Source organism: Mycobacterium scrofulaceum (assembly GCF_001667885.1).
GTDB classification, from domain to species: domain Bacteria; phylum Actinomycetota; class Actinomycetes; order Mycobacteriales; family Mycobacteriaceae; genus Mycobacterium; species Mycobacterium scrofulaceum_C.
This window is the reverse complement of the sequence record NZ_LZJW01000044.1, coordinates 1-56,410: the sequence shown is the minus strand read 5'-3', so window position 1 is coordinate 56,410 and position 56,410 is coordinate 1. Positions and strand designations below refer to the sequence as shown.

Sequence of the window (56,410 nt, the reverse complement as noted above, 5' to 3'; positions counted from 1 at the left end):
CTGGCCACCGACGTCGACCCGGAAACCGGTGGCGCCAGCGCCAATCCGCTCGACGCGGCGCTCTGGGAGTCCCCGCAGGCACACGACTTGGTGGCCGGTGCCGCGCGGGTCGCCATGCTGCCGTTCGACCACGAACGCCGGGCGACGTCGGTGTTGGTCGACGACGACGGCACCCGGACGCTGGTGGTCAAGGGCGCGCCCGAGCAGGTGCTGGCCCAATGCCGGGGCGTCGCGGCGGTGGCGGAGGAAACGCTCGCGGCGTTGTTCGCCGCCGGGCGCCGAGTGGTGGCCGTCGCCGCCAAACCCGCGCCGGGACTGACGACGCTCACCCGTGCGGACGAGTGCGAGCTATCGCTCGCGGGCTTCCTGGTCTTCGCCGACGAGCCCAAATCCGCTGCGCGCCAATCACTCTCGAAATTGGCCGACCTGGGCATCGAGTTGAAGATCGCTACCGGGGACAACCCCAGGGTCGCCGAAAAGGTCTGCGGCGACCTGGGTTTGGCGTCCAAAGGCACCATCACCGGCGCGCAGCTGGACGCGCTGGACGACGACGCGTTCGCCGGGGTCGCGCAGAACCACACCATCTTCGCGCGCATCTCCCCGGAGCAGAAGGCCCGGCTGATCACCGCGCTGCGGCGCAAGGGACGCTCGGTCGGCTTCCTGGGCGACGGCGTCAACGACGCGCTGGCCCTGCACGCCGCGGACGTCGGGATCTCCGTCGACAGCGCCACCGACGTGGCCAAGGACGCGGCCGACGTGGTGCTGCTGGAAAAGGACCTCGGGGTGCTGGCCACCGGGGTGGCCGAGGGCCGGCGCATCTTCGCCAACACCATCAAGTACGTGCTGATGGGCACGTCGAGCAACTTCGGAAACATGTTCAGCGCCGCTGCCGCGTCGGCGCTGCTGCCGTTCCTGCCGATGCTGCCCAGCCAGATCCTGCTGAACAACCTGCTCTACGACACCTCGCAGCTGGCGATCCCGACCGACCGGGTCGACGCCGAGCAGCTGCATGCTCCATCGCACTGGAACGTCGCGTTCATCCGCCGGTTCATGCTGATCTTCGGTCCCATCAGTTCGCTGTTCGACTTCCTGACCTTCGGGCTGATGCTGGGCGTGCTGCACGCCGGCGCCGTCGAGTTCCGCACCGGCTGGTTCGTGGAATCGCTCGCGACGCAGACGCTGATCATCTTCGTGATCCGCACCCGGATGGTGCCGTTCTTCCGCAGCCGGCCCAGCGCGCTGCTGACCGTCACGAGCGTTTCCGTGGTCGCCGTCGGCGCCGGGCTGACGATCTCACCGCTGGCGCGGACCTTGGGCTTCACCCCGCTGCCGTGGCAGTTCTTCGCCGTGCTGGGCACGTTCGTGATCTGCTACCTGATTCTGGTGGAGCTGGCCAAGATGCTCTTCTACAGCGAGCCGATACACCTTGCCGGGCAACCGCATCGCACCCGCGGCAGCGCGTATCGCATCCGCCGACGCGCCGCGCGTTACCACCATTACGCCGTGCGACGCACGCGGAGAACGAACTGAACCTCAGTGATGAATCTGCGCTGCGGGCAGGTCCGCAAGGCCGTGCTGGATTCCCCGGACGATCTTGTCCGAAAGGGCCGCGCTGTCCGCCGGCGCCGTCTCCTCACAACTGCAGCTGAGGGTGTTGAAAGGGCTCGGGTCAGCGTGGGCGATGGCTGCCGTCCCACCAGCGGCGCCTAGAGCGAGTGCCACGCCGACCAAAAGTCTAGGGATCATTTGGCCTTCGAGTTCTCGGAATTGTTTCCGGGTTAAATTTTACCGGCGCGCTTGTCACGAACCTGTCAACTGGCTGTTAACTTTCAGGCCTGCGCCCCGTACTTCGGGCAGTACGCGCGGATGCTCACGCCCACGAAGTAGCCGGCGTGGTAGCCGTCGAGGTGGCTGTTGGTCATGACGTCGTTCGCCACCTGCTGCGGCGCTTCACCGGACTCGAGTTGCTGGCACACCAGGTGGCCGGACCGGATCGCAGTTTCGGGCGATTCATAGTTGATGCCCTTGGCGGTCAGCGCGGCGAGGAACGCGTCATCGGCGGCGCTGGCGTGCGCGGCGGGGGTCGCTCCGAGCACACCCACCAGCCCGGCCGACGGGACGACGCCGGCAGCCATCAGCAACAGCAGAAGGCTGGGGTTGCGTATCTGGGTCCTCGTCATTTCTGATACTCCCGTGACATCGAAGTGCCGTTGCTCGCTGACAGCGGGGGCTGCCCGAATATTCGCACGTTGCGACGCCGCTCGGTGCAGGATCAATGATATTGCGATCATCGCCACACCCAGCGCACGGTTTGCTCCGCCTTCGGCGTTGCCGGGGTTCTGAAGGCATGCCGCACGTGCGTTTGTTGTCTCTGCTTCTGGTGGCGGTGTGCCTGGTGAGCTGCGGGGAGCGGCATGTGTCGGCGGCCACCGTGCGCGATGCTTCCGGGACGTTCCGTTCCGGCGGCATGGACCGAACTTACCTGCTGCATGTGCCGCCGGGCAGCCCGGTCGGCCTGGTCCTGAGCCTGCACGGTGGTGGCGGCACCGGCAACGGGCAGCGCGGGCTGACCGGATTCGACTCCGTCGCCGACGCCCACAACCTGCTGGTGGTCTATCCCGACGGCTACGACAAGAGCTGGGCCGACGGGCGGGGGGCGTCGCCGGCGGACCGCCGGCACATCGATGACGTCGGCTTCCTGGTGGGGCTGGTGGGCAAGTTGCAGACCGACTACAACATCGCCCCGGGGCACGTTTTCGTCACCGGGATGTCAAACGGCGGATTCATGTCCAACCGGCTGGCGTGTGACCGCGCCGACGTGTTCGCCGCGGCCGCACCCGTGGCGGGCACGCTGGGCGTTGGTGTGGCGTGCAACCCGTCTCGGCCCGTGTCGGTGTGGGAGGCGCACGGCACCGCCGACCCGCTGGTCCCGTTCAAGGGCGGGGTGGTGCGCGGTCGCGGCGGGGTCAGCCATGCCATCTCCGCCGACAGCATGGTGAACATGTGGCGTTCGGCCGATCGCTGCCAGGGCGACCCGTCCGTCCAGGCCCTGCCCAACGTCGGGGACGGGACCGTCGTGCGCCGCTTCGACTCGACGGCGTGCGCGGCGTCCACCGAGGTGATCTTCTATCAGATCGACAGCGGTGGGCACACGTGGCCCGGCGGCAGGCAGTACCTGCCCAAGGCGATCATCGGGCCCACCACCCGCGCGCTCGACGGCTCGGAGGCCATCGCGCAGTTCTTCCTGGCGCACGCGCGGGACTAGTGGCGATCGCAAGCGCGGCGGAGCCGGGCGAAGCGGGTCGCCACCATGGGACTAGTGGCGATCGCAAGCGCGGCGGAGCCGGGCGAGGCGGGTCGCCACCATGGGACTAGTGGCGCGGCGTCAGCGCTGGCAGGACGGGCACCAGTACATGACCCGGTCCCCGGTGCCGTCGTAGGCGATGCGGGTGCCGCAGCGGCGGCAGCTCTGGCCCGCTCGGCCGTAGACCCACAGCTGCCGGCCGGTCCGGGTGTCGCCGGTGGTGCAGCGGTTCCACCGGAACCGGTTGAGCCATAACATGTCCCGGGCGCGCGAGACCAGCCGCTGCGGGTCGGCCACCGCGCTCACCGGCGCGGTGGGCAGGTGCCCGCTGACGAAACACAGCTCGTTGGCATAGACGTTGCCGATCCCGGCGAGCACGCGCTGATCCAGCAGTGTCTCGGCGAGCGGGCGGTCCGGGTGCCCGGCCAGGTTGGCGGCGGCCAGCCCGGCGTCCCAGTCCTCGCCCAGCAGGTCGGGCCCCAGGTGCGCGACGGCGTCGGCGTCGTGCTCGCGCTCCAGGATCTCCAGCACGCCCAGGTCCACGCCGACGGCGCGGACGGTTCCGGCCTCCAGCACGATGCGCGCTCGGTGGTCGACCCGCGCCGGCCGCTCGCCCACGCGCCAGCTGCCGTCCATCTTCAGGTGCGAGTGGATGCTTGCCGGGCCGACCCGGATGAACAGGTGCTTGCCGCGGCTGAGCACCTCGTCGACCGCCTGCCCGGTGAGGTCGACGGTCGCGTAGCGGGGGACGCGGACGTCGCAGCGGGTCAGGGTGCGGCCGACCAGGTGCTGGCGCAGGACGGCGGCGGTGTGCCAGACGGTGTCGCCCTCGGGCATGGCTACCGCGGCCTCATCGGAGCCGCAGTCCGCGCGGGGTGCGGGCGAACCCGGCGTCGGCCAGCGCCTCGGCGACCGGGCTCGGCCCCCCGGCCTGCGGCTGCAGCGCCGGCGCCCCGTCGATGCGTTCGACCAGGATCGACGCGACGCGCCGGGAGGCGACCAGGTCGGCCAGCGCCGCGGCCGCCGCGCCGTGGGCCGCCGGGTCGTCGGTGAACGTCAGCAGGGACCGCCCTCCGCGCTCGAGGAACCAGCCCAGGTGTCCGTCGACCAGCACGACGAGCGCGCCGGCCTTGCGGCCCGGCCGCGCCCCCTCGCCGCCGGAGGCGGGCCACGGCAGCGCGGCGCCGTAGGGGTTGGCCGGGTCGGCGGCGGCCAGCACGACCGCCCGGTATTCGGGCCGCTCGGGGTCGATGCCGTCGCTGTAGCTGCGCAGCCGGTCCACGGTCGACGCGACCGCGAACTGCGCGCCGCCCAACGACTCGACGAAGTAGCCGCGCTGGCATCGGCCGGCCTCCTCGAAGGTGCTCAGCACCTTGTAGAGCGTCGCGAACCCGCCGGTAATACCCTCGGCGGCCACCGCGCCTTTGGTCAGCACGCCGTGACGGCCCAGCAGCAGCTCCGCCTGGTAGTGGGCGCGGACCGTGGAATCCGGCTCGGTCGGCGGCAGGGCCGACCACCGGCCGGCCACCGTCGGGTCGGCCGGGCGCGACTGCGCGTGCGCGACGCTGTATCGGCTCAGCCGCGGCGGCCGGTGCGACCGGTGGGCCGGGGCCGAGCGTTTGCGGTTGCCCACCCCGCCGAGCACGGCGCGCACCGGGGCGAACGTGTCACCGGTGACCCAGCCCGCCCAGATCAGCTCCCACAGGGCGGCTTTCAGCTCGGCTTCGGCAATCCCGCTTTGGGAGAGCTGCCGGAAGAAGTACGCGCCCCCGCCGGCCAGCGTGTCCAGGATTGCGCGGTGGGCGTCGGTGAAGTCGATCTCGGCGGGCCCGGCCAGGGTGAGCGGCGCCGAATCGCTCACGTGCAGCGCGATCCAGCCGTCGCTGGCCGAGATCGACCCGGCGCCCGACCAGGTCACCTCGCCGGTGGCGAGCAGCTCGTCGAGCATCGCGGGCGAGTAGTCGCGCACCCGCGGGCCCAGCACCAGCGGCTCGATCGCCGAGGCGGGCATCCGGACCCCGGCCAGCTGGTCGATCACCGACATCAGGCCGTCCAGCCCGGAATTCTGGGCGGGCAGCCGGTGCCAGGCCGGCAGGAACCGCCCGTATGCGGCGGTGCTCACGGGCTCCACCTGCGCGCGCAGCGCGGCCAGCGATCGGCGCCGCAACACGCGCAGCACGTCGGCGTCGCACCACTGTTCGCTGCCGGAGGCGAACTCGGTGGCGGCGACGAAGTCGCCGCGCACCAGGCGTCCGTCGGCGGCCAGCCGGCCCAGCACGTCGGCGGTCACCCGCAGTCCCAGCCCGAACCGGGCCGCGGCCTCCGCGGTGGTGAACGGGGTGTGCGTGCGCGCGTAGCGGCCCAGCAGCTCGCCCAGCGGGTCGGCCACCGCCTCGGTGAAGGCGGCCGGCACCCCCAGCGGAACCGCCGCGCCGACCCCGTCGCGCAGCCGGGCGATGTCCTCGATGGCCACCCACCAGCTGCGGCCGGCGAACGACACGGTCAGCGCCCGCCGCGCCGCCAGCAGGCCCTCGAGCCAGCCGCCCACCTCGGCGCCGCCGGCCCGCGCGGCGATCTCGTCCTCGGTCATCGGGCCCAGCAGCCGCAGCAGGTCCGCGACGCCTTCGGCGTCGCGCGCGGCACGGTCCTCGGCCAGGTGCTGCAACTGGCGGCCGGTCGCGGCGATGACGTCGGGGTCCAGCAGCTCGCGCAACTCGACGCGGCCAAGCAGCTCGGCCAGCAGCGTGCTGTCCAGCGACAGGGCCGCGGCCCGGCGCTCGGCCAGCGGGGTGTCGCCTTCGTACATGAACGCGCCGACGTAGCCGAACAGCAGGGACGCCGCGAACGGAGAGGGACGGTCGGTCTCGACCTCGGCAACCCGCACCTTGCGTTGGGCGATGCCGGCCATCAGCGACGTCAGGGCGGGGACGTCGTAGACGTCCTGCAGGCATTCGCGGATGGTCTCCAGGACCACCGGGAAGTCGGGGTATTTGCGGGCCACATCCAGCAGTTGGGCGGCCCGCTGGCGCTGGTGCCACAGCGGCGATCGCTTACCCGGGTGCCGGCGGGGCAACAGCAGCGCGCGGGCCGCGCACTCGCGGAACCGCGACGCGAACAACGCCGAACCGCCCACCTCGGCCGTGACGATCGGGTCGATCTCGTCGGCGTCGAAGACGAACAGCTCGGCGCCGGGCTGGGTCTCGCCGGCGTCGGACAGCATGTCCGGCAACCGCACCACGATGCCGTCGTCGGAGGCGGTCGGCTTCTCGTCGATGCCGTAGCGTTCCCGCAGCCGGCGGCCCACCGCCAGCGCCAGCGGGCCGTTGACCCGCAGCCCGTACGGCGAGTGCAGGATCACCCGCCAGTCGCCCAGTTCGTCGCGGAACCGCTCGACCAGCAGGGTGGTGTCGGTGGGCACCACCCCGGCCGCGGTCCGCTGCTCGTCCAGCAGCGCCCACATGTTGTCGGTCGCGTAGGCGTCGAAACCCAGGCCCGCGCAGCGGGCGTCGAAGGCCTCGCGGTCCAGGCCGGCGAGCTCGCCGGTGAACGCGCCCAGCGCGGCCCCCAGCTCGGCCGGGCGGCCGGCGTCGTCGCCGCGCCAGAACGGCAACCGGGCCGGCTGGCCCGGCGCGGGTATCACCAGCACCCGGTCATGGGTGATCTCGGTGATCCGCCAGCTGGTGGCGCCCAGCGAGATGACGTCACCCGGCCGGGACTCGTACACCATCTCCTCGTCCAATTCGCCCACCCGGGACGGCTTTTCCGCCTCGCTGGCGAGGTAGACGGTGAACATGCCGCGGTCGGGGATGGCGCCGCCGGAGGTGACGGCCAGCCGCTGCGCGCCCGGCCGCGCGGTCAGCGTGCCGGCGTCGCGGTCGTAGACCAGCCGGGGCCGCAGCTCGGCGAACTCGGTGGACGGGTACTTGCCCGAGAGCAGGTCGAGGGTGGCTTCGTACACGCTGCGGGGCAGCGTCGCGAACGGGGCGCTGCGGCGCACGGTGTCGAACCACCGGTCGGCGTCCAGCGGCTCCAGCGCGGCCGCCGCGACCGTCTGTTGCGCGAGGATGTCCAGCGGGTTGGCGGGCACCCGCATCGTCTCGATCTGGCCGGCCAGCATCCGCTGCACCGTCACCGCGCAGCCGATCAGGTCCGTGCGGTGCTTGGGGAACAGCACGCCCTGGGACACCTCGCCGACCTGGTGGCCGGCCCGCCCGATGCGCTGCAGGCCGCTGGCCACCGACGGCGGCGCCTCGACCTGGATCACCAGGTCGACCGCGCCCATGTCGATGCCCAGCTCCAAACTCGACGTCGCGACCACGGCCTTGAGCAGACCGCGCTTGAGGTCCTCTTCGACCAGGGCGCGCTGCTCCTTGCTGACCGAACCGTGGTGGGCGCGCGCCAACAGCGGTTCGGCACCGTAGGTCTGGCCGCTGCCCATGAGCTGGGCGGGCGCCCCGCCCGCCACCTTGGGGTTGGTCTCACCGGACAGGCCCAGCCCGAGGCGTTCGGCGTGAATCTCATTGAGGCGCGCGGTGAGCCGCTCGGCCAGCCGCCGCGAGTTGGCGAACACGATCGTCGAGTTGTGCGCCTCGATCAGGTCGACCAGCCGCGCCTCGACGTCGGGCCAGATGCTGTTGTTGGCCAGGTTGGCCATGTCGGGCACGGGCACCTGCACCGTCAGCTCGACGGTTTTCGCCGATCGGGGCGCCACGATGGTGGTCGGTTGCTGCCCGGACAGGAATCGGGCGAGCTCCTCGGGCGGGCGCACCGTCGCCGACAACCCGATGCGCTGCGCGGGCGGGCCCTCCCGCAACTCGTCGAGCCGCTCCAGCGACAGCGCCAGGTGCGCGCCGCGCTTGCCGGCGGCGATGGCGTGGATCTCGTCGACGATCACCGTCTGCACGCCGGCCAGGGTCTCGCGGGCGGACGAGGTGAGCATCAGAAACAGCGACTCCGGCGTGGTGATCAGCACGTCGGGGGGCCGCGCGATGAGCTGACGGCGTTCGGCGGGCGGAGTGTCGCCGGAGCGGACGCCGACGCTGATGGCCGGCGGCGGCAGGCCGTGCCGCTCGGCGATGCGGGTGAGCCCCGCCAGCGGGGTGCGCAGGTTGCGTTCGACGTCGACCGCCAGCGCCTTCAACGGGGACACATACAGCACACGGGTGCCGGCGGGCCGCTCGGCCGCGCCGGCGAGCGAGTCCAGGGCCCACAGGAAGGCCGCGAGCGTCTTGCCGGATCCGGTCGGGGCGATCACCAGCGTGTTGTCGCCGTCGGCGATGGCGTCCCAGGCTTCGGCCTGCGCGGTGGTGGGGCCGGCGAAGGTGCTCGTGAACCATTCGCGCGTGGTCGCGCTGAACCGGCCTAACGGGTCATGGGTGGTCACCTAACCATGGTGCCAAGACCCACCGACAAGTACGCCGGCTAGCGGGGTTGGATGCGGGCCGTCGCCATCGCGTGGGACAGCTCCTCGGGGATCTCCGGCACCCGGGCGATGGCGTCGAACAGCGAGTGCGCGCACGCGTCGGCGAGGCGCTCGGCGTTGATCGTGGGATCGATGATGCGCTGGCGGCACAGCTCGAAGGTGAACGCCAGCCAGCCGTGACAGATCACCCGCAGGTCCCGCTCGACGTCGGCTTCCAGCTTGGCCCCCGAGATGTTGGCGACCAGGTCGTGGATGCGGCTCATGATGTGTTCGAGCTGACGGTTTTTGGCCTCGTCGTCGACGCCCAGCAGAACCGGGTCCGACCGGCCCAGCCCGACGTACGCCGCCCACGCGGCCTCCGGGTTCTGCTCGTGGTAGGCCATGTAGGCCATGACGCCGAGGCGCACCTCTTCGTACATCGTCAGGCCGGTGGCGTCGTCCATGTTGGTGGTCTCATACAGCCGGTCGGCCTCGTCCTTGACCACCGCGGCAAAGAATGCCCGCTTGTCGGGGAAGTAGTGATACATCAGCGCCCGCGACACTCCGGCGCGCTCGGCGATCTCGTCGATGCGCACTTCGTCGTAAGGTCGCTTTCCGAAGACTTCTGCCCCCAAAGCGAGCAGCTCAGCGCGGCGATCCTCGGGGGATAAGCGCCTTCGGGCTGTCGGCATGTGAGAGATAGTACTCATCGGTTCTGAGACACCGAGCAGATTGTGTGCATCCGGGGTCGGCGCCGTTGGCCAGCGGTATTGCCGAAAAAATTGACGTTATCGTCGACGCGCGCCTCGCTGGAGGGCCCGCCGGTTTTACCGGGTTTGCGGCCGGGTATTTGTTCCCATGCGTTTTCCGCGAAGTGCCGGCGCGATCGCGACGCCCGATCGCCGGACATTTGTCCTTGCGAAGTAACTATTGCGACGCAGCAAACGATGAACAAAGCGTTGGCCACACGGGGGATTTCGAGGGGCAAGCATGCACAAGGCGGATGAGCGATCGGGCGGTGATCGCCTGGGGCAGGAGGACGGCGAAGTGCGCGCCGCCATCCGGTTCGCGGCGGTTGCCGCCGTCGCGGCGGTCGGGTTTCTGGTCCTGGCCGCGCTGTGGGTGAGCACCTGCCCGGGCACCGGCGTCGACACGGCTGCCTGCGGCGCGCCGCAGCGGACGTTGCTGGCGGTGGGCGGACCGCTCATCTTGCTCGGGGCCGGGCTCTGGGCGTTCCTGCGCACCTACCGGGTATGGAAGGCCGAGGGCACCTGGTGGGGGTGGCACGGCGCCGGGTGGTTTCTTTTCACGCTGATGGTGCTGATGGTGGCCATGGGCGTGGCCCCGATCGCGGGCCCGGCGCTGCCCTTGTGATCGGGGTCTCGCCAAAAGCCTTCCCGGGGATCTACCGTTGATGGTGCAACCCGATTTGAGCTGCGCATGAGTCATAAGTTCCGTAGTAGGAGCAGCCATGGGAGACACCTTTCATGACCCCGTCGACCATCTGAGGACCACGCGGCCGCTCGCCGGCGAGTCGTTGATCGACGTATTGCACTGGCCCGGGTATCTGCTGGTGGTCGCCGGCGTGATCGGGGCCTGCGGAAGCCTCGCCGCCTTCGGCACCGGACATCACCACGAGGGCGTGACCGCCGGCCTGCTGGCGATCATCGCCGCGGTGCTGGGGCTGGTGTGGGTGGCCGTCGAGCACCGGCGGATCCGCCGGATCGCGGATCGCTGGTACGCCGAGCATCCCGAGGTCTACCGGCAGTGGCCCGCGAGCTAGGAGTCCGTCCGGCCGGGCGATCCTGAGCGCCGCAGCCGTTTTGCCAGCAGGTAAACCCGGGGGTTACCGGCGTCGCCGAGTGGGTATCAAGTGTGCACCATGATGAGTGCCGGAACGGTTGCGTTAGCGTGGTCACCCCATCATGGGGGCCAGGATCACGAACACGCCGACATAGATGCTTATAGCCAGAAGAACCAACACGACCAGCGCGATTCCGGCGATCACCGCCACGCGCTCGAGCCGCCACGTTCGAACCGTTTCGGGGGTCTCCGGCCCGCCCATAGCGGGCCGAATACCCGGCGGCAGCCATGACTAACCGGCTCGAGCGGACGGTCCACGGCGGGCTAGGGGATGGTAGTAGTGGTAGTCAACCATTGCCGGGAGACCAGATGAACGATGCGGGATTGCGCACTCACAAGCGCCAGCGCGGCAACCGCGCCGTCGAATTGCACGTTGCGGCGCGCCTGGAGAACCTGGCGATGCTGCGGACGCTGGTCGGTGCGATCGGCACCTTCGAGGACTTGGACTTCGACGCGGTGGCGGACCTGCGGCTCGCGGTCGACGAAGTGTGCACCCGGTTGATCCGCTGCGCCACCCCCGACGCGACCCTGGTCGTCGTGGTCGACCCGCAGGACGACCAGCTGGTCGTGGAGGCCTCCGCGGCGTGCGACACGCACGACGTGGTGGCGCCCGGCAGCTTCAGCTGGCACGTGCTGACGTCGTTGGCCGACGACGTCCAGACCTTCCATGATGGTCGCGAACCCAACCAAACCGGCAGCGTATTCGGTATCACGCTGACGGCGCGACGGGCGGCCTCCAGCAGGTGACCCCACCAGCTGCCGGCGGTTCCGTCTCGCGACCGAACGAATACGCCGATGTCCCCGCGATGTTCCGCGAGTTGGCCGATGTCGACCCCGACTCGATGGAATTCCAGCGTCAACGGGACAAGATCGTCGAGCGCTGCCTGCCCCTGGCCGATCACATCGCCCGCCGGTTCGAGGGCCGCGGCGAACCGCGCGACGACCTCGTCCAGGTGGCGCGGGTCGGGTTGGTGAACGCGGTGGTCCGGTTCGACGTGGAGGCCGGGTCCGACTTCGTGTCGTTCGCGGTGCCCACGATCATGGGCGAGGTCCGCCGGCACTTCCGCGACAACAGCTGGTCGGTGAAGGTGCCCCGGCGGCTGAAGGAACTGCACCTGCGCCTCGGCACCGCCACCGCCGAACTGTCGCAGCGGCTCGGGCGGGCACCCACCGCCACGGAGCTCGCCGCCGAACTCGGCATGGACCGCGAGGAGGTCGTCGAGGGCCTGGTGGCGGGCAGCTCGTACAACACCCTGTCCATCGACAGCGGTGGCGGCAGCGAAGAGGACGAGGCCCGCGCGATCGCCGACACCCTGGGCGACGTCGATACCGGGCTGGACCGAATCGAGGATCAGGAGTCGCTGCGCCCCCTACTCGAGGCACTGCCCGAGCGGGAGCGAACGGTGTTGGTGCTCAGGTTCTTCGAGTCGATGACGCAGACTCAGATCGCCGAACGGGTGGGCATCTCGCAGATGCACGTGTCCCGGCTGCTGGCCAAGTCGCTAACGCGGCTGCGCGACCAGCTGCAGTAGGGTCTCCGGCTCTTCGTCCCCGGGGCCCAGCAGCGGCTCGGCCGCGGGCGTCGTCACCGGGAGGGTGCCGTCGGGGTCACAGATGCGCAGCAACCGCGCCACCGCCGGGCTCGGCGCCATCGCCCAATCCGCCTGGGCGCCCGAGCACACCACGTTGATCCGGTGCAGCGCCGAAAAACCGGCCGTGCCAATGAATTTCAGGCCACGCAGGTCCAGGATCACGCGCCGGGACCGGGCGATCGCGTGTCGCACGTACGCCGCGAGCTGATCGGCGTTGGCGGCGTCGAGCTCGCCGTCCACCGTGATGAGCGTCCCCGACGGGTCCCAGCGCGCGGTGAACTGCGCCGCGCGGCTGTGTTGCCAAGTTTGGGCCACAGACATTACTGACTCCATCCGTAGAACAGGATGTGTGCTGCGGAAGACGTCAGGTGCGGAGTGAAGCTGAGAACAAACGAGTTCACCTTCCAACGCCCCATACGTGATCCGGACGGCTGTGAACTCAACCTGACCCGAACGGTACCCGCGCCGGACCCGGTCGACAACTGTTTCCCAGGAATATCGTCCGACTCGGCTATTTGATCTCGGCGAGCACCGTGCCCTGGGTGATGGCGGCGCCGGGCTCGACCGCCAGGCCGGTGATGACACCGTCCTTGTGCGCGGTGACCGGGTTCTCCATCTTCATCGCCTCGAGGACGACGACCAGGTCGCCAGCGGCGACCTCCTGGCCCTCCTCGACGGCGACCTTGACCACGGTGCCCTGCATCGGGGCGGTCACCGCGTCACCGGAGGCGGCCGCACCCGAGTGCGCGCCCCGCTTGCGCGGCTTGGGCTTCTTGCGGATGACGCCGGCCGGGTCGGCGGAACCGTTGGACAGCGCCAGGTCACCGGGCAGCGATACCTCGAGCCGGCGGCCGCCGACCTCGACGACCACCGTCTGGCGGGGGCGGGCATCCTCCTCGTCCACGGGCTCGCCGCCGGTGAACGGCTCGACGGTGTTGTTCCACTCGGTCTCGATCCAGCGCGTGTGCACCGAGAAGCCGTCGCCGTCACCGATGAAGGCGGGGTCGGACACCACGGCGCGGTGGAACGGGATGACGGTGGCCAGCCCCTCGACGTGGAATTCGTCCAGGGCGCGCCGCGAGCGGGCCAGGGCTTCTTCGCGGGTGGCGCCGTACACGATCAGCTTGGCCAGCATCGAGTCGAACTGTCCGCCGATAACCGATCCGGCTTCGACACCGGAATCCAGCCGGACTCCCGGTCCGCTGGGCGTGTCGTACCGGGTGACGGGGCCGGGCGCCGGCAGGAAGCCGCGGCCGGCGTCCTCGCCGTTGATCCGGAACTCGATCGCGTGGCCGCGCGGCGTGGGGTCCTCGGTGAGGTCCAGCTTTTCGCCGTTGGCGATCTTGAACTGCTGCAACACCAGGTCGATTCCGGAGGTCTCCTCGGTGACCGGGTGCTCGACCTGCAGGCGGGTGTTGACCTCCAGGAACGAGATCAGGCCGTCCTGGCCGACCAGGTACTCGACCGTGCCGGCGCCGTAGTAGTGCGCCTCCTTGCAGATGCGCTTGGCCGACTCGTGGATCTCCTTGCGCTGCGCGTCGGTGAGGAACGGCGCGGGCGCCTCCTCGACCAGCTTCTGGAAGCGGCGCTGCAGGGAGCAGTCGCGGGTGCCGGCCACGATGACGTTGCCGTGCTGGTCGGCGATCACCTGCGCCTCGACGTGGCGGGGCTTGTCCAGGTAGCGCTCGACGAAGCACTCGCCGCGGCCGAAGGCGGCGACGGCTTCGCGCACCGCCGACTCGTACAGGTGGGGGATCTCCTCGATGGTGCGCGCCACCTTCATGCCGCGGCCGCCACCACCGAACGCCGCCTTGATCGCGATCGGCACGCCGTACTCCTCGGCGAAGGCCACCACCTCGTCGGCGTCCTTGACCGGGTCCGGGGTGCCCGGCACCAGCGGAGCCTGGGCGCGGGCGGCGATGTGGCGGGCGGTGACCTTGTCACCGAGGTCGCGGATCGACTGGGGGCTCGGACCGATCCAGATCAGCCCCGCGTCGATGACCGCCTGGGCGAAATCGGCGTTCTCCGAGAGGAACCCGTAGCCGGGGTGGACGGCGTTGGCGCCCGATTTGGCCGCCGCGTCGAGGAGCTTGCCGATGTCCAGGTAGGACTCGGCGGAGGTCTGCCCGCCCAGCGCGAACGCCTCGTCGGCGAGCCGCACGTGCGGCGCGTCGGCATCGGGCTCGGCGTAGACCGCCACGCTGGCCAGGCCCGCATCGCGGGCCGCGCGAATCACCCGGACAGCGATCTCGCCGCGGTTAGCGACAAGCACTTTGGAGATCCTCGAGCTGGCGTGACTAGCCACTGCGCCTCCTGTTTGGCATATCTGAAGCGGACGTGTTTCCGCCGTGGGCTTCTTTAAGAGAGTTTCTTACAACTCCACGGAAGTCTAAGCGCCGCGCCGTCGGGCCGATCAGCCGGTGCCGGAATTCTGGCCTGACTCGCGCAGCCGCCGCTTGATGCGCGCGAGCATCGCCGACATGCCGCGCAACCTCAGCGGGCTGATCAGCGCGGCCAACCCCAGGTCGGTGTAGAAATCCTCGGGCACCGCCAGGATGTCGGCGGCGGGTTGCTCGTCCAAGCCGGTGGCGAGGATCGACGCGAACCCTCGCGTGGTGGGCGCCTCGGCGGGCGCGCTGAAATGCAACCGCACCCGGTCGGGGTCGCTGGCGTCGACGTGCAGGAACAGCGGGGTCTGGCATTCGGGCACGGGCTCCATGGCCCGCTCCTCCAATTCGGGTGGCAGGGGCGGCAGGTCGTTGGCGAATTCGAGCAGCAGCGCCAGCTTGTCCTGGCCCTCGACTTCGGCGAAGTCGGACACCACCTCGGCCAGCGGCGCGGGCAGGCTCATCGGACCGGAACGGCCCCGGGCTCTTCGCCGGCGACGATCGGCGTGCGCACGGTGTTGCCCCACTCCGTCCACGATCCGTCGTAGTTGCGCACCCCGGGCTTGCCCAGCAGGTACGTGAGCACGAACCAGGTGTGGCTGGACCGCTCGCCGATCCGGCAGTACACGACGGTTTTGTCCTCGGGCTCGATGAAGCCGTAGATCTCCTCGAGCTCTTCGCGGCTGCGGAATCGCCCGCTTTCGTCGACGGCCCTGGCCCACGGGATGGACCGGGCGGTGGGGATGTGGCCGCCGCGCAGCACCCCCTCCTCGGGGTATTCGGGCATGTGGGTGCGCTTGCCGGTGTACTCGTCCGGCGAGCGCACGTCGATCAGCGGCTGGCTGCCCAGAATGGCCAGCACGTCGTCCTTGTACGCCCGGATGGGCGCGTCGTTGCGCGTGACGACGGGGTAGCCCGTGGAGGTCTTGGTCGGCACGTCCAGGGTGGTCTCCCGCCGCTCGGCCAGCCACAGGTCGCGCCCGCCGTTGAGCAGGCGCACGTCGGGGTGGCCGAACAACGTGAAGACCCACAGCGCGTAGGCGGCCCACCAGTTGCTCTTGTCGCCGTAGATCACCACGGTGTCGTCGCGCGAAATCCCTTTGCGGTCCATCAATTCGGCGAACTGCTCGCCGTTGATGTAGTCGCGGACCGTCGGGTCGTTGAGGTCGGTGTGCCAGTCGATCTTGACCGCGCCGGGGATGTGGCCGATGTCGTAGAGCAGGACGTCCTCGTCGGATTCGACGATCACCAGGCCTGGGGCGCCCTGGTGGGCGGAGAGCCAATCGGCGGTGACCAGCCGTTCGGGGTGGGCGTAGTCCGTCAGGGTCGGGCTGGGATCCGGGGGTAGTGCCACGACCCGAGCCTACCGTCAGCACCCGGGGGTCATTCGCGGCCGCTACCCACCGCGACACTTAACTGACGGCGACGACACGCCGACGAAGGCCGCCATGGTTTAAGTCTCGCGGGCCGGCCGAAGGCTAATCCGGCGTCCACAGCGCGGTCACCGACAGGCCCACCCGCCCAAGGAGGGACCGCAGCAAGGGCAGGCTCACGCCGATCACGTTCGACGGGTCACCTTCGATCCCGTCGACGAACCAGCCGCCCAGCCCGTCGAGGGTGAACCCGCCGGCCACCTGCAGCGGCTCGCCGGCGGCGACGTAGGCCCGCAGATCCGCATCCGTTGGTGCGGCGAAATGCACCGTGGTGCAAGCCGATTCCACTTCGCGGTGGGTGATGGCGCCGCCGCTCAGCCGCAGCAGGCAGTGCCCGGTGTAAAGCCGGCCGGACCGGCCGCCCATGCGCCGCCACTGGTCCGTCGCGGCGTCGGCCGAGCCCGGCTTGCCGCACAGCTCGCCGTCGAGGTCCAGCATCGAATCGCAGCCGAGGACAACGCAATCGGCGGCGACGTCGCCGTCGAGCCCGCCCGCCACCTGCTCGGCCTTGGCCGCCGCCAGGGCGCACACCACGTCCGCCGGAGCGGCGTCGGGGCCCAAGGCGGCGACGAGGGCGTCCTCGTCCACCCCGGAGACCACGACCAGCGGATCGACGCCGGCCTGCCGTAGCACCTTGCGGCGTCCCGACGAGGCCGATCCGAGGACCAGGCGGGTCAATGCTTCATGTGCGTCATTTGCTGAAAGGTGAGCCGCTGGTAGTTGGACATCGCGAACCGCAGCCGGTCCACCGGCAGGCCCCACCGCGTGCGCTCGGGCTCGCCGGGCTCGGGGGCGGGACCGCCCACCACGCCGAGCGCGGTGACCAGCGCGGCCAGCTCCGCGTCGGTGGGTTGGCCCTTGACGATCTGGATGTGCGGCTCGTGCGGCCCGTGCGCGGTTTCGGTTGCCTCTGAACCGTTTTCGTCTGTCATAGCGGAATGTTCCCGTGCTTCTTGGGCGGCAGGTGTGCGATCTTGCGTTCCAGCAGCCGCAGCGCGGTGCCGATGTAGCCGCGGGTGTGCGACGGCGGGATGACCGCGTCGACGTATCCCCGCTCGGCGGCGACGTACGGGTTGACCAGGGTGTCCTCGTACTCCTGCTGCAGCTCCAGCCGCAGGGCGTCGACGTCCTTGCCTTCCTTGGCCGCCTCGGCCAGCTGCTTGCGGTAGACGAACCCGACGGCCCCGGAGGCGCCCATCACCGCGATCTGCGCGGTCGGCCAGGCGATGTTGACGTCGCAGCCCATGTCCTTGGAGCCCATGACGCAGTACGCGCCGCCGTAGGCCTTGCGGGTGATGACGGTGATCTTCGGAACCGTGGCCTCGCCGTAGGCGAAGAGCAGCTTGGCGCCGCGCCGGATGATGCCGTTGTATTCCTGGCCGGTGCCCGGCAGGAAGCCCGGGACGTCCACCAGCATGATGATCGGGATGTTGAAGCAGTCGCAGGTCCGGACGAACCGCGCCGCCTTCTCCGAGGCGTTGATGTCCAGGCAGCCGGCGAACTGGGTGGGCTGGTTGGCCACGATGCCCACCGGCCGGCCCTCGATGCGGCCGAATCCGACGATGATGTTGGTCGCGTAGCCGTTCTGGATCTCCAGGAACTCGTCGTCGTCGAGGATGCGGGTGATCACCTCGTGCATGTCGTACGGCTGGTTGGCCGAGTCCGGGATCAGGGTGTCCAGCTCGAGGTCCTCCTCGGTGAGGTTGTCCTCGATCGCCCCCTCCGGGACGGGTTCCGCGTAGCGCGGCGCGTCGGTCGCGTTGTTGGGCGGCAGGTAGCTCAGCAGGTCGCGCACCCAGTCGAAGGCGTCCTGCTCGCCGGAGGCGACGTAGTGCAGGGTGCCCGACTTGGCCATGTGGGTGTGGGCCCCGCCGAGCTCCTCCATCGTGACGTCCTCGCCCGTGACGGTCTTGATGACGTCCGGCCCGGTGATGAACATCTGGCTGGTCTGGTCGACCATCACGACGAAGTCGGTCAGGGCGGGGGAGTAGACGTGCCCGCCGGCGGCCGCGCCCATGATCAGCGAGATCTGGGGGATCACGCCGGAGGCGAGGATGTTGTTGCGGAAGATCTTGCTGTACAGGCCGAGCGAGACGACGCCCTCCTGGATGCGGGCGCCGGCGCCGTCGTTGATGCCGATCAGCGGGCGGCCGGTCTTGATCGCCAGCTCCTGCACCTTGACGATCTTCTCGCCGTACACCTCGCCGAGGCTGCCGCCGAACACGGTGGCGTCCTGGCTGAAGATGCACACGTCGCGGCCCTCGATGGTGCCGTAACCGGTGATCACCCCGTCGCCGAGCGGGCGGTTGTTCTCCAGGCCGAAGTTCTTGCTGCGGTGGCGGGCCAGCGCGTCGAGCTCGACGAACGAGTCCTCGTCGAGCAGGGCGAGGATGCGCTCGCGTGCGGTCAGCTTGCCCTTGGCGTGCACCTTCTCGACGGCCTCTTCGCCCACCGGGTGCAGCGACTCCTCGCGGCGCTTGTGCAGCTCGGCCAGCTTGCCTGCGGTGGTGTGGATGTCGATGGTGTGCTCAGCTGCGGGCTCCGCGGTATGAGCAGAGTCGGTAACGCTTGTCATGGGATCCGAGCTTAGCGGCGCGCTAGTCTCCGCTGATGGACTGGGCGACCGAATGCGACGTACTGGTCGCGGGGTCCGGCGGCGGCGGCGTCACCGGCGCCTACACCGCGGCGCGCGAGGGCCTGGACGTGCTGCTGGTCGAGGCGACGTCGAAATTCGGCGGCACCACCGCTTACTCGGGTGGGGGCGGCGTCTGGTTCCCGTGCAATCCGGTCCTGCTGCGGGCCGGGGTCGACGACACGATCGAGGACGCGCTCACCTACTACCACGCCGTGGTCGGTGACCGGACCCCGCGCGAGTTGCAGGAGACCTACGTCCGGGGCGGCGCCCGGCTGATCGAGTATTTGGAGGCCGACGACACCCTGAAGTTCGTGCCGCTGCCCTGGCCAGACTACTACGGCAAGGCGCCCAAGGCGCGCCTCGACGGTCAGCGCCACATCGCCGCGAAGCCCTGGAAGGTGGCCGCCGCCCCCGAACTGCGGGAGGTGATCCGCGGGCCGTTGGACACCGACCGGCTCGGCGCGGATCCGCCGTCGGACTACTACCTCGGGGGCCGCGCCCTGATCGCGCGGTTCCTCACGGCCATCGGTCGATACCCGAACGCGTCGCTGCGACGCGACACCGCCCTGGTCGAGCTCGTCTCATCCGACGGGGCCGTGACGGGAGCGATCGTGGAGAGCGGCGGCGAGCGGCTTGCCATCCGCGCCCGGCTGGGCGTGCTGCTGGCCGCCGGCGGCTTCGAGAACAACGAGGAGATGCGCCGCGAATACGGGGTGCCGGGCACGGCGCGAGATACCATGGGCGGCCCGGGAAGTCGCGGTCTGGCGCTGCGGGCCGGCATCGCCGCGGGCGCCGACACCGACCTGTTGGACCAGGCGTGGTGGTCGCCGGGCATGACGCATCCCGACGGCCGGTCCGCGTTCGCGCTGTGGTTCACCGGCGGCATCTTCGTCAACCAGGACGGCGACCGGTTCGTCAACGAGTCCCAGGCGTACGACCGGGCCGGGCGCGAGATCATCGCGCAACTGCAGGACGGCTCAATCACGTTGCCGTACTGGATGATCTACGACGACGCCGGGGGTGAGGTTCCGCCGGTGAAGGCGGCCAACGTCTCCATCGTCGAGACCGAGAAGTACGTCGCCGCCGGCCTGTGGCACACCGCGGACACTCTGGAGGAACTGGCCGACAAGATCGGGGTGCCGGGTGCACAACTGGCGGCAACGGTCAAGCGGTTCAACGGTTTTGCCGCGTCCGGCGTAGACGAGGACTTCGGCAGGGGCGACGAGGCGTTCGACCGCGCGTTCTCGGGGGGCGCCTCGCCGCTGGTGCCGATCGACCGGCCGCCGTATCACGCCGCGGCGTTCGGCATCTCCGATCTGGGCACCAAGGGCGGCCTGCGCACCGACGCGGCCGCCCGGGTGCTCGACAAGTCCGGCAAGCCCATTCGAGGCCTCTACGCCGCCGGCAACACGATGGCGGCGCCCAGCGGCACCGCGTATCCGGGCGGGGGCAACCCGATCGGGACCAGCATGCTGTTCAGCCACCTGGCCGTCCTGGACATGCTCGACGACGTGAGCCGCCGGCACCACTGAGTCCTAGGCTGGGTCCAGTGACGGATCGTGACCAGCTCCCAGCACCGTTGGACGAGGCCGCATTACGGGCCGAGCTGATCGGCACCGGGCTGGGCTGGCACCGGCTCGACGTGGTCGGGGAAACCGGCTCCACCAACGCCGACCTGCTGGCCCGGGCCGCGTCGGGGACCGACGTCGCCGGGGCGGTGCTGATCGCCGAGCACCAGACCGCCGGGCGCGGGCGGCACGGCCGCGACTGGACGGCCACCCCGCGGGCCCAGCTCACGATGTCGGTCGGCGTCAGCATCGTCGACGTCCCGACGGCCGGGTGGGGCTGGCTGCCGCTGGCCACCGGGGTGGCGGTGGTGGACACGCTGGCCCCACTGCTCGAGGGCGTTCGGGTGGGGCTCAAGTGGCCCAACGATGTGCTGGCGGGGGACCCCCCGGGCAAACTGGCGGGCATCCTCGCCGAGGTGGCGCGGCCGGTGGTGGTGATCGGCTTGGGGCTCAACGTGTTTGAGGCCCCGGCCGGCGTCGAGGGGGCCACCTCACTGGTCGACCTGGGCGTGCCCGCGCCCGACCGCACCCGGCTGGTGAGCGGCCTGCTGAGCGAACTCGGGCGGCGGATCGTGGCCTGGCGCGCCGCGCGCGGAGCCGACTGGTCGCTGGCCGCCGACTACCGCGCCCGCAGCCTGACCCTCGGCGCCCGGGTCCGTGCCCACCTGCCGGGCGGCAAGGAGGTCGTCGGGGACGCGAGCGCCGTCGACGACCAGGGCAGATTGTGCATCGAAAGTGGGGGACAGACGGTCGTCGTTTCGGCCGGCGACGTGGTGCATCTGCGGTAGCTTCGCTCACGTGAGCTATCCGGATAACGTCCTGGCCGCCGGCGAGCAGGTGATCATCCACCGCCACCCGCACTGGAAGCGGCTGATCTGGCCCGTGGTGATCTTTTTGCTGGTGACCGCGATCGCGTCGTTCGGCTCCGGATACCTCAACTCCACGCACTGGAGCCAGCTGGCCAAAAACATCATCTACGGCGTCATCTGGGGCATCTGGCTGGTGATCGTCGGCTGGCTGACGCTGTGGCCGTTCCTGAGCTGGCTGACCACCCATTTCGTGGTGACCAACCGGCGGGTGATGTTTCGGCACGGGGTGCTGACCCGCACCGGAATCGATATTCCGTTGGCGCGGATCAACAGCGTCGAATTCCGCGACCGGATCACCGAACGGATGTTTCGCACCGGAACGCTGATTATCGAGTCGGCGTCACAAGACCCGTTGGAGTTCTACGACATTCCGCGGCTGCGCGAGGTGCACGCGCTGCTGTATCACGAAGTCTTCGACACCCTGGGTTCCGAGGAGTCGCCCGGCTGAGTCAGCCGGCCGGCCCGGTTGCGCCAGGACCGCAGCAGCGTCACGTTGCCGCCCTCGATCTCGTCCTCGAGCATCTCCGCGATACCGCCGGCGGTGAGGGCGGATTCCAGCGCCTTGTCCGGGTTGCGCGCGAACTCGTCGGGGAACACCCAGCGCCGGAACGCATAAAAGCGGAACGCCATCTGCAGCAGGTTGCCGATGATGTAGGCCGAGATGAAGTCGGCGATGTTCTCCACGGTCAGCGACACCATCGGCTCCCGCAGCTGCAGGACGTAGCTGGAGAACCACAGCGGCGCCATGGACAGCAGCACGCCCACCCCGCTGAACGCGAAGAACAGCAGCGCCTCGTGGTGACGCTCCCGCCCGCCGCGGTCGCGGAAGCTCCATTCCCGGTTCAGCACGTAGGACGCGATGACCGCGACGATGCCGGCGATGACCTTCGCCGTGACCGGCTTGGAGTCCAGAATTGTCAGCTTCAGCGTGTAGAAAATCGCCGAGTCGATCACGAATGTGGTACCGCCGACGATGGCGAATTTGATCAGTTCGTGGTGGCGCAGCAAATAGGGCTGAATAAACCCGGGCATGCGCTCGATTGCGGCTTCGGCGAAGGGCACAAGTGGTCAGTGTACGGACGGACACAAAATCGACGCAAAATCGTACATAACAATTCGGCGTCACCGCCGGTCAACACGCCGCCCGCGCCGTGACACCATGATGGCCGTGCCGAGTACACGCCAAGCGGGGGCTCCCGCAGTAGCGCCGCTGGTCGCCATGGTCGGCGGCGGCCAGCTCGCCAGGATGACCCATCAGGCCGCGATCGCGCTGGGACAGACGCTTCGGGTGCTGGCCACCGCCGCCGACGAATCGGCGGCGCAGGTCACGCCCGACGTCGTGATCGGTTCGCACACCGAACTGGAAGACCTGCGACGCGTCGCGGCCGGGGCGCACGTGCTGACGTTCGACCACGAACACGTGCCGACCGAGCTGCTGGAGAAGTTGGTCGCCGAGGGGGTCAACGTCGCGCCGCCGCCGCACGCGCTGGTGCACGCCCAGGACAAGCTGGTCATGCGGCGGCGGATGGAGGCCCTCGGCGCCGCGGTGCCCCGCTACGCCGAGATCCGCAGCCTCGACGAACTGGCCGCCTTCGCCCAGCGCATCGCCGGCCCCGTCGTGGTGAAGGCGGTCCGCGGCGGTTACGACGGGCGCGGGGTGCGGATGGCCCGCGACTCTGAGCACGCTCGCGAGATCGCGGAGGGTTTCCTGGCCGACGGCGTGCCGGTGATGGCCGAGGAGCAGGTCAACCTGCGCCGCGAGCTGTCGGCGCTGGTAGCCCGGTCGCCGTTCGGCCAGGGCGCGGCGTGGCCGGTCGTCGAGACGGTGCAGCGGGACGGCATCTGCGTGCAGGTGATTGCGCCGGCGCCGGAGCTATCCAGCGAGCGGGCCGCCGAGGCCCAGCAGCTGGCGCTGCGACTGGCCGCTGAGCTCGGCGTGGTCGGGGTGCTCGCCGTCGAGCTGTTCGAGACCGTCGAGGGTGAGCTGCTGGTCAACGAGCTCGCGATGCGCCCGCACAACTCCGGGCACTGGACGATGGACGGCGCGCGCACCGGCCAGTTCGAACAGCACCTGCGCGCGGTGCTCGACTATCCGCTCGGCGACACCGACGCCCTGGCGCCGGTGACGGTGATGGCCAACGTGCTGGGCGCCGCAGAAGCTTCCGGGCGGCCGGCGATGAGCCTCGACGAACGGTTGCACCATCTGTTCGCGCGGATGCCCGACGCCCGGGTTCACCTCTACGGCAAGGAGGAACGGCCCGGCCGCAAGGTCGGCCACATCAATTTCCTCGGCGCCGACATGGCGGGGCTGGCCGCGCTGCGGCAGCGCGCCGAGCTCGCGGCACACTGGTTGTCACACGGGCAGTGGACGGACGGATGGGATCCACATGAGTAAAGCCGCCAGGGTCGCGGTGATCATGGGCAGCGACAGCGACTGGTCGGTGATGAAGGACGCCGCCGAGGCGCTCGCCGAGTTCGACATACCGGCCGAGGTTCGGGTGGTCTCCGCGCACCGGACCCCACAGGTGATGTTCGACTACGCGCGCGGCGCGGCCGACCGTGGCATCGAGGTGATCATCGCCGGCGCCGGGGGCGCCGCACACCTGCCGGGGATGGTCGCGTCCGCGACGCCGCTGCCGGTGATCGGGGTGCCGGTGCCGCTGGCGCGCCTCGACGGCCTCGACTCGCTGCTGTCGATCGTGCAGATGCCGGCGGGCGTCCCGGTGGCCACGGTCTCGATCGGCGGCGCCCGCAACGCGGGCCTGCTCGCCGTGCGCATGCTCGGGTCGTCCGACCCGGCGCTGCGGTCGCGCATCGTCGAGTTTCAGGGCCGGCTGGCCGAGAGCGTGCAGGCCAAGGACGAGGCGCTGCAAAAGCGTCAGGGTAAAGTTACCGGCGAGTAGCTAGAGGAGGCCACGATGGCTGGTTGGGCCGGAGACCCCACGTTTGATCTGTTCCAGTTGCCCGAGGAACACCAGGAGTTGCGGGCGGCGATTCGCGCGCTGGCGGAGAAGGAGATCGCCCCGCACGCCGCCGATGTCGACGAGAATTCGCGGTTCCCGGATGAGGCGCTGGAGGCGTTGAACGCGTCGGGGTTCAACGCCGTGCACGTGCCCGAGGAGTACGGCGGGCAGGGCGCGGATTCGGTCGCGGCGTGCATCGTGATCGAGGAGGTCGCCCGCGTCGACGCCTCGGCGTCGCTGATTCCCGCGGTGAACAAGCTGGGCACCATGGGGCTGATCCTGCGCGGCTCCGACGAGCTCAAGAAGCAGGTGCTGCCGTCGATCGCCGACGGCAGCGCGATGGCGTCCTATGCGCTGAGCGAGCGGGAAGCCGGCAGCGATGCCGCCTCGATGCGGACCCGGGCCAAGGCCGACGGCGACGACTGGATCCTCAACGGCGCCAAGTGCTGGATCACCAACGGCGGCAAGTCGTCCTGGTACACGGTGATGGCGGTGACCGATCCCGACAAGGGCGCCAACGGCATCTCGTCGTTCATGGTGCACGAAAGCGACGAGGGGTTCAGCGTGGGCCCCAAGGAGCGCAAGCTGGGCATCAAGGGCTCGCCGACCACCGAGCTGTACTTCGAGAACTGCCGGATCCCGGGCGACCGGATCATCGGGGAGCCGGGCACCGGCTTCAAGACCGCGCTGGCGACGCTGGACCACACCCGACCCACGATCGGCGCCCAGGCGGTGGGCATCGCCCAGGGCGCGCTGGACGCCGCGATCGCCTACACCAAGGACCGCAAGCAGTTCGGCCGCCCGGTCAGCGACAACCAGGGCGTGCAGTTCATGCTCGCCGACATGGCCATGAAGCTGGAGTCCGCGCGGCTGATGGTCTATCACGCGGCCGCCCGCGCCGAGCGCGGTGAATCCAATCTGGGCTTCATCTCTGCGGCGTCGAAGTGCTGGGCCTCCGACGTCGCCATGGAAGTGACCACCGACGCGGTGCAGCTGTTCGGCGGCGCGGGCTACACGGTCGACTTCCCGGTCGAGCGGATGATGCGCGACGCCAAGATCACCCAGATCTACGAGGGCACGAATCAGATCCAGCGCGTGGTCATGTCACGGGCCCTGCTGCGCTGACCGATAGGATCTCCACCGGTTCGCCATTCGGGGTGGTGGGCCGGACGTAGAGTCGTTCGATGGGTCTTGCCCGCGGCAGGGGGTCAACAGTGAACAGGGCGACTTCCTGCGCGCATCCACGAATGACCGGGAATTGATGCCCGTGCGCGCACCAGTGACTCCGGCGGCGAATTGGCAGTCGTTGTCGTTGCTGTTGGTGGAGGACGACCGCGCCGACGCGGTTTTGGTGGAGGACCTGATCGCCGACGCGGTCGCCGACATCCGGGTGGTGTGGGCGCAGTCGATGGCCCACGCCGAACGCGAGCTGGCCTCCGCCCGGCCCGACTGCGTGCTGCTGGACCTGCACCTGCCCGACGCCAACGGCATCGACGCGCTGGACCGCATCGCCAAGCACGACGCCACCGTGCCGATCGTGGTGCTGACCGGACTGAACGACGAGTACTTCGGGGCGTCCGCGGTCGCGGCCGGCGCCCAGGACTATCTGGTCAAGGGCCGGGTCGAGCCGGAGATGCTGCGGCGCGCGCTGCTGTACGCGATCGAGCGCAAGCGGGCCGAGCTCATCGCCGCCGACCTGCACGCGACCCAGCTGCGGGCCCGGGAGAACGCCCTGCTGGAACGCGGCCTGCTGCCCTCCCCGCTGCTGCTAGATAACCCGGGCGTCAGCATCGTCGCCCGCTACCGGCCGAGCCGCGAAGACGCGCTGCTGTGCGGTGACTTCTACGACGTCGTCCAGACGCCCGATCGGGTCGTGCACGTCCTGATCGGCGACGTCGCGGGCCACGGGCCGCACGAGGCCGCCCTGGGTGCTGCGCTGCGGATAGCGTTTCGCGCCCTCACCTTCGCCGGCGTGCAGGGCGTAGAACTGATGCGGCAGCTCGAGCGGGTGCTGCACTCGGAGCGGACGGACACCGGTGTTTTCGCGACCGTGCTCAGCCTGGAGATCCCGGCCGACAGCACGCGCATCACCGCCATCCGCGCCGGCCATCCGGGGATGCTGCTGCAGCACGACGGCGCCGTGGATTGGGTGGAGCCGCCGGGCGGTCCCGCGCTGGGCCTGCGCGCCGACGACGACTGGCCGCGCTCCGAGATGGAGCTGCGCGCGGGCCAGGGCCTGCTGCTGCTGACCGACGGGCTGTTCGAGGGATATTCGGGACAGGGCAACCGGCGCCTCGGCGAGGACGGCCTGCTCGCGCTGGCGCGGTCGCACGCGGCCAGGCCCGGCCCAGAATTCGTCGACGCGCTGATCGACGGCGCGCAGGCACTCGCCCAGTCGCACGGCGGGCTCACCGACGACATCGCCGTGCTGCGGGTGGAACGGACCACCACGTGACGCCGAAGCTGCGCCGCCTGCGGCTGTCGGAGCTCACAGTCCGCGGATGGCAGGCCCTGGTGCTGGTCAGCATGGGCGTGATGGTGCTCGCCGGCGCGGTGGTCGGCGCGCTGCTGCTGAACCGCACGGACCAGATGACGCGCGAGCTCGTCGACAACATCCAGCCGGCGCGGGTGGCCGCGTTCCAGCTGCAGGCCGCGCTGCGCGACCAGGAGACCGGCATCCGGGGCTACCTCATCGCCGGGGACCGGCAGTTCCTCACGCCGTACTACGACGGGCAGCACGGCGAACAGGCCGCGGTGGAGGAGATTCGGCGCCGGCTGGGCCAGCGCCCCGACCTGATCGGTGACCTGGACGCGATCGAGGACGCCGCGGCGAGGTGGCGGGAAAGCTACGCCGAACCGGTGATCGCCACCGTGTTGCCGAACGGCAAGAACGTCAACAGCAAGCCGTCGGCTGAGCGCGGTAAAGCCGAATTCGACCATCTGCGAATGCTTTTCGATAGACAGAACGCGAATCTGTCCACGGCGCGGGTCGCGGCCGCGGACGAACTCAAACGCGTCGATGCCTGGCGCGACAGGACTCTCGGCGCCTTGGTGTTGTTGTTCTTCGTCACCGCCGCGGTGCTGGGGTTCCTGATCCGGGACACGGTCGCCCGGCCGCTCGCGGCGCTGGCCGCCGCGTGCCGGCGCATCACCCAGGGCAGCTTCGAGGAAAGCATCGCGGCGCCGAAGCGGCCCAAGGACGTTCGCGACATGGCGATCGATGTGGAGAACATGCGCAAGCGGATGGTCGAGGAGCTCGAGATCTCGCGTTCGGCCCAGGAGCAACTGGACGAGCAGGCGGCCGAATTGCGCCGGTCCAACACCGAACTCGAGCAGTTCGCCTACGTCGCGTCGCACGACCTGCAGGAGCCGCTGCGCAAGGTCGCCTCGTTCTGCCAGCTGCTGGAGCGCCGGTACGGCGACCAGCTCGACGAGCGCGGCATCGAATACATCGGTTTCGCGGTCGACGGTGCCAAGCGGATGCAGGCACTCATCAACGACCTGCTCACCTTCTCGCGCGTCGGCCGGCTGGGCACCACCGAAACCGATGTGAACCTCGATACGACGCTGGACTCCGGCCTGGCCAACCTCGCCCTCGCGATCGAGGAGTCCGGCGCCGAGGTCGTGCGCCCCGAGTCCCTCCCGCGGATCAAGGGCGACCCGATGCTGCTGACCATGCTGTGGCAGAACCTTATCGGCAACGCGGTCAAGTTCCGGCACAAGGACCGCCCGCCACGCGTCGTCATCGAGTGCGCGCCGGGCGCCGGCGCGAACGACCGCGAATGGTTGATCACCGTGTCCGACAACGGCATCGGGATACCGGCCGAGTTCGCCGACAAGGTCTTCGTCATCTTCCAGCGCCTGCACGGCCGCGACGTGTACGCCGGGACGGGCGTCGGCCTGGCACTGGTGAAGAAGATCGTCGAGCACCACGGCGGCACCATCCGGATCGACACGACCCGCACCGAGGGCACGCGGTTCGAGTTCACGCTGCCCATGACCGAGCCCGAGCAGGACACCGACGCCGACGCGCCACGCACAGCCGCTTTGGAAGGAGCGCATGAATGACATCATCAGCCGGTAGAGCGATCGACATCCTGCTGGTCGAGGACGACCCGGGGGATGAGCTCATCACGCGAGAAGCGTTCGAGCACAACAAGCTCAACAACCGGCTCCATGTCGCGCACGACGGCGAGGAGGGCCTCGACTACCTCTACCGGCGCGGTCGGTTCTCCGACGCGCCGCGGCCCGACCTCATCCTGCTGGACCTGAACCTGCCGAAATACGACGGCCGTCAGCTGCTGGAGAAGGTCAAGTCCGACCCCGACCTGGCCCGCATCCCGGTCGTCGTGCTCACCACCTCCTCGGCGGAGGAGGACATCCTGCGCAGCTACAAGCTGCACGCGAACGCGTACGTCACCAAACCCGTTGACCTGGACCAGTTCATGAAGGCCGTCCGGCAGATCGACGAGTTCTTCGTCCAGGTGGTGCGGCTGCCCAGCCAGTGATGGCTACGACGTGGTCTGCGGCGCGGTGAGGAACTCGTCGTTGTGCTGTCCCGGCGTGGGCGGCGGTTCGGCGGCGACCGCGTCGAAGCTCGAGTAGCGCGCGGGCATGCGGACCACCGTGATGGTGTCCTCTCCGCTGCCCACCCGCAGGGCGAGCTGGTTCTCGGCGAACAGCGGGGTGTCCACCACCTGCTTCCAGGTGTAGGCCAGGCAGGCCATCAGGCCGCCCTCCTGAAGCAGCTCAACCCATTCGGCCGCGGTCTTGGCCGCCAGCGCCGACTCGAGTTGCTCGGTCAGCTCGGGGTAATTCATCGCGCGGGAACGCTGGTCGATGAACCGCTCGTCGGTGAGCAGGTCGGGGCGGCCGATGATTTCGCACAGCTTCGCCCAGTGTTTGGGCACGTACGCGCTGATCACCAGGTAGCCGTCGGCCGCCTTGAACGCGTCCGACGGCTGGGTGGCGAAGCCAACTCCCTTGCGCTTCTTGGCTTTCGGCGCCGCGTCGGGTTTCGGCTCGCTCGGCTTGTTGAGGTGGATGGTGAGCTGGCTGGCCTGCAGGTTGACCGCGACGTCGTACATCGCGACGCGGACGACGTCGGCGACCCCGTGGCGCTCCCGGTTGAGCAGCGCGGCCAGCACCGCCTGGGCCAGCACGTGACCGCTCGCGGCGTCGACGAGCTGGAACGGGATGATCTGCGGCTTGCCGGTCGGCGTGGGCATCCCGGTGCTCATGCCCGACTCGGCCGCCACCATCAGGTCGACGCCCGGCCTGCTGCCGTGCGGGCCGTTGCCGCCGTACGCCGACAGCCGCGCGTAGATCAGCCTCGGGTTGCGGGCGCGCAGGTCGTCGGGGCCCAGGCCCATGCGCTCCATCACGCCGGGCCGAAATCCCTCCAGCACGACGTCGGCCGTGTCGACCAGCCGCAGGATCTGCTGCTTGGCTTCGTCGTCGGTGAGGTCCACCACCACCGACTTCTTGCCCCGGTTGTGCGGCAGGAACAGCGTGGGCAGCGGCGGGCGTCCGGGCAGCACCGCGGTGATCTGCCGGGCCGCCTCACCGTGGGGCGCCTCCACCTTGATCACCTCGGCGCCCAGGTCGGCCAGCACCTGCCCGGCCAGCGGCCCGGCGATGTTCTGGGTGAAATCGAGAACCCGGAATCCGTCAAGTGGCTTGGCGGGCGTGCTGTCTGCCATGGGTGGCCTCCCGTCAACGGGCCGTGCGCAACTCTGCGATGCAGTAGTAGTTCTGGGCGAACGGCGCACCGGGATCGGTGCGCTGCAAAGGTAACCCGTTGTCGGCCAACAGCTGATTCAGGGGTGTGCTCGTCGGGTGCCAGCCGTGCCGCTCGAGGTAGCTCGCCGCGTCGTTGCGCTCGCCCGGAAAGCCCAGGTCGCCCAGCGCGATGTCCAGGCCGTTGTCCCGCCACTTCTGGCTGGCGGCGTTCAGGGCGTCCCCGTTGGCGCCGGAGTTGATGAAGACCTCGGCCACCAGCCGGCTACCGTCGGCGCTCAGCGCGGTGATGTCGTCGAGCAGCCGGTCCTGCGCCTCGGGCGGCAGGAAGCCCAGCAACCCCTCGGCGGCCCAGGCGGTGGGCTGCGCGGTGTCGAACCCGGCCTCGCGCAGCGCCGACGGCCAATCGTTGCGCAGGTCGATCGGCACGGCCCGCACCTGCGCCTTTGGCTGGGCGCCGAGCTCGGCGATGGTGGCGGTCTTGAACTCGATCACCTCCGGCTGATCGATCTCGTACACCGTGGTGCCCGCGGGCCAGGGCAGCCGGTAGGCGCGCGCGTCCAGGCCGGAGGCCAGGATCACCACTTGGCGTATCCCCGCGGCGCCCGCCTCGGCGAAGAAGGCGTCGATGTAGCGCGTGCGGGCGGCCAGCATGTCGGTCATGCGTTGCATGCCCCACGGCGCCCCGGGCTCGTCGACGTCGGCGGAGTCGAGTTCGCCCGCCGCCCAGCGCGTCATGAAGTCCACCCCGACCGCCCGCACCAGCGGCTCGGCGAACGGGTCGTCGATCAGCGCGTCGCGGGTGGCCCGGGCCCGCCCGGCGGCCACCATTGTGGCGGTCGCCCCCACGCTCGTGGCCAGGTCCCAAGTGTCGTTGTCGGTGCGCGTCATCGGCAAAGCCCCTTCCGTCTAGTCGTTAGCCAGAATAACGATGATGACCAAAGACCCCGTCCGTGGTGGCGTTGCGCCCTTATCCGGCGCCATGCGGGGCGGCAGCATCGACGTGTGCAGATTTTTCGGCGCGCGGTTGCGGAAGCCCGGTCACTGTTTCTCTATGCCCGGTCCGGGGGATTGCGGTGGATACCGCCCGGCAGCGTCGCGCCGGTGCTGGGAGCCGTTGGGCGCTACGGCATCTTGGGGGCGGCGACGGCCATCGCGGCCGGCCGGGACCCCGACGGGGTGGCGCTGATCGACGAGCGCGGCGCGCTGACGTTCGGGGAGCTGGACCGCCGGACCAACGCGCTGGCCAACTCGTGGCGCCGCCGCGGCTTGGGCCCGGGCCACGGCGTGGCCATCCTGGTGGGCAACCACCGCGGCTTTCTGGAAGCCGTGTATGCCGCCGGCAAGTGCGGGGCCGGTGTCTTGCTGCTTAACACCGGCTTCGGCGCCCCGCAGTTGGCCGGGATGCTGACCTCAGAACGCGCCGACCTCCTGGTGTACGACGAGGAGTACAGCGCCGTCGTCGCCGACGCCCGGCCCAGGCTCGGCCGGTGCCTGGCCTGGACGGAGACGCCCGATCCCGACTCGCTCGACGCGCTGATCCAGCACGGCGATCCCAGCCCGCCGCCGGCGTCCGGCGGACGGCCCAAGATCGTCATTTCGACCAGCGGGACGACCGGAACGCCGAAGGGCGCGGCTCGTTCGGAGCCCTACTCGCTGATACCGGTCGGCGGTCTGCTGGGGAAGGTCCCGTTCCGGGGTCGCGAAATCACCGAATGTTGTGTGCCGCTGTTCCATTCGATGGGTTTCAGCCACGCGATGTACGCGATGGTGTTGGGGTCGACCCTGGTGTTGCACCGCCACTTCGATGCCCGGCAGACGCTGGCCAGCCTGGCCGAGCACCGGGCCAGCGCCATGATTGTGGTGCCGATCATGTTGCGGCGCATCCTCGACCTGGGCCCAGCGGCCCTGGCCGAGCACGACCTGTCGGCGCTGCGCATCGTGTTCGTCGGCGGCTCCCAGCTCGGTGCCGCGCTGGCCACCCGGGCGCTCGAGGCGCTCGGACCCGTGGTCTACAACATGTACGGATCGACCGAGGTCGCCTACGCCACCATCGCCACGCCCGCGGATCTGGCGGTGGCACCGGGCTGCGTGGGCGCGGTGGTGCCCGGGTCGGTCGTCAAGGTCCTGACCGCCGACGGGCGCGAGGCGCCGCCGGGAACGCCGGGGCGCATCTTCGTGGGGAACGTGCTGGCCTTCGAGGGCTACACCGGCGGCGGTACCAAGGAGTCGGTCCGGGGCCTGATGTCCACCGGCGACGTCGGTCACTTCGACGCCGACGGCCGGCTCTTCATCGACGGGCGGGACGACGAGATGATCGTGTCGGGTGGGGAGAACGTCTACCCGGGCGAGGTCGAGGAGGCGCTCGCCCACCACCCCGACGTCCTGGACGTCGCGGTCGTCGGCGTCGACGACGAGGAGTTCGGGCAGCGGTTGCGCGCCTACGTCGTGGTGCGACCGGGTGCGACGCTGACCGAGGACGACGTCAGGGAGTACGTGCGGAACCGGCTGGCCCGCTTCAAGGTTCCCCGCGACGTGCTGTTCGTCGACGCACTGCCCCGCAACGCCGGCGGAAAAGTGCTCAAGCGGGTGCTGGTTGGTCGGGTTTGACACGGTTGTGTTACCAGTCGGTGTCCGGGCCCGCCGCGGGGCGCGATCGCGGCTAGCCTCGCGCCATGACCACCTTTTCGCTCACCGCTGACGACCGCGCCGTCGCCGCGACCCGGGACGCCGGCTGGCGGCGCAGCGCCGTGTGGGCGCGGCGCCTGGCGTGGATCAGCCTGGTCGCGGTGCTGGTCGAGGGCGGCGTCGGGCTGTGGCAGGGCCTGGCGGTCGGGTCTGTGGCGCTGACAGGCTGGGCGCTCGGCGGGGTGTCCGAGGCGCTGGGCAGCGCGATGGTGGTGTGGCGGTTCAGCGGGGCCCGCACCTTCTCGGTGGACGCCGAGCGGCGCGCGCAACGCGGTGTCGCGGTGTCCTTCTGGCTGACCGCCCCGTACATCGCCGCGGAATCCGTGCGCGAGCTGACCGGTGAGCACCGCGCCGAGGCCTCGGCGATCGGGCTCGCGCTGACCGCCGCCGGGTTCTTGCTGATGCCGATCCTCGGCCGGGCCAACCGCCGCCTGGGCGCGCGGCTGGACTCCGACGCCACCGAGGCCGAGGGGATGCAGAACTACCTGTGCGCCGCCCAGGCGGGCGGGGTGCTCGTCGGGCTGGCGACGATGGCGCTGTGGTCCGGCGGCTGGTGGATCGACCCGGCGGTCGGGCTCGGGATCGCCGGCGTCGCGGCCTGGCAGGGCGTGCGGGCCTGGCGCGGCCACGACTGCGGCTGCTGCTAGCTAGTCCAGCCGGTGCCGACCCACTTCGCCCGGCTTCGCCGCGCTCGTGATCGCCACTAGTCCAGCCGGTAGCGGATCAGGCGGGAGCTGTTGGCCACCACCGCGACCGACGACGCGTTGTGCAGGATCGCGGCCAGCACGGGGGACAGCGCGCCGCCCGCGCCGATGATCAGCCCGGCGGCGTTGACCGCGATCGACATGCCGTAGTTCTCCCGGATGACGTCGACGGCCCGCGCGCCCAGGTCCCGCACGTCGAGCAGGCGATGCAGGTCGTCATTGGCCAGCGCCACATCGGCGGTCTCGACCGCGACGTCGGTTCCGGCCAGGCCCATCGCGATCCCGATGTCGGCGGCCGCCAGCGCGGGGGCGTCGTTGATGCCGTCGCCCACCATGCCGACCACGTAGCCGTCGTTCTGTAGACCGCGCACGACCTCGAGCTTGTCTTCGGGCATCACCTCGGCGCGCCACTCGTCGATCCCCAGCTCTTCGGCGACCACCTGGGCGATGTCGGGATGGTCTCCGGTCAGCATGACGATGCGGCGAATGCCGTTGTCCCGCAATTGCTTCAGCACCTCGATCGCCTCGGGGCGCACCTCGTCGCGCAGGCTGATCAGGCCCACCAGCTTGCCGTCGACGGCCAGCAGCAGCGGCGTCTCGGCCTGGCGCCGCAGCCGGTCCACCCACTCCGAGGCCTTCTTCGACACCCGCACCTTTTCGGTGCGCAACAGCCCGGGGCTGCCCAGCAACAGGGTGCGCCCGTCGGCCCAGGTGCGCATGCCCAGGCCGACCAGGACCTCGCACTCCTCGTGCGGCGGGATGGTGATGTGGCGCTCCTCGGTCGAGCGGATCACCGCCTCGGCCAACGGATGGCGGGAGTGGATCTCCGAGCTGGCCGCGTACGCCAGCACCTGCTCGGGCTCCCAATCCTTATGCAGCGCAATGATATTGGTGACCACGGGACGGCCGACGGTCAGCGTGCCGGTCTTGTCGAACACGATCGCGTCCACCCGGCCGGCCTGCTCGAGGTGCGATCCGCCCTTGATCAGGATGCCGCGCCGCGCGCCGTTGCCGATCGCGGCGCTGATGGCGGTCGGGGTGGACAGGCCCACCGCGCAGGGGCAGGCGATCAGCAGCATCGTCATCGCGCGGCGCACGTCCCCGGTGACCGCCAGGGTGAGGGCCGAGACGATGAACGAGGTCGGAACGAAACGGCGGGAGAAGTTTTCGCCGACGGTCTGGATGGGTGCCCGGTCGTGCTGCGCCTCCTCGACGCGGCTGATGATGCGGCCGATCGCCGTCTGGTTGCCGACGGCCTGCGCGCGCACGACCAGGCGCCCGCGCACCACGACCGACCCGGCGTGCACGTGCGCGCCGACCACGACCGACACGGGCAGGTTCTCGCCGGTGATCGCGGACTGGTTGACGATCGCCTCGCCGTCGACGACCTCGCCGTCCACCGGTATCGCGACGTGGTCGTGGATGATCACCTCGTCGCCGATCTGGACGCTGTCGATGGGCACCTGGATCTCGGTGCCCGTCTCGGGCCCATCGGTCAGCCGAATCCACGCGGTGTCCTGGGTGCCGCGCAGCAGCTCCGAGATCGCCCGCCGGGTGCGGCGCAGGGTCAGGTCCTGCAGGTATTCGCCGATGTTGAGCAGCCACAGCACGGTGAGCGCCACCACGTTCTCGCGCAGCACCAGGCTGGCCACCGTCGCCGCCGACACCAGGGCGTCGGTGCCGGCCCGGCCGGAGCGCAATGAGCGCAGTGCCCCGCGCAGGAACGGGTAGCCGGTGAAGATGGTGACGCCGGTGGCCAGGATCCGGCCGTTCGGGCCGAGTAGCGGCGGCCGGGCGAACACGTAGCGGCGCACGCCGAGCAGGGCCAGCGCCGCACCGCCGACGACCATGCGCAGCACGTCGGTGTTGCGGATCTCCGACGAATGCGGCGCGCGCGCCGGGATCAGCTCGGCGGCGACGTGCGCGGCGGAAGCTATTGCCGCCAGCACCGCCGATCGGTCACAGCGCCGGGGTGAGTACCAGACGACGACGGATCCGGTCCGCGGGTAGGCGTGCACCACCCGCACGCCGTCCTCCTTGGCGACGGCCTCCTCGACCGCCACCGCGCGCCGGGAGTCGCACCGCAGCCAGTCGACGGAGACCCGCATGCGGCCGGCCGCATCCGAAATGACCCGCAGCGCAGGGTCTTCCGGGCGTACCGGCTCAAGGGCGGTGGCGAGCGCCATCTAAGCGGGGATCAGTGGTCGTGCTGGTGGACGTCGGCGACGGCCGGGGTGGGCGCTTCCTCGCCGATGCGCTCGCGGGCTTCGGCCATAACGTCGGCGATCTTCAGCCGGGCCGACTCGGCGGCCTCCTCGGCCTTACGGGTTCCGCGCAGCCCCAGCTCGGCCGCCGACACCGCGGTCTCGTGCAGCGGCGCCTTGGCCACGGCCTTGCGCACCACCTCGTAGGCCGTCACGCCGACGAGGCCGGTGACCACCGTCGATGCCGCCTTTGCCAAGAGCGCGTACCCCGCCATTGCCCGGACCTCCTCGTCGTCGCAGCGTCAACTGATGCTCGCTCGACGTTAACATCGAAATATAGCGATATCAATATGAATCGGCGGGCCTACAAAACCCGGGTGACCTTCTCGGTCTCGATCCGGCGCGGCAGCGCCGACGGGTCGGGATGGGCCACCTGCACCAGCGACGCGCCGACGGCCAGGACCGCCAGCAGGCCGTCCACCAGCTCCTCGGGGCTCGACCACGCGGCGGTGGAAAGGACGCGATCCTTGGCCGTCAATTCCCTTGCGGCGGCGGACCTTTCGCAGTCGGCCAGCACCTGGTCGACCGGTCGGCCGGCCAGCGCCGGGCCGGGATGGCGTTCGGCGACGATCTGGTCGCCGTGCACCCGCACGGCGGTGGCGTAATCGGTGACGCCGATCGGCAGGTCGGACGCCGGGCGGCCGAACGGGTCCAGCGACAGCACCGCCACCTCGGCGGCGATCGAGTCCGCCTCGTCCAGCCGTTCGGCCGTACACAGCGCGAGGTCCGCCTCGGTCGGTTCGAGCACCGCCTCGGCGCCGATCCACCAGACACCGAACAGCACGGCCGCCGTCTGCCAGTGCGCCGGCAGCAGGATCGCGACGCGGCTGCCCGGCCCCGCGCCCAGCTCGTCGCGTAACAGGTTGCCCGTCTTGGCCGCCCAATTGGCCAGGGTCACCGCGGACAACTCGATGCGCTCGCCGGTGGCGTCGTCGTAATAGGTGATGCGCGGGCCGACCGGGTCGGCCCGCAGCATCGGGTCCAGGATGGCGCCGGAGAGCGTGCTCAGTTGATGCACTCGGGCTTGTCGGAGCCGGCGGTCAGGATCGGCGAGGGGGCCGGGACGTTGGGGTCGGCCGCCACCGCGCCGACGTTGGACACCCGGGCGGGCATCACCGTGCCGGTGCCGGACAGGCCGGAGCCGGGGCCGCTGTAGTCGTTGCCCAGCACCACCCGGACCGTGCCCGCCGCGACGGAGGGATCGGCGACCACCGGCAGCCCGCCCAGCTCCTTGGACACCTCCTGGGCGCCCAGGTCGTCAGTCTTGGCCGCGCGCACCTGGCTGCCCTTGACGTGGCCGCCGTCGTTGTTGCCCACCGTGCCGGCGCCAAATCCCTTGGACGTCAACACCTGTGACACCGCCGACGCGAGTCCGTTGATGTCGGTGTCGTTGACCACGCTGGCGGTGGTCTTCGCCGGGGTGTAGGCGATCTCCTCGGTCTTGCCCTGCTCCTGGTCGTGCAGCAGGCCGCTGACCCACTCCTGAACCTGATGGGGGTCCACCCGCACGACGCTCTGCATGCCGTCATCGCTCCAGCCGGCGCCGTCCAGCACCGGAATGGTGGCGAACGCGACGTTGCCGCCGGCCAGCTTCTGCATCTGCTGCACGAAATCCATTACGTCCCAACCGGAGGAGATCACCACCGAGCGCTGCACGGCCGCCTCCAGGCGTTTCACCGTCGTGGGGCTCGACAGCGTCTTGCCGGAGATGACCCGGTGGGCCAGCGAGGCCATCACCACCTGCTGGCGGACCACCCGGTCCAGGTCGCCGCGCGGCAGTTCGTGGCGCTGACGGACGAAGCTGAGCGCTTCCGGCCCGTCGAGCCGCTGCGGGCCGGCCGGGAAGTCGGCTCCCGAAAGCGGTTCGAACACCGGCTCTTTGAGGCAGACGTCGACGCCGCCGAGCGCGTCGGTGATCAAGGAGAAGCCGAGCAGACCGATCTCGGCGTAGTGGTCGACGGTGACGCCGGTCAGGTCGGCGACGGTCTTGATCAGCGCCTCGCGCCCGGCCTCGGTGCCCTGCGCGGCGGCGTCCTCGGCCGAGTCGCCGGCCTTGACCAGGCTGGTGCGCTTGGCCTCGCGGGTCTGGCCGTAGACGCCGTTGATCTTCGTCTTGCCCAGGCCGGGCGCCGCGACGTAGGAGTCGCGGGGGATCGAGATGGCGGTCGCCGACTTCCCGTTGTTGGGGATCCGGATCAGGATGATCGTGTCGGTGTTGGTCGCTTCCTCGTCGCCGGCCCGCAGGGTGGCCAGTTCCTCCTGCGAGAGCGGGTTGCCGTGCGCGTCGGTGCGGCTGTCGAGGCCGACCAGCAGGATGTCGATCGCGCCGTCGTCGCCGCCCTTGCCGAGCGATGGCGCGGACATGTGGAAGATGCCGTCCTCGAAGGAGCGGACGTTGCTCCACGCCAGCCCGGTGCCGAGGACGACAACGAGCGTCAGCGCAGTGGCAATCACACGAACCACACGTTGCACAGGCATCCCACTAGGTTACTTGCGACACAGACGCTTCGCGGGTAGCGAAGCCCCGCGCGCCCCGGCCGTCGCCCGCGCTTTTCCGCGCATGCCAGACTCAAACCATGTCGAGCAGGATCGTGATCGCCGGTGGTGGCGGGCAGCTGGGCCGCTATTTGAGCTCGCTCGCGGCCGGTCAGGGCCGTGACGTGCTGGCCCTGACGTCGTCGGAGTGGGACATCACCGACCCCGCCGCCGCCGAGCGGATCGTCCGCGGCGGTGACGTGGTGATCAACTGCGCGGCCTACACCGACGTCGACGGCGCCGAGAGCGATGAGGCCGGCGCCTTCGCCGTCAACGCCTCCGGCCCGGAGAACATCGCCCGCGCCTGCGCGCGGGCGGGCGCCCGGTTCATCCACGTCTCGACGGACTACGTCTTCAACGGGGACTTCGGCGGCGCCGACCCGCGTCCGTACGAGCCCAGTGACCCAACCGCGCCGTCGGGCGTGTACGGGCGCAGCAAGCTCGCCGGGGAACAGGCCGCGCTGGCGGCGCTCCCCGACGCCGTGATCGTCCGCACCGCCTGGGTCTACACCGGCGCCGACGGCAAGGACTTCGTCGCCGTCATGCGCCGGTTGGCCGCCGGGGACGGCCCGGTCAACGTGGTCGACGACCAGGTCGGGTCGCCGACCTACGTGGGCGACCTGGCGGAGGCGCTGCTGCAGATCGCCGACGACGGCGTGCCCGGGCCGATCCTGCACGCCGCCAACGAGGGCGCGGTGTCCCGCTTCGAGCAGACCCGCGCCATCTTCGAGGAGTGCGGCGCCGACCCCGAGCGCGTGCGCCCGGTCAGCACCGCGGAGTTCCCCAGGCCGGCGCCACGGCCGACCTACTCCGCGCTGTCCGGCCGCGAGTCCGCCGCGGCGGGCCTGCGGCCGTTACGGCCCTGGCGCCCCGCGCTTGTCGCGGCGCTCGCGGCCGCCGATCGACCGTTACCCTCTACGCGTGACTGACGTCCTGCCGGTCGTGACGGTGACCTACTCACCGGGCCCACACCTCGAGCGCTTCCTGGCCTCGCTGTCGCTGGCCACCGAGCGGCCCGTGTGCGTGCTGATGGCCGACAACGGTTCCACCGACGGGACGCCGCAGGCCGCCGTCGAGCGCTACCCGAACGTGCGGCTGTTCCACACCGGGGCCAACCTCGGGTACGGCACCGCGGTGAACCGGGCGGTCGAACAACTCGACCCGGGCGACGACTGGGTGATCGTCGCGAACCCGGACGTGCAATGGGGCCCGGGCAGCATCGACGCCCTGCTGGACGCCGCGACCCGCTGGCCGCGCGCCGGGGCGCTCGGTCCGCTCATCCGCGACCCGGACGGCTCGGTGTACCCGTCGGCGCGGCACCTGCCCAGCCTGATCCGGGGCGGCATGCACGCGGTCGTCGGCCCGGTCTGGAAGCGCAACCCGTGGTCGGCGGCGTACCGCCAGGAGCGGCTGGAACCCAGCGAACGCCCGGTCGGCTGGCTGTCCGGGTCGTGCCTGCTGGTCCGCCGGTCCGCCTTCGCCCAGGTCGGCGGCTTCGACGAGCGCTACTTCATGTATATGGAAGACGTCGACCTCGGGGACCGGCTCGGCCGGGCCGGCTGGCTGAGCGTCTACGTGCCGTCGGCCGAGGTGCTGCACCACAAGGGACACTCCACCGGGGACGACCCGGCGAGCCACCTGGCCGCACACCACACGAGCACCTACCTGTTCCTGGCCGACCGGCACGCCGGGTGGTGGCGGGCGCCGCTGCGCTGGGTGCTGCGGGGCTCGCTGGCGGTGCGGTCGCGCCTGATGGTGCGCGGCGCGCTGCGGGACCGGAAACGGAAACTGGCGGAAGGGCGGCGCGCACATGGCTAACCCGCAAGTCGACGCGGTGATCCTGGTCGGCGGCAAGGGCACCCGCCTGCGGCCGCTGACGCTGTCGGCGCCCAAGCCGATGCTGCCCACCGCGGGGCTGCCGTTCCTGACCCACCTGCTGTCGAGGATCGCCGCGGCGGGCATCGAGCACGTCATCCTGAGCACCTCCTATCAGGCCGCGGTGTTCGAGGCGGAGTTCGGCGACGGGTCGAAGCTGGGCCTGCAGATCGAATACGTCACCGAGGACAGCCCCCTGGGAACCGGCGGCGGCATCGCCAACGTCGCCGGCCACCTGCGCCACGACACCGTGCTGGTGTTCAACGGCGACGTGCTGTCGGGCTCCGACCTCAACCAGATGATCGACTTCCACCGGGCCCAGCAGTCCGACGTCACCCTGCACCTGGTCCGGGTGGGCGACCCGCGGGCCTTCGGGTGCGTCACGACCGACGAAAACGGCCGGGTCACCGCCTTCGTGGAGAAGACGCAGGACCCGCCGACCGATCAGATCAACGCCGGCACATACGTGTTCGCCCGCGACATCATCGACCGCATCCCGCGCGGCCGCGAGGTGTCGGTCGAACGCGAGGTGTTCCCGGCCCTGCTCAAGGACCCGGACGTCAAGGTCTGCGGCTACGTCGACGCCACCTACTGGCGCGACATGGGCACGCCAGAGGATTTCGTTCGCGGGTCGGCGGACCTGGTCCGCGGCATCGCGCCGTCGCCGGCGCTGCACGGCCACCGCGGCGAGCAGCTGGTGCACGACGGCGCGGCGGTGTCGCCGGGCGCGGTCCTGATCGGCGGCACCGTCGTGGGGCGGGGCGCCGAGATCGGGCCCGGCGTGCGGCTGGACGGCGCGGTGATCTTCGACGGCGTCAAGGTCGAGGCGGGCAGCGTGATCGAGCGGTCCATCATCGGCTTCGGCGCGCGGATCGGCCCGCGGGCGCTGATCCGCGACGGCGTGATCGGCGACGGCGCCGACATCGGCGCGCGCTGCGAGCTGCTGCGCGGCGCCCGGGTCTGGCCCGGCGTCTCGATCCCCGACGGCGGGATCCGGTACTCGAGCGACGTCTGAGCGAAATACCCCTCCGTGCGCCGAGTGTGAAGTTAGCTTCACGTTCGGCGTCCAGCGTGAAGCTAACTTCACACTCGGCGGCTAAGGGCGCAAGGCTTGGCCCACCAAATACGCCAGCGCGTGGTCGGTGCCGTCCGGCAGGGCGTCGGCCGGCCACCACCGCAGGTCGTCCGACTCGTCGCTGATCGCGATCCGCGCGCCGGCCGGCGCGCGCACCACGAATTGCAGGTCCAGGTGGCGGGTCGGCACGCCCAGCGAACAGGTGACCGGGTGCACGTGCACCGCGGCCAGCTCGGGCTCGATGCGCAGGCCGTCGACGCCGGACTCCTCGGTGGCCTCGCGCAGAGCGGCGGCGACGACGTCGCCGTCGTCGTCGTCGCAATGCCCGCCCAGTTGCACCCAGCGGCCCAGCCGCGGATGCAGGGTCAGCAGCACCCGCGAGCCGGTGTGGTCGAGCACCAGCGCGGAGGCGGTGACGTGGCCCGGCACGCACTCGCGGCGGCACGCGTCCGGGCGGCCGAGCACGAAGGCCAGGACCGCGTGCCGCAACGAATCCTGCCCCGCGTCGGGCGCCTGCCAGCCGGACAGCAACGCGATCGCGGACTCCCGGACGCTCACCGGGCACCCCGCCGCGTCCGGCGATCCCGCAGCGCGGCCCACGCCGCCCGGCATTGCGCCACCACCTCGGCTTGCAGCCCCAGGCCGTCGATCAGGACATGGCGGTCGACGAGGTCCAGCGCCTTGTCGATCTCGTTGGCCTTCAACAGCAGGTCGACGTCGCCGGGCAAGTCCGGGCCCGCCAGCGGCGGCGGGGGAATGGGCAGCTGCTCGGCCTCGCGGGGTTCCAGCTCCAGGATCCCCCCGCCGTAACTGCGGCCGATGATCTCGGCGAACGCGAACGTCACGCTGTTGTGGAAGACCGTCGCCAGCGCGGCCGCGTCGACCCCGGCGGCAAGCCGGACCCGGTGCACCGTGTCGGTGCTCGTCGCGCCGGCGGCGTTGACGGTCAGCCGCGGCGCCCGGTGAATCTGCCGCAGCAGGAACAGATCCGGTGCCCACAGCGACGGCGTGCCCCACCACGGCTTGCGGATCGAGCACTTGTAGCCACGGTGCACGCCCGCGGATTCACCGGCCCGGATGTGTGCGATCAGCGCCGGATCATCCGGGTCGCGGGGCGCATCGAGCAGCCAGGTCCGATGGCCGGCGGCGACATCGCTTGCCCGGCAATCGGTGTCGTAGACCAGCCCGGACAACTGCGCGCTGCGCGAGACCAGCGGCACACAGTGGGGCAGCAGCCCAAGTTCGCGGGCCTGCGCGTCGGCGAACGTGAAGAAACTGTTGCGGCCCGTGACGATGCCGACGTCCACGTCGGCGACCGAGCCGAGCCGGGTCATGGCCATCGAGCCCTTGAGCGTTCGCAGCAGCCGGATCGCGTCCGGGCGCAGAAAGTACTTGGTCCACTTCTCGTTCTCGTGCAGCAGCGCCGGAGCCCAGTCGACGTCCAGGTCCGCGTGCGCGAGCGCCTCGGCGTCGGTGAGATGCAGGGTGCGGATGCGGGCCGGCCCGGCGCCGGCGACCCCGCAGAACAACACGACCTCCTGCAGGATGCCGTCGAACACGAGGCGCTCGAACGTCACCAGGGTGATGTCGCCGAACCGGCTCAGCAGGAACTCGCGCAGCGGGGCGGCGTAGGAGACCTGAAGCAACTCGGCCGGCAGCACCAGGCCCACCCGGCCGCCGTCGCGCACCAGGATCGAGCTCGCCACCACGAACGGCACCCAGGCGTTGGTCAGGCGGCTGGGCCGCAGTCCCACGCGCCGCATCAGTTCCAGCGCGGGCTCGCGTTGCTCGGCCGCCCAGTTGCCGAACCGGATGTAGGGCGGGTTGCCGGCGACGCCGTCCCAGCCGCCGGGCTCGGCGGTGGCGAGCCAGCCGAACAGGTTCGCGGCGTCGACGGGCGCGAATTCCCGTGATTTGGCCGCCTCCTCGGCGACGAGCTCGACGCCGCGCGGCCGTCCGCCGAGGGCGGCCAGCTCGCGCAGGATGGCGCCGTCGCCGCAGGAGGGTTCGAGAATGCGCGGCCCGGCCTCGCGAACCCAGCGGGCCAGGAACCGCGCCACGGGCGCGGGGGTGTAGTAGCCGCCGCGGGCCTTCTCGGCGGACGCCGCCGCCTTGCCCGCAAACCTCATGGGGCCAGTATCACTTGCGGATCAACAAATCCCCGGCGTCCGCGGCCTCGCGCGGCCCGGCGGGTTCCTCGGGGTAACCGATCGCGATGGCGCCCAACGGCTCCCAATCGGCGGGCAGATCGAGTTCGTCGCGCACCAGGTCGGGGGCGAAGATCGTCGAGCCGATCCAGCAGCTGCCGACCCCCCGCACGGCCAGCGCGACCAGCAGGGCCTGCACGGCCGCGCCGACGGCGACGGTGAACATGGTGTGCTCCGCCTCGGTGCGGGCGGCGTCGGGATAGCTGTGCGCGCCGTCGAGGACCAACATCGGGATGACGACCTCGGGTGCGTCGTAAAGGATCTGACCGCGCGCCACCCGGCGTTCCACCGAGTCGGCGGGCCGGCCGTCGCCGGCGAGGTCGGACCGCCACTTGTCCTTCATCCGGTCCAGCAGCCGCAGCCGGACGTCCGGGGTCTGCAACCACACGAACCGGACCGGGCGGGTGTGGTGCGGGGCGGGGGCGGTGAGGGCCTCGGCGACGGCGGCTTCGATCAGCTCGGGCGCGACGGGTTCGGCGCTGAACCGGCGCACCGAGCGGCGCACCAGCTGCGCCTGGCGGCGCCCCATGTCGAGGGCCTCGGCGGTGCCGAGCCAGAACAGGTCCTCCTCGCCGGGCCGCAGCAGCTGCCGGGCCGTCGAGCCGTCGTCGGCCACGGTGAGGCCGCGCACCACGGCCACCGGCATGGCGGTCAGCTTGCCCTTCACCAGGTCGGCCGCCGCCGCCACCTCGTCGGCGACCGCGATCTCGGTGACCACCAGCTCGTTGCCGTGCCGGTCGACGGAGCCCGAATACCCGTGCAGCACAGCCAGACCCGACGAGCCCACCGCGGCGTCGATCTGGCCGTTGCGCCAGGCGCGCCCCATCGTGTCGGTGATGACCACGGCCACGTCGACCCCGAGCTTCTCGCGAAGCCCGGCCCGCAGCGCGGCGGCGCTGGCGTCGGGATCGACCGGCAGCAGCGCCAGTTCGTCGCGGCCCACGTTGGACCCGTCCACGCCCGCGGCGGCCTGGATCAGGCCGATGCGGTTCTCGGTGATCAGGGTGCGGCCCTTGCGGGCCAGCACCCGCACCGCCTCGTCGTCGACGAGCTTGCGCCTCAGTTCGTCCCGCTGCTCGGCGTCCTGCGGTGCCGGCACCAGCCGGCCCTCGCACTTGGAAACCACCTTGCTGGTCACCACCACGACGTCGCGGTCGCGCAGCCAGGGCGCGGCCCCGGCGAGCGCCGCGGCCAGATCGTCGCCGGGCCGGAACTCGGGAAGCCCGGTGACGGGCAGGATCTCGATCGCCGCCCCGCTGCCGTGTTCGGTCACGGGGCCACGCCCGCGAGCTCGAGCCCGGCGCGCACCATCTCGGCCGTCGCCTTGGGGTCGGTCATCAACAGGGGCACGGCGGTCACCGCCACGCCCTCGATGTCGGCGTGATCGCCCTCGTGCACCAGCCAGCAATCCAGTATCCCGGTGCCGCTGCGCCCCCCGTAGTGCCGGCCGACCGCCTCGGCGGTGGATTCCACCCCGATCACCGATAGGCACGCATCGGCCATGCCGCGCAAGGGTTTTCCGCCGATGATCGGTGAGTAGCCGACGATCGGGGCGGTCGCCGAACGCAACGCGGCGCGAATCCCGGGCACGGCCAGGATGGCGCCGACGCTCACCACCGGGTTGGACGGCGCCAGCAGGATGGCGTCCGCGTCGGCGATGGCCGCGGCAGCTTCACTTGTGGCGGTGGCCTTTTCGGCGCCGACGAAGGCGAAGCTGTGCGTGGGCACCTCGGCCCGGTAGCGCACCCACCACTCCTGGAAGTGGATCGCGCGGCGGGTGCCGTCGTCGGGATCGGTGATCACCACGTGCGTCTCGCAGCGGTCGTCACTCGCCGGAAGCAATCGAGCGCCGGGTTGCCAGCGGTCGCACAGGGCGGTGGTGATCTCCGAGAGCGGGTAGCCGGCGTTCAGCATCTGGGTGCGCACCAGGTGAGTGGCGATATCGCGGTCCCCGAGCCCGAACCAATCCGGCTGTACGCCGTAGCGCGCCAATTCCTCTTTGGCGTGCCAGGTTTCGTCGCGGTGACCCCACCCGCGCTCCGGGTCCACCCCTCCACCTAAGGTGTACATGCAGGTGTCCAAATCCGGGCAGACCCGCAGTCCATGAATCCAAGCGTCGTCGCCGATGTTGACGATTGCGTTAAGTTCGTGGGTGCCGGTTCCCGCGTCTGGGTGCTGTTGCGTTGCGAACTGACCGAGCCCGAGCAGCTGTTGAATCCCCAGCAGGAATCGGGCGCCGCCAACCCCACCGACCAGAACGGTGACCTTCACGTGGACGACAGTACTGCCCGGCGACCTTTGGGTGGCGGGGCCGTTACGCGGCCCTTAAGCATAGTCGTGGGCGGTGTGATCGACACGCCGAATGCGCAAAACAACGGAAACGCCGTAATTCGGTCACGAGATGGTATGGAAATGCGCCGTAATGCTTGACCCGGCAGGTCAACCCGTGTCTAATCACAACAGTGTCATTTCCCGGTTGGCCGGCCGGTTCCGGTGTCGCAGACCGAGATTCGATCACTTGTTCGAATTGTCTGTACACATCAGAAATAGTGGGAACCACTCACTCTCTCAATCAAACTGAGGAGGCGGACGACCGTATGTCTTACGAACATCTTCGAGGAGTCATGGCGAGCACGCCGCACACCCCCATCGTCTCGGCGCCGGTGCGACCGGCCCGGCCGCACCTGACCGTGGTTCCTGATGCGCCAGTCGCATTCGAGCCCGAGCCGATGCCGGCCCCCGTCGCGGACCAGTGGCAGGACCGGGCGCTGTGCGCGCAAACGGATCCCGAGGCGTTCTTCCCGGAGAAGGGCGGCTCCACCCGCGAGGCGAAGAAGATCTGCCTGGGGTGCGAGGTACGCCACGAGTGCCTGGAGTACGCCCTGGAGCACGACGAGCGTTTCGGCATTTGGGGCGGGCTCTCCGAGCGCGAGCGCCGGCGCCTCAAGCGCGGCATCATCTGACGCCGCGCCGCAACATCATTCGTCGTCGATCGTCGGGTCGATGACCGACGGCTCCACGTCGAGGTAGATGGCCACCTGGGCCACCAATATCTCGTGCAGCAAATCACCGAGCTCGACGGTGTCCTTGGCCCGTCGCTCAATCGGCTTGCGGAACAGAACGATTCGCGCCCGCGTGGCGTTGCCGCGGACGTCCACCCCGGCCGGGATCAATCGCGCCAGCGGGATCGGCCCGTCGGCGATGACCTCCGGCGGCCACTGCACGCTGTCGGGATCCTTCGCCGCGATGCGGGGGATCTCGTCCACCGCCACGTCGAGGTCGGCGAGGCGCGCCTGCCAATTGCGCTCGATGGGTTCGTAGGCCTCCAACACCGCCATGTCGAACCGCTCGGCCCGGCTGCGCCACCCCGGCACCGTCGGCGGCAGCAGCGGGCCGCGCACATCGCGGCCCCGCCGGGAGGACCGGTGGGAGGCGAATCGTCCCTGGGGTCGATCCCTCCGCGGGAAGCTGCGCGAATCGCCCACGCGCCGATGGTAACGGTTGAACATCGGCGGCCCGCCGGTTGCGCGTGTCCGGCGCTTCACCGGCGTTTGTGCACGATAGCCTTTCGCTCGTGAACGTTCCCCGTCGCTGTTGCCGGCCCGGGTGTCCGCACTACGCCGTGGCGACCTTGACGTTCGTCTACTCGGACTCAACGGCGGTGGTGGGGCCACTCGCGACCGCGCGGGAACCGCATTCGTGGGACCTGTGCGTCGGCCATGCCGGTCGGATCACCGCCCCCCGCGGATGGGATCTCGTGCGCCACGCCGGTCCCCTCCATGCCGAGCCCACGCACCCCGACGAGGACGACTTGGTCGCCCTGGCCGACGCGGTGCGCGAAGGCGGCCCGGTCGAGCGCGCCGTGCCCTATGGCGGCACCGGCACGCCCCTGAACGGCTTCGCGGACCCGCACATTCACAACAGCGGGGCCACCGCGCCCAGCAGTAGTGTGCTGGCGCCACCCGAACATCGTTCCGGCCGGCGCCGCGGGCACCTGCGGGTGCTGCCCGACCCCAAGGACTAGCCGTCCGGGTGTCGCGGGCCGCCCCCGCGCACCGCCGCCGCCCGTGTTTCCCGGGGGCCGATAGGCTGACGGCGAAGAGGCGAAGGAATATATGGCGTCAGGAGGCCCCCGCATGTCTCGGCTCGCCGCGACTGTGCACCGTGTCGTCAAGGCGTACGACGTGCGAGGGCTGGTCGGCGAAGAGCTCGACGAGCCGCTTGTCACCGCCCTGGGTGCGGCGTTCGCCGCGCTGATGCGCGGGGAGGGTGCCCGGCAGGTGGTGATCGGCTACGACATGCGGGACAGTTCGCCCGCCCTGGCCGCGGCCTTCGCTTCCGGGGTGACGGGCCAGGGCCTGGACGTCGTGCGGATCGGTCTCGCCTCCACCGATCAGCTCTACTTTGCCTCCGGCTTGCTGGACTGCCCGGGCGCGATGTTCACGGCCAGCCACAACCCGGCGGCCTACAACGGCATCAAGCTGTGCCGGGCCGCCGCCAAACCGGTCGGCGCCGACAGCGGCCTGCGCACCGTCAGCGAGTCCGTGATCGCCGGGGTCGAGCGCTACGACGGGCAGCCGGGAACCGTGACCGACCGCGACGTGCTGGACGACTACGGCAAGTTTTTGCGTTCGCTGGTGAGCACCTCGGGGCTGCGTCCCCTACGGGTGGCGGTGGACGCGGGCAACGGCATGGCCGGCCTCACCGCACCCGCCGTGCTCGGGGCGATCGACTCGATCACCCTGTTGCCGTTGTACTTCGAGCTCGACGGCTCGTTCCCCAATCACGAGGCCAACCCGCTCGACCCGGCCAACCTGGTCGACCTGCAGAACTACGTGCGCGAGACGGGCGCCGATATCGGGCTGGCCTTCGACGGCGACGCCGACCGCTGCTTCGTCGTCGACGAACGCGGCCGGCCGGTGTCGCCCTCGACGGTGACCAGCCTGGTGGCCGCCCGCGAGTTGGGCCGGGAGATCGGCGCCACCATCATCCACAACGTGATCACGTCCCGCGCGGTGCCGGAGCTGGTCACCGAACGCGGCGGCACACCGCTGCGCTCGCGCGTCGGGCACTCCTATATCAAAGCGATGATGGCCGACACCGGCGCCATCTTCGGTGGCGAACATTCGGCGCACTATTACTTCCGTGACTTTTGGGGCGCGGACTCCGGCATGCTGGCGGCGCTGTACGTGCTGGCGGCCCTGGGCGAGCAGGACCGGCCGTTGTCGGAGCTGACCGCCGACTACCAGCGCTACGAATCGTCCGGCGAGATCAACTTCACCGTGGCGGACGCCGCGCTGTGCACCGAGGCGGTGCTGAAGTCCTTCGGTAGCCGCATCCACTCGATCGACCACGTGGACGGCGTGACCGTCGACCTCGGCGACGGCAGCTGGTTCAACCTGCGCAGCTCCAACACCGAGCCGTTGCTGCGGCTCAACGTCGAGGCGCGCAGCGCCGAGGACGTCGACGCGGTGGTCACCCAGATCAGCGCGGAGATCCGGGCCCAGTCGGCGCCCGCCGGGGCCGCACCGTGAACGCCGTCCGGGCGATCGATCTCGAAGACACCGAGGGCCTGCTCGCCGCGGACCGGGACGGCCTGCTGCGCTCGGCGTCGTCGGCCGGCGCACAGGTGCGGGCGATCGCCGCGGCCGTCGACGAGGGGGCGCTGGACCCGCTGCGGGCCGACGACCGGCCGCGCAGCCTGATCTGGGTCGCCGGTCGCGGGACCGCCGACAACGCTGGCGCGATGGTCGCCGCGACGGTGGGTGGCGCGGCCTCCGAGCCGATCACGCTGACCGCCGAGGTGCCCCCGTGGATCGGCCCGCTCGACGTGCTGATCGTCGCGGGCGACGATCCCGGCGACCCGGCGCTGGTCACCGCGGCCGCGACCGGGGTGCGCCGCGGGGCGCGGGTCGTCGTCGTCGCGCCGTTCGAGGGTCCGCTGCGGGACGCCACCGCCGGGCGTGCGTCGGTGCTGGCGCCGCGGCTTGCGATCCCCGACGAGTTCGGGTTGTGCCGCTACCTGGCCGCCGCCCTGGCGGTCGTGCGGGCGGTGGACCAGCGACCCAGCGTCGATCTGCGGGCGCTGGCCGACGAGCTGGACGCCGAGGCGTTGCGCAACAGCGCGGCCCGCGAGCTGTTCACCAATCCCGCCAAGACGATCGCCGCCCGCATCGCCGACCGCCAGGTGGCGCTCGCCGGCGACTGCGCCGCCACGCTCGCGCTGGCCCGGCACGGCAGTTCGGTCCTGCTGCGCGTCGCGCACCAGGTGGTTGCGGCCACCGGGCTGTCGGATGCCGTCGTCGCGCTGCGCGCCGGGATCTCCGGCGGATTCGCCGATCCCGCCGACGCGCTCTTCCACGACGAACAGATCGACGGGCCGCTGCCCCAGCGGCTGCTGGTGCTGGCCCTCACGCTGTCCGCCGAACAGACCGTCGTGGCGGCCCGCACCGCCGGGCTCGACGACGTGTACCTGCTCGCCGCCGAGGACGTGCCCGACGGGCCGGGTGGCTCGGCCGGGTCGACGGTGGCGCCCGCGTTGGGCGGCGCCATCAGCGCCGAGCAGCAACTGGCAGTATTGGCCGTTCGACTGGAGATGGCCGCGGTTTACGCGCGCCTGGCGCGGGGATAGATAACACAGTGGAACTGCTTCGCGGGGCCTTACGCACGTACGCCTGGGGATCGCGTACCGCCATAGCGGAATTCACCGGGCGTACGGTCCCGGCCGCCCATCCGGAGGCCGAATTGTGGTTCGGCGCGCATCCCGGCGACCCGGCCTGGCTGGAAACGGACACGGGCGAGATCTCGTTGCTCGACGCCCTGGTCGCCGACCCGGAAGGCCAGCTCGGCCCCGGGGCCCGCGCCCGGTTCGGCGATGTGCTGCCGTTCCTGGTCAAGGTGCTCGCGGCCGACGAGCCGCTGTCCCTGCAGGCGCACCCGAGCGCGGCGCAGGCGGCCGAGGGTTACCTGCGTGAGGAGCGGCTGGGCATCCCGCTGAACTCGCCGGTGCGCAACTACCGCGACACCTCGCACAAACCCGAATTGCTGGTCGCGCTGCAGCCTTTCGAGGCGCTCGCCGGTTTCCGGCAGGCCTCGCGCACGGTGGAGCTGCTGCGGGCGCTGTCCGTCTCCGACCTCGACCCGTTCATCGACCTGCTCAACGACCAGTCCGACGCCGACGGCCTGCGCGCGCTGTTCACCACCTGGATCACCGCGCCGCAGCCCGACATCGACGTGTTGGTGCCCGCCGTGCTGGACGGCGCCATCCAATACATCAGCTCCGGGGCAACGGAATTCGCCGGCGAGGTCAAGACGGTGCTGGAACTCGGGGAACGCTATCCCGGCGACGCCGGGGTGCTGGCCGCGCTGTTGCTGAACCGCATCATGCTGGCCCCGGGCGAGGCGATCTTCGTGTCGGCCGGCAGCCTGCACACCTACCTGCGCGGTTTCGCGCTGGAGGTCATGGCCAACTCCGACAACGTGTTACGCGGCGGCCTGACTCCCAAGCACGTCGACGTCCCCGAGCTGCTGCGGGTGCTCGACTTCACCCCCACCACCGAGGCGGAGGTGCGCCCGCACGTGCGGCGCGAGGGCTTCGGCCTGATCTACGAGACCCCGGCCGAGGAGTTCGCGGTCGCGCTGCTGGAGCTCGACGGCGATTACCTGGGCCACGAGGTCGACGCCTCGTGCAGCCACGAGGGCCCGCAGATCCTGCTGTGCACCGAGGGGTGCACGACGGTGCACGGCAAGTCCGGGTCGCTGACGCTGCAGCGGGGGATGGCCGCGTGGGTGGCGGCCGACGACGCCCCGATCCGGCTGGTCGCGCGCGAGCCCACCAAGCTGTTCAGGGCGACCGTCGGGCTGTGAGTCAGTCCGAAAGGCGGCGGCCCGCGTCGCCCGAAGCCGCCCCGCTCGCGACCGCCATGCGCCGGTCCCTAGAGGCCTGACGGCGCTCGCCCAGCCACAGCCGCAAATTGTGGGCGATGGTCCGGCCGACGATGCGCGGCGGCGGAACCATGTAGAGGCTGTCGAGCAGGGAGAACCGGCGCAAAAACCATTCGGCCAGAACGGGATCGGTCTCGGCGGCGCCGAGGAACTGGTCGAATAGCGCGCCCGAGGGCCGCCACCACCAGGGAACGGGCCCCTTGTTCTCGGCGTGGTGGAACGTGACGTCGCCGATGGCGTTCATCGTCCACACCGGGAAGGTCGACTTGGCGGTGGCGCGGCTGAGTTCGGCCGCCAGCTGGTCGTCGGGAAGTTCCAGCGCGCGCCGCAGGTGGCCGGCCTGCAGCGACGTCATCGTCATGCCCTGCCCGAAGGTGGGGTTGAAGCTGGCGACGGCGTCACCGAGGGGGATGATGCCGGCGGGGAAGCGGTCCAGCTTGTCGTAGCGACGCCACTTGCTGGCCGGAAAGGCGTGGAACGCCGGCTCGCCGATCGGATCGGCCTGCTTGAGCGCCGCGTTGACGTGGGCCGGGACCAGCTCTTCGGCCAGTTCCAGCATCTCCGGAAACGTCTGCGGCGGCTTGACGTGTGCCACCCCGAACGTCGTCAGCACCCAGGTGCGGTCCTCGTAGCAGAGCATGCCGAGCCCCAGCGACTTGTCGTGCGAGGCGCCGGCGACCACCACCTTCTCCGCGATCAATCCGTCCGGGATGCGGAACTGCTGGGTCGCGTAGTAGATGCCGATGTCGAGCAGGTCTTCCCGCGGCGGGTCATACCCCCACTGCGTCAGCCAGGTCGGCAGCCGGGTGCCCCGACCCGCCGCGTCCACGACGAGGTCGGCCGCGACGAATTCCGGATCCCCGCCGTCGACGGGAGCCAGCAGCACCCCGGTGACCCGCTGGCGCGCCGGGTCGAACCGCGGTTCGGTCACGGAGCGCCGCGCCATCGTGACGTTGTCGGTGTCGCGGACGCGTTTGCGCAGCTGCCACTCCAGGTGCGGCCGGCTGGGCACGTACGCGGTGAATTCGTCGCGCAGGGTGTGCCCGGTGCCGAGCACGTGGCCCGCCGCGCCGAGGTGGATGCAGTCGGGCCGGTTCTCCAGCATGGGCACGCCCGCGGCCACCATGTCTTGCAGCAGCCCGGGGAAAAGGCTCTCGAACTCCATTGCGCCGCGGGCCATCAGCATGTGCAGGTGACGGTCCTGCGGGACCGTCGTGCGGTTGGTCGGTGTGTCCGGCAACTCGTCGCGCTCATAGACGGTGACCCGGGAAAAGGCATCCGAGAGCACCTGCGCGGCGCACAGGCCGGCGATGCTGCCACCGATGACAACCGCATGGTCCCTGGTGTTTGCTTTGGTGTCCGCCATCTCGGCAGAGTACCCAGTACTGTGACGGACCAATGGGTCCCCTTCGTTGACGGGAAAGGGCGACGGATGGCCAACCGATGGCGGATGAAGTCGGTCGAACAATCGATTGCCGACACCGACGAGCCCGACACCCGGTTACGCAAAGAACTGACCTGGTTGGACCTGGTGGTCTTCGGGGTCGCGGTGGTGATCGGCGCCGGTATCTTCACGGTCACCGCGTCGACGACCGGTGACATCACCGGCCCGGCGATCTGGATCTCGTTCGTGATCGCGGCGGTCACCTGCGCGCTGGCGGCGCTGTGCTACGCCGAGTTCGCCTCGACGCTGCCGGTCGCCGGCAGCGCCTACACGTTTTCCTATGCCACCTTCGGGGAGTTCCTGGCCTGGATCATCGGCTGGAATTTGCTGCTGGAGCTGGCGATCGGCGCGGCGGTCGTGGCCAAGGGGTGGTCGAGCTACCTCGGCAACGTCTTCGGGTTTGCCGGTGGCACAACCCAGCTCGGCTCGGCCAGCCTGGACTGGGGCGCGCTGCTGATCGTCACCGCCGTTGCGGTGCTGATCGCCCTGGGCACGAAGCTGTCGTCGCGGTTCTCCGCGGTGATCACCGGGATCAAGGTGTCGGTGGTGCTGCTGGTGGTGGTCGTCGGCGCGTTCTACATCAAGGGCTCCAACTATTCGCCGTTCATCCCCAAGCCCGAGGCGGGGCACGAGGCGTCGGGCGTCAACCAGTCGGTGCTGTCGCTGCTGACCGGGGCGCACAGCAGCCACTACGGCTGGTACGGCGTGCTGGCGGGCGCGTCGATCGTGTTCTTCGCGTTCATCGGGTTCGACATCGTCGCGACCATGGCCGAGGAGACCAAACGGCCCCAGCGCGACGTCCCCCGGGGAATCCTGGCGTCGCTGGCGATCGTCACCGTGCTGTACGTGGCCGTCTCGGTGGTGCTGTCCGGGATGGTCTCCTACACCCAGCTCAAGACCGTTCCCGGCCACAAGCCGGCCAACCTCGCGACGGCGTTCACGGCGAACGGCATCCACTGGGCCAGCAAGATCATCGCGATCGGGGCGCTGGCCGGACTGACCACCGTGGTGATGGTCCTGATGCTCGGCCAGTGCCGGGTCCTGTTCGCGATGGCGCGTGACGGCTTGCTGCCGCGGCAGCTGGCGAAGACCGGGTCGCGCGGCACCCCGGTCCGGATCACGGTCCTCGTCGCGGTGGTGGTGGCCGCGACGGCCTCGGTATTCCCGATCGCCAAGCTCGAGGAGATGGTCAACGTCGGCACGCTGTTCGCGTTCGTTCTGGTCTCGGCCGGCGTGATGGTGCTGCGCCGCACCCGCCCGGACCTCGAACGTGGCTTCCGCGCCCCGTGGGTGCCGGTCCTGCCGATCGCCTCGATCGCCGCGTGCGTCTGGCTGATGGTCAACCTGACCGCGCTGACCTGGGTGCGGTTCGGCGTCTGGCTGGTGGTCGGCACCGCGATCTACGCCGGCTACGGCTACCGGCACTCGGTGCAGGGCCGCCGCGAGGCGGAGGGGGTCGCGCCGCCCGCCCGGGCCGAGCCCGACGCCGTGCCCTAGCTCCGAGGTTTACAAAACTACGTCTGGTGTCTAGACACGAGACGCGGATAGGGATATTGTCAATCTCCAACGTGGTGTGACTCACAAGGAGGTTTGGCATATGACCACACTCGAACGGCAGGCGGGCTCCGACGCGGTGGAGCCGCCCGTCTGGCGGGACAAGAAGCGGCGCCTCTGGCTGATGGGCTTGATCGCCCCGACGGCGCTGTTCGTGATGCTGCCGATCGTCTGGGGGCTCAACCAGCTCGGCTGGCACGCCGCCGCGCAGGTGCCGCTGTGGATCGGGCCGATCCTGGTCTACGTCCTGCTGCCGATCCTCGACCTGCGCTTCGGCCCGGACGGGCAGAACCCGCCCGACGAGGTGATGGAGCAGCTCGAGAACGACAAGTACTACCGCTACTGCACCTACATCTTCATCCCGTTCCAATACCTCAGCGTGGTCTTCGGCGCGTACCTGTTCACCGCCTCGAACCTGAGCTGGCTGGGCTATGACGGCGCGCTGGGCTGGGCGGGCAAGCTGGGCGTGGCGCTGTCGGTCGGCGTCCTCGGCGGCGTCGGCATCAACACCGCCCACGAGATGGGCCACAAGAAGGACTCGCTGGAGCGGTGGCTGTCCAAGATCACCCTGGCGCAGACCTGCTACGGCCACTTCTACATCGAGCACAACCGCGGCCACCACGTGCGGGTGTCCACGCCGGAAGACCCGGCGTCGGCGCGCTTCGGGGAGACCTTCTGGGAGTTCTTGCCGCGCAGCGTCTTCGGCAGCCTGCGCTCGTCGCTGCGGCTGGAGGCCCAGCGGCTGCGGCGGCTGGACAAGAACCCGTGGAACCCCGCGACGTATCTGTCCAACGACGTGCTCAACGCCTGGCTGCTGTCAATCGTGTTGTGGGGCGCGCTGATCGCGGTCTTCGGGCCGGCGCTCATCCCGTTCGTGATCATCCAGGCCGTGTTCGGCTTCAGCCTGCTCGAGGCCGTCAACTACCTGGAGCACTACGGGCTGCTGCGGCAGAAGAACGCCAACGGTCGCTACGAGCGTTGCGCGCCGGTGCACAGCTGGAACTCCGACCACGTCGTCACCAACCTGTTCCTGTACCACCTGCAGCGGCACAGCGATCACCACGCCAACCCCACCCGCCGCTACCAGACGCTGCGCAGCATGGCGGGCGCGCCCAACCTGCCCAGCGGCTACGCGTCGATGATCTCGCTGACCTACGTCCCGCCGCTTTGGCGCAAGGTGATGGACCACCGGGTGCTGGAGCATTACGGCGGCGACATCACCAAGGTCAACATCCACCCGCGGGTGCGCGAGCGGGTGCTGGCCCGCTACGGGGTGACGGCATGAGCGCCTACCGCTGCCCGGGCTGCGACTACATCTACGACGAGGCGAAAGGCGCTCCGCGGGAAGGCTTTCCCGCGGGCACGCCCTTCAGCGACATTCCCGACGACTGGTGCTGCCCCGATTGTGCGGTGCGCGAAAAGGTCGATTTCGAAAGCACGTCCGGCGACGATGCAGTGGGGGCACCTCCCGCTTGCGGGGGACGCAGCGATGAGGAGGAGCCGGACAATTGGATAGGAGCGAACCGATGACCGACTACAAACTCTTCATCTGCGTGCAGTGCGGATTCGAGTACGACGAAGCGAAGGGCTGGCCGGAGGACGGCATCGCGCCCGGCACCCGCTGGGACGACATCCCCGACGACTGGAGCTGCCCGGATTGCGGGGCGGCGAAATCCGACTTCGAGATGGTCGAGATAGCCCGGGCGTGATCGGGACCAACGGCATGGCCGAAGCGGCTATTGTCGCGCCTGTGAAGCGGATGCCCTACCCCGAGGCCTCGCGCGCCCTGCTGCGTGACTCGGTGCTGGACGCGATGCGGGAGCTGCTGCTGACCCGCGACTGGTCCGCCATCACGCTCTCGGACGTGGCCCGCGCCGCGGGCATCAGCCGGCAGACCATCTACAACGAGTTCGGCTCGCGGCAGGGCCTGGCGCAGGGTTACGCCCTGCGCCTGGCCGACCGGCTGGTCGACGCCGTCCACACCGCGATCGTCGCCAACGTCGGCAAGATCTACGAGGCCTTCCTGCAGGGCTTTCGGGCCTTCTTCGCCGAGTCGGCGGCGGACCCGCTGGTGATTTCGCTGCTGACCGGGGTGGCCAAACCGGACCTGTTGCAGATCATCACCACCGACAGCGGGCCCATCATCACCCGGGCGTCGGAGCGGCTGAGCACGGCGTTCACCCACAGCTGGGTGGCCACCAGCGACGAGGACGCCGGCGTGCTGGCGCGGGCCATCGTGCGGCTGGCCCTGAGCTACGTGTCGATGCCGCCGGAGGCCGATCACGATGTGGCGGCGGACCTGGCGCGGGCAGTCGTCAGGGGACGTTGACGACGCCGTGACGCTCCGCGAACGGCGTCATCAGCCG

At 70.3% G+C, this 56,410-nt stretch carries 54 protein-coding genes and 1 pseudogene (1 of these 55 cut by a window edge); 30 read left to right on the top strand and 25 right to left on the bottom strand.

All coding sequences use genetic code 11. The annotated features are described in order from the left end of the window. Positions 1-1,530, top strand: the 3' portion of a protein-coding gene (gene mgtA, locus A5681_RS05690; RefSeq protein ID WP_067270358.1) for a magnesium-translocating P-type ATPase. It extends 1,101 nt beyond the left edge of the window; the window shows 1,530 of its 2,631 coding nt (coding positions 1,102-2,631); its start codon lies off the left edge, out of view; the stop codon is at positions 1,528-1,530. Positions 1,531-1,829: 299 nt separating this feature from the next. Here the strand turns inward: mgtA and A5681_RS05680 are convergent, their stop codons facing one another. Next, positions 1,830-2,180: a DUF732 domain-containing protein gene (locus tag A5681_RS05680; RefSeq protein WP_067270352.1), complete on the bottom strand. Its 351-nt coding sequence runs from the start codon at positions 2,178-2,180 to the stop codon at positions 1,830-1,832. Between the two features lie 167 nt (positions 2,181-2,347). Between A5681_RS05680 and A5681_RS05675 the strand changes: the two genes are divergently transcribed. Further along, complete coding sequence (locus A5681_RS05675; RefSeq protein ID WP_067270349.1) at positions 2,348-3,265, top strand: alpha/beta hydrolase family esterase; 918 nt, start codon at positions 2,348-2,350, stop codon at positions 3,263-3,265. Between the two features lie 120 nt (positions 3,266-3,385). Here A5681_RS05675 and nei2 read toward each other — a convergent pair whose 3' ends face one another. From nei2 to A5681_RS05660, 3 genes are read right to left on the bottom strand one after another with little or no spacing between them, the layout of a single operon-like run. Beyond that, positions 3,386-4,141, bottom strand: a complete 756-nt coding sequence (nei2, locus tag A5681_RS05670) for an endonuclease VIII Nei2 (protein WP_067270345.1) — start codon at positions 4,139-4,141, stop codon at positions 3,386-3,388. A 13-nt stretch (positions 4,142-4,154) separates the two neighbouring features. Further along, complete coding sequence (locus tag A5681_RS05665) at positions 4,155-8,687, bottom strand: ATP-dependent helicase (protein WP_067270338.1); 4,533 nt, start codon at positions 8,685-8,687, stop codon at positions 4,155-4,157. Between the two features lie 38 nt (positions 8,688-8,725). Continuing rightward, the gene (locus A5681_RS05660; RefSeq protein ID WP_067270335.1) at positions 8,726-9,397 is read right to left on the bottom strand and encodes a TetR/AcrR family transcriptional regulator; all 672 of its coding nucleotides are present in this window, start codon (positions 9,395-9,397) and stop codon (positions 8,726-8,728) included. A 298-nt stretch (positions 9,398-9,695) separates the two neighbouring features. Here A5681_RS05660 and A5681_RS05655 point away from each other — a divergent pair, with 298 nt between their 5' ends. Next, complete coding sequence (locus A5681_RS05655; protein ID WP_067270332.1) at positions 9,696-10,079, top strand: hypothetical protein; 384 nt, start codon at positions 9,696-9,698, stop codon at positions 10,077-10,079. A gap of 97 nt (positions 10,080-10,176) precedes the next feature. Continuing rightward, entirely contained in the window at positions 10,177-10,488 is a 312-nt protein-coding gene (gene usfY, locus A5681_RS05650; RefSeq protein ID WP_067270329.1) for a protein UsfY, read from the top strand. 132 nt (positions 10,489-10,620) lie between these two features. Here the strand turns inward: usfY and A5681_RS27365 are convergent, their stop codons facing one another. Next, positions 10,621-10,770, bottom strand: coding sequence for a hypothetical protein (locus tag A5681_RS27365; RefSeq protein WP_197498517.1), 150 nt, complete (start codon positions 10,768-10,770; stop codon positions 10,621-10,623). A gap of 107 nt (positions 10,771-10,877) precedes the next feature. Between A5681_RS27365 and A5681_RS05645 the strand changes: the two genes are divergently transcribed. Beyond that, positions 10,878-11,315 carry an ATP-binding protein gene (locus tag A5681_RS05645; RefSeq protein WP_067270324.1) on the top strand — a complete coding sequence of 146 codons (438 nt, stop codon included), beginning with the start codon at positions 10,878-10,880 and terminating at the stop codon, positions 11,313-11,315. After that, positions 11,312-12,100 (top strand): RNA polymerase sigma factor SigF, encoded by a 789-nt coding sequence (locus A5681_RS05640; RefSeq protein WP_067270320.1) that lies wholly within the window; start codon positions 11,312-11,314, stop codon positions 12,098-12,100. Before A5681_RS05645 ends, A5681_RS05640 begins: the two co-directional genes overlap by 4 nt. Here A5681_RS05640 and A5681_RS05635 read toward each other — a convergent pair. The 7 genes from A5681_RS05635 to A5681_RS05605 all read right to left on the bottom strand — a co-directional run bounded on the left by A5681_RS05635 (position 12,071) and on the right by A5681_RS05605 (position 18,555). Further along, positions 12,071-12,493: an STAS domain-containing protein gene (locus A5681_RS05635; protein ID WP_067270316.1), complete on the bottom strand. Its 423-nt coding sequence runs from the start codon at positions 12,491-12,493 to the stop codon at positions 12,071-12,073. The genes A5681_RS05640 and A5681_RS05635 overlap by 30 nt on opposite strands. Positions 12,494-12,671: 178 nt before the next feature. After that, a complete protein-coding gene (locus A5681_RS05630; protein WP_067270311.1) occupies positions 12,672-14,465 on the bottom strand; it encodes an acetyl/propionyl/methylcrotonyl-CoA carboxylase subunit alpha in 1,794 nt (597 codons plus the stop codon). Between the two features lie 108 nt (positions 14,466-14,573). Beyond that, positions 14,574-15,011: a SufE family protein gene (locus A5681_RS05625; protein WP_067270307.1), complete on the bottom strand. Its 438-nt coding sequence runs from the start codon at positions 15,009-15,011 to the stop codon at positions 14,574-14,576. Beyond that, positions 15,008-15,901 carry a sulfurtransferase gene (locus A5681_RS05620; RefSeq protein WP_067270304.1) on the bottom strand — a complete coding sequence of 298 codons (894 nt, stop codon included), beginning with the start codon at positions 15,899-15,901 and terminating at the stop codon, positions 15,008-15,010. Before A5681_RS05620 ends, A5681_RS05625 begins: the two co-directional genes overlap by 4 nt. A 124-nt stretch (positions 15,902-16,025) precedes the next feature. Continuing rightward, entirely contained in the window at positions 16,026-16,658 is a 633-nt protein-coding gene (locus A5681_RS05615) for a Maf family protein (RefSeq protein WP_067270299.1), read from the bottom strand. Then, positions 16,655-16,912 (bottom strand): acyl-CoA carboxylase subunit epsilon, encoded by a 258-nt coding sequence (locus A5681_RS05610; protein WP_067270295.1) that lies wholly within the window; start codon positions 16,910-16,912, stop codon positions 16,655-16,657. The genes A5681_RS05615 and A5681_RS05610 overlap by 4 nt, the downstream gene beginning before the upstream one ends. After that, positions 16,909-18,555, bottom strand: a complete 1,647-nt coding sequence (locus A5681_RS05605; RefSeq protein ID WP_067270291.1) for an acyl-CoA carboxylase subunit beta — start codon at positions 18,553-18,555, stop codon at positions 16,909-16,911. Before A5681_RS05605 ends, A5681_RS05610 begins: the two co-directional genes overlap by 4 nt. 35 nt (positions 18,556-18,590) lie before the next feature. Here A5681_RS05605 and A5681_RS05600 point away from each other — a divergent pair, with 35 nt between their 5' ends. Genes A5681_RS05600 through A5681_RS05590 form a run of 3 tightly spaced genes read left to right on the top strand, consistent with a single transcriptional unit; the run spans position 18,591 to position 21,500 of the window. Further along, positions 18,591-20,147, top strand: coding sequence for an FAD-binding protein (locus A5681_RS05600; protein ID WP_067270287.1), 1,557 nt, complete (start codon positions 18,591-18,593; stop codon positions 20,145-20,147). A gap of 17 nt (positions 20,148-20,164) precedes the next feature. Next, complete coding sequence (locus tag A5681_RS05595) at positions 20,165-20,971, top strand: biotin--[acetyl-CoA-carboxylase] ligase (protein WP_067270283.1); 807 nt, start codon at positions 20,165-20,167, stop codon at positions 20,969-20,971. Positions 20,972-20,981: 10 nt separating this feature from the next. Then, positions 20,982-21,500: a PH domain-containing protein gene (locus tag A5681_RS05590; protein WP_067270281.1), complete on the top strand. Its 519-nt coding sequence runs from the start codon at positions 20,982-20,984 to the stop codon at positions 21,498-21,500. On the opposite strand, the gene A5681_RS05585 is transcribed toward A5681_RS05590, so the two are convergent. Continuing rightward, complete coding sequence (locus A5681_RS05585; protein WP_067270279.1) at positions 21,455-22,114, bottom strand: GtrA family protein; 660 nt, start codon at positions 22,112-22,114, stop codon at positions 21,455-21,457. The two genes, A5681_RS05590 and A5681_RS05585, sit on opposite strands and share 46 nt — an antisense overlap. 97 nt (positions 22,115-22,211) lie before the next feature. Here A5681_RS05585 and A5681_RS05580 point away from each other — a divergent pair, with 97 nt between their 5' ends. From A5681_RS05580 to A5681_RS05555, 6 genes are all read left to right on the top strand, one after another. Next, a complete protein-coding gene (locus A5681_RS05580; protein WP_082968204.1) occupies positions 22,212-23,447 on the top strand; it encodes a 5-(carboxyamino)imidazole ribonucleotide synthase in 1,236 nt (411 codons plus the stop codon). Next, a complete protein-coding gene (gene purE, locus A5681_RS05575; RefSeq protein WP_067270275.1) occupies positions 23,440-23,955 on the top strand; it encodes a 5-(carboxyamino)imidazole ribonucleotide mutase in 516 nt (171 codons plus the stop codon). Before A5681_RS05580 ends, purE begins: the two co-directional genes overlap by 8 nt. Before the next feature lie 15 nt (positions 23,956-23,970). Then, positions 23,971-25,140: an acyl-CoA dehydrogenase gene (locus A5681_RS05570; RefSeq protein WP_067270272.1), complete on the top strand. Its 1,170-nt coding sequence runs from the start codon at positions 23,971-23,973 to the stop codon at positions 25,138-25,140. Between the two features lie 136 nt (positions 25,141-25,276). After that, complete coding sequence (locus tag A5681_RS05565; RefSeq protein WP_067270270.1) at positions 25,277-26,470, top strand: PP2C family protein-serine/threonine phosphatase; 1,194 nt, start codon at positions 25,277-25,279, stop codon at positions 26,468-26,470. A 71-nt stretch (positions 26,471-26,541) separates the two neighbouring features. After that, the gene (locus A5681_RS05560; protein WP_082968208.1) at positions 26,542-28,083 is read left to right on the top strand and encodes a sensor histidine kinase; all 1,542 of its coding nucleotides are present in this window, start codon (positions 26,542-26,544) and stop codon (positions 28,081-28,083) included. Then, positions 28,080-28,523 (top strand): response regulator, encoded by a 444-nt coding sequence (locus tag A5681_RS05555; RefSeq protein ID WP_067270265.1) that lies wholly within the window; start codon positions 28,080-28,082, stop codon positions 28,521-28,523. Before A5681_RS05560 ends, A5681_RS05555 begins: the two co-directional genes overlap by 4 nt. Before the next feature lie 3 nt (positions 28,524-28,526). On the opposite strand, the gene A5681_RS05550 is transcribed toward A5681_RS05555, so the two are convergent. After that, the gene (locus tag A5681_RS05550; RefSeq protein ID WP_067270263.1) at positions 28,527-29,717 is read right to left on the bottom strand and encodes a CoA transferase; all 1,191 of its coding nucleotides are present in this window, start codon (positions 29,715-29,717) and stop codon (positions 28,527-28,529) included. Between the two features lie 13 nt (positions 29,718-29,730). After that, positions 29,731-30,645, bottom strand: coding sequence for a class I SAM-dependent methyltransferase (locus A5681_RS05545; protein WP_067270261.1), 915 nt, complete (start codon positions 30,643-30,645; stop codon positions 29,731-29,733). Positions 30,646-30,759: 114 nt separating this feature from the next. Here A5681_RS05545 and A5681_RS05540 point away from each other — a divergent pair, with 114 nt between their 5' ends. Next, entirely contained in the window at positions 30,760-32,364 is a 1,605-nt protein-coding gene (locus tag A5681_RS05540) for an AMP-binding protein (protein ID WP_067270259.1), read from the top strand. A 65-nt stretch (positions 32,365-32,429) separates the two neighbouring features. Beyond that, positions 32,430-33,089: a cation transporter gene (locus A5681_RS05535; RefSeq protein WP_067270256.1), complete on the top strand. Its 660-nt coding sequence runs from the start codon at positions 32,430-32,432 to the stop codon at positions 33,087-33,089. Positions 33,090-33,145: 56 nt separating this feature from the next. Here A5681_RS05535 and ctpC read toward each other — a convergent pair whose 3' ends face one another. The 4 genes from ctpC to A5681_RS05515 form a co-directional block, all read right to left on the bottom strand. After that, positions 33,146-35,332: a manganese-exporting P-type ATPase CtpC gene (ctpC, locus tag A5681_RS05530; protein WP_067270254.1), complete on the bottom strand. Its 2,187-nt coding sequence runs from the start codon at positions 35,330-35,332 to the stop codon at positions 33,146-33,148. Positions 35,333-35,343: 11 nt separating this feature from the next. Beyond that, positions 35,344-35,625 carry a DUF1490 family protein gene (locus A5681_RS05525; protein WP_066949897.1) on the bottom strand — a complete coding sequence of 94 codons (282 nt, stop codon included), beginning with the start codon at positions 35,623-35,625 and terminating at the stop codon, positions 35,344-35,346. Between the two features lie 89 nt (positions 35,626-35,714). Next, complete coding sequence (locus A5681_RS05520; protein WP_197498516.1) at positions 35,715-36,428, bottom strand: TIGR03089 family protein; 714 nt, start codon at positions 36,426-36,428, stop codon at positions 35,715-35,717. After that, positions 36,416-37,888, bottom strand: a complete 1,473-nt coding sequence (locus A5681_RS05515) for an LCP family protein (RefSeq protein WP_067270252.1) — start codon at positions 37,886-37,888, stop codon at positions 36,416-36,418. Before A5681_RS05515 ends, A5681_RS05520 begins: the two co-directional genes overlap by 13 nt. Positions 37,889-37,986: 98 nt before the next feature. On the opposite strand from A5681_RS05515, the gene rfbD reads away from it, so the two are divergent. The 3 genes from rfbD to A5681_RS05500 are packed head-to-tail and all read left to right on the top strand — an operon-like array spanning position 37,987 to position 40,835. After that, complete coding sequence (rfbD, locus tag A5681_RS05510; protein WP_067270249.1) at positions 37,987-38,874, top strand: dTDP-4-dehydrorhamnose reductase; 888 nt, start codon at positions 37,987-37,989, stop codon at positions 38,872-38,874. Further along, the gene (locus A5681_RS05505) at positions 38,867-39,763 is read left to right on the top strand and encodes a glycosyltransferase family 2 protein (RefSeq protein WP_067270246.1); all 897 of its coding nucleotides are present in this window, start codon (positions 38,867-38,869) and stop codon (positions 39,761-39,763) included. Before rfbD ends, A5681_RS05505 begins: the two co-directional genes overlap by 8 nt. After that, a complete protein-coding gene (locus A5681_RS05500; RefSeq protein WP_067270243.1) occupies positions 39,756-40,835 on the top strand; it encodes a sugar phosphate nucleotidyltransferase in 1,080 nt (359 codons plus the stop codon). Before A5681_RS05505 ends, A5681_RS05500 begins: the two co-directional genes overlap by 8 nt. A gap of 81 nt (positions 40,836-40,916) precedes the next feature. On the opposite strand, the gene A5681_RS05495 is transcribed toward A5681_RS05500, so the two are convergent. Genes A5681_RS05495 through cofD form a run of 4 tightly spaced genes read right to left on the bottom strand, consistent with a single transcriptional unit; the run spans position 40,917 to position 45,373 of the window. Continuing rightward, the gene (locus tag A5681_RS05495) at positions 40,917-41,453 is read right to left on the bottom strand and encodes an NUDIX hydrolase (protein ID WP_082968207.1); all 537 of its coding nucleotides are present in this window, start codon (positions 41,451-41,453) and stop codon (positions 40,917-40,919) included. Beyond that, entirely contained in the window at positions 41,450-43,024 is a 1,575-nt protein-coding gene (locus A5681_RS05490; protein WP_067270232.1) for a class I SAM-dependent methyltransferase, read from the bottom strand. Before A5681_RS05490 ends, A5681_RS05495 begins: the two co-directional genes overlap by 4 nt. Positions 43,025-43,034: 10 nt before the next feature. Continuing rightward, a complete protein-coding gene (locus tag A5681_RS05485) occupies positions 43,035-44,375 on the bottom strand; it encodes a coenzyme F420-0:L-glutamate ligase (RefSeq protein ID WP_067270230.1) in 1,341 nt (446 codons plus the stop codon). Beyond that, on the bottom strand, positions 44,372-45,373 hold the full coding sequence (gene cofD / locus A5681_RS05480) for a 2-phospho-L-lactate transferase (protein WP_067270228.1): 1,002 nt from the start codon (positions 45,371-45,373) through the stop codon (positions 44,372-44,374). Before cofD ends, A5681_RS05485 begins: the two co-directional genes overlap by 4 nt. Positions 45,374-45,726: 353 nt before the next feature. Here cofD and A5681_RS05475 point away from each other — a divergent pair, with 353 nt between their 5' ends. Next, positions 45,727-46,065, top strand: coding sequence for a WhiB family transcriptional regulator (locus A5681_RS05475; protein ID WP_007168083.1), 339 nt, complete (start codon positions 45,727-45,729; stop codon positions 46,063-46,065). Between the two features lie 15 nt (positions 46,066-46,080). Here the strand turns inward: A5681_RS05475 and A5681_RS05470 are convergent, their stop codons facing one another. Then, a complete protein-coding gene (locus A5681_RS05470) occupies positions 46,081-46,503 on the bottom strand; it encodes a metallopeptidase family protein (protein ID WP_066949924.1) in 423 nt (140 codons plus the stop codon). A gap of 173 nt (positions 46,504-46,676) precedes the next feature. On the opposite strand from A5681_RS05470, the gene A5681_RS05465 reads away from it, so the two are divergent. From A5681_RS05465 to manA, 4 genes are all read left to right on the top strand, one after another. Beyond that, positions 46,677-47,126 (top strand): DUF3499 domain-containing protein, encoded by a 450-nt coding sequence (locus tag A5681_RS05465; protein WP_197498515.1) that lies wholly within the window; start codon positions 46,677-46,679, stop codon positions 47,124-47,126. 112 nt (positions 47,127-47,238) lie between these two features. Then, on the top strand, positions 47,239-48,636 hold the full coding sequence (locus A5681_RS05460) for a phosphomannomutase/phosphoglucomutase (RefSeq protein WP_067270224.1): 1,398 nt from the start codon (positions 47,239-47,241) through the stop codon (positions 48,634-48,636). Beyond that, the gene (locus A5681_RS05455) at positions 48,633-49,733 is read left to right on the top strand and encodes a TobH protein (protein ID WP_067270222.1); all 1,101 of its coding nucleotides are present in this window, start codon (positions 48,633-48,635) and stop codon (positions 49,731-49,733) included. Before A5681_RS05460 ends, A5681_RS05455 begins: the two co-directional genes overlap by 4 nt. A gap of 8 nt (positions 49,734-49,741) precedes the next feature. Further along, complete coding sequence (gene manA / locus A5681_RS05450) at positions 49,742-50,968, top strand: mannose-6-phosphate isomerase, class I (RefSeq protein WP_067270221.1); 1,227 nt, start codon at positions 49,742-49,744, stop codon at positions 50,966-50,968. 1 nt (position 50,969) lies between these two features. Here the strand turns inward: manA and A5681_RS05445 are convergent, their stop codons facing one another. Next, positions 50,970-52,412: an FAD-dependent oxidoreductase gene (locus tag A5681_RS05445; RefSeq protein ID WP_067270218.1), complete on the bottom strand. Its 1,443-nt coding sequence runs from the start codon at positions 52,410-52,412 to the stop codon at positions 50,970-50,972. A gap of 66 nt (positions 52,413-52,478) precedes the next feature. On the opposite strand from A5681_RS05445, the gene A5681_RS05440 reads away from it, so the two are divergent. The 5 genes and pseudogenes from A5681_RS05440 (at position 52,479) to A5681_RS05425 (ending at position 56,373) form a co-directional block, all read left to right on the top strand. Next, on the top strand, positions 52,479-53,987 hold the full coding sequence (locus tag A5681_RS05440; protein ID WP_067270217.1) for an APC family permease: 1,509 nt from the start codon (positions 52,479-52,481) through the stop codon (positions 53,985-53,987). Between the two features lie 100 nt (positions 53,988-54,087). Continuing rightward, complete coding sequence (locus A5681_RS05435; protein ID WP_067270216.1) at positions 54,088-55,329, top strand: alkane 1-monooxygenase; 1,242 nt, start codon at positions 54,088-54,090, stop codon at positions 55,327-55,329. Next, positions 55,326-55,490: pseudogene (locus A5681_RS26295) on the top strand (rubredoxin); the annotation flags it as partial. The gene A5681_RS05435 and the pseudogene A5681_RS26295, both read left to right, overlap by 4 nt. 80 nt (positions 55,491-55,570) lie before the next feature. Continuing rightward, a complete protein-coding gene (locus A5681_RS05430; RefSeq protein WP_067270215.1) occupies positions 55,571-55,753 on the top strand; it encodes a rubredoxin in 183 nt (60 codons plus the stop codon). 14 nt (positions 55,754-55,767) lie between these two features. After that, positions 55,768-56,373, top strand: coding sequence for a TetR family transcriptional regulator (locus A5681_RS05425; protein ID WP_156737854.1), 606 nt, complete (start codon positions 55,768-55,770; stop codon positions 56,371-56,373). Positions 56,374-56,410 lie beyond the last annotated feature (37 nt).

What these genes read in the sequence shown, in the direction of transcription:
- A5681_RS05535 (WP_067270256.1), top strand. Translation starts at nt 32,430, where the DNA reads ATGACCACCTTTTCGCTCACCGCTGACGACCGCGCCGTCGCCGCGACC.
- A5681_RS05475 (WP_007168083.1), top strand. Translation starts at nt 45,727, where the DNA reads ATGGCGAGCACGCCGCACACCCCCATCGTCTCGGCGCCGGTGCGACCG.
- A5681_RS05445 (WP_067270218.1), bottom strand. Translation starts at nt 52,412, where the DNA reads ATGGCGGACACCAAAGCAAACACCAGGGACCATGCGGTTGTCATCGGT.
- A5681_RS05435 (WP_067270216.1), top strand. Translation starts at nt 54,088, where the DNA reads ATGACCACACTCGAACGGCAGGCGGGCTCCGACGCGGTGGAGCCGCCC.
- A5681_RS05655 (WP_067270332.1), top strand. Translation starts at nt 9,696, where the DNA reads ATGCACAAGGCGGATGAGCGATCGGGCGGTGATCGCCTGGGGCAGGAG.
- A5681_RS05430 (WP_067270215.1), top strand. Translation starts at nt 55,571, where the DNA reads ATGACCGACTACAAACTCTTCATCTGCGTGCAGTGCGGATTCGAGTAC.
- A5681_RS05680 (WP_067270352.1), bottom strand. Translation starts at nt 2,180, where the DNA reads ATGACGAGGACCCAGATACGCAACCCCAGCCTTCTGCTGTTGCTGATG.
- A5681_RS05605 (WP_067270291.1), bottom strand. Translation starts at nt 18,555, where the DNA reads ATGACAAGCGTTACCGACTCTGCTCATACCGCGGAGCCCGCAGCTGAG.
- A5681_RS05580 (WP_082968204.1), top strand. Translation starts at nt 22,212, where the DNA reads ATGATGGCCGTGCCGAGTACACGCCAAGCGGGGGCTCCCGCAGTAGCG.
- A5681_RS05610 (WP_067270295.1), bottom strand. Translation starts at nt 16,912, where the DNA reads ATGACAGACGAAAACGGTTCAGAGGCAACCGAAACCGCGCACGGGCCG.
- ctpC (WP_067270254.1), bottom strand. Translation starts at nt 35,332, where the DNA reads ATGGCGCTCGCCACCGCCCTTGAGCCGGTACGCCCGGAAGACCCTGCG.
- A5681_RS05645 (WP_067270324.1), top strand. Translation starts at nt 10,878, where the DNA reads ATGAACGATGCGGGATTGCGCACTCACAAGCGCCAGCGCGGCAACCGC.
- A5681_RS05600 (WP_067270287.1), top strand. Translation starts at nt 18,591, where the DNA reads ATGGACTGGGCGACCGAATGCGACGTACTGGTCGCGGGGTCCGGCGGC.
- A5681_RS05660 (WP_067270335.1), bottom strand. Translation starts at nt 9,397, where the DNA reads ATGCCGACAGCCCGAAGGCGCTTATCCCCCGAGGATCGCCGCGCTGAG.
- A5681_RS05570 (WP_067270272.1), top strand. Translation starts at nt 23,971, where the DNA reads ATGGCTGGTTGGGCCGGAGACCCCACGTTTGATCTGTTCCAGTTGCCC.
- purE (WP_067270275.1), top strand. Translation starts at nt 23,440, where the DNA reads ATGAGTAAAGCCGCCAGGGTCGCGGTGATCATGGGCAGCGACAGCGAC.
- A5681_RS05560 (WP_082968208.1), top strand. Translation starts at nt 26,542, where the DNA reads ATGGGCGTGATGGTGCTCGCCGGCGCGGTGGTCGGCGCGCTGCTGCTG.
- nei2 (WP_067270345.1), bottom strand. Translation starts at nt 4,141, where the DNA reads ATGCCCGAGGGCGACACCGTCTGGCACACCGCCGCCGTCCTGCGCCAG.
- A5681_RS05525 (WP_066949897.1), bottom strand. Translation starts at nt 35,625, where the DNA reads ATGGCGGGGTACGCGCTCTTGGCAAAGGCGGCATCGACGGTGGTCACC.
- usfY (WP_067270329.1), top strand. Translation starts at nt 10,177, where the DNA reads ATGGGAGACACCTTTCATGACCCCGTCGACCATCTGAGGACCACGCGG.
- A5681_RS05565 (WP_067270270.1), top strand. Translation starts at nt 25,277, where the DNA reads ATGCCCGTGCGCGCACCAGTGACTCCGGCGGCGAATTGGCAGTCGTTG.
- A5681_RS05490 (WP_067270232.1), bottom strand. Translation starts at nt 43,024, where the DNA reads ATGAGGTTTGCGGGCAAGGCGGCGGCGTCCGCCGAGAAGGCCCGCGGC.
- A5681_RS05675 (WP_067270349.1), top strand. Translation starts at nt 2,348, where the DNA reads ATGCCGCACGTGCGTTTGTTGTCTCTGCTTCTGGTGGCGGTGTGCCTG.
- A5681_RS05625 (WP_067270307.1), bottom strand. Translation starts at nt 15,011, where the DNA reads ATGAGCCTGCCCGCGCCGCTGGCCGAGGTGGTGTCCGACTTCGCCGAA.
- A5681_RS05425 (WP_156737854.1), top strand. Translation starts at nt 55,768, where the DNA reads ATGGCCGAAGCGGCTATTGTCGCGCCTGTGAAGCGGATGCCCTACCCC.
- A5681_RS05550 (WP_067270263.1), bottom strand. Translation starts at nt 29,717, where the DNA reads ATGGCAGACAGCACGCCCGCCAAGCCACTTGACGGATTCCGGGTTCTC.
- A5681_RS27365 (WP_197498517.1), bottom strand. Translation starts at nt 10,770, where the DNA reads ATGGGCGGGCCGGAGACCCCCGAAACGGTTCGAACGTGGCGGCTCGAG.
- A5681_RS05440 (WP_067270217.1), top strand. Translation starts at nt 52,479, where the DNA reads ATGGCCAACCGATGGCGGATGAAGTCGGTCGAACAATCGATTGCCGAC.
- A5681_RS05635 (WP_067270316.1), bottom strand. Translation starts at nt 12,493, where the DNA reads ATGGAGTCAGTAATGTCTGTGGCCCAAACTTGGCAACACAGCCGCGCG.
- A5681_RS05515 (WP_067270252.1), bottom strand. Translation starts at nt 37,888, where the DNA reads ATGCCTGTGCAACGTGTGGTTCGTGTGATTGCCACTGCGCTGACGCTC.
- rfbD (WP_067270249.1), top strand. Translation starts at nt 37,987, where the DNA reads ATGTCGAGCAGGATCGTGATCGCCGGTGGTGGCGGGCAGCTGGGCCGC.
- A5681_RS05545 (WP_067270261.1), bottom strand. Translation starts at nt 30,645, where the DNA reads ATGACGCGCACCGACAACGACACTTGGGACCTGGCCACGAGCGTGGGG.
- A5681_RS05555 (WP_067270265.1), top strand. Translation starts at nt 28,080, where the DNA reads ATGACATCATCAGCCGGTAGAGCGATCGACATCCTGCTGGTCGAGGAC.
- A5681_RS05460 (WP_067270224.1), top strand. Translation starts at nt 47,239, where the DNA reads ATGTCTCGGCTCGCCGCGACTGTGCACCGTGTCGTCAAGGCGTACGAC.
- A5681_RS05500 (WP_067270243.1), top strand. Translation starts at nt 39,756, where the DNA reads ATGGCTAACCCGCAAGTCGACGCGGTGATCCTGGTCGGCGGCAAGGGC.